The 57,671-nt window shown below is 51.5% G+C and carries 55 protein-coding genes (2 of these 55 running past the window's edge); 28 read left to right on the forward strand and 27 right to left on the reverse strand.

Going from position 1 to position 57,671, the window contains the following annotated elements; translation table 11 throughout:
* Positions 1–649, forward strand: the 3' portion of a protein-coding gene (locus tag QLH52_RS04850) for a putative bifunctional diguanylate cyclase/phosphodiesterase (protein WP_101053331.1). 971 nt of this gene lie to the left of the window's left edge; only the last 649 of its 1,620 coding nucleotides appear in the window; the start codon falls outside the window, past its left edge; it ends in the stop codon at positions 647–649.
* A 32-nt stretch (positions 650–681) separates the two neighbouring features.
* Positions 682–894, forward strand: a complete 213-nt coding sequence (locus tag QLH52_RS04855; protein ID WP_033158783.1) for a TraR/DksA C4-type zinc finger protein — start codon at positions 682–684, stop codon at positions 892–894.
* Positions 895–906: 12 nt separating this feature from the next.
* Here QLH52_RS04855 and QLH52_RS04860 read toward each other — a convergent pair whose 3' ends face one another.
* Positions 907–2,043 (reverse strand): GNAT family N-acetyltransferase, encoded by a 1,137-nt coding sequence (locus QLH52_RS04860; protein WP_319960745.1) that lies wholly within the window; start codon positions 2,041–2,043, stop codon positions 907–909.
* A 50-nt stretch (positions 2,044–2,093) separates the two neighbouring features.
* Here QLH52_RS04860 and QLH52_RS04865 point away from each other — a divergent pair, with 50 nt between their 5' ends.
* From QLH52_RS04865 to QLH52_RS04885, 5 genes are all read left to right on the forward strand, one after another.
* Entirely contained in the window at positions 2,094–2,696 is a 603-nt protein-coding gene (locus tag QLH52_RS04865; protein ID WP_319960746.1) for a DUF938 domain-containing protein, read from the forward strand.
* A gap of 90 nt (positions 2,697–2,786) precedes the next feature.
* On the forward strand, positions 2,787–3,377 hold the full coding sequence (locus QLH52_RS04870) for a LemA family protein (protein ID WP_101053333.1): 591 nt from the start codon (positions 2,787–2,789) through the stop codon (positions 3,375–3,377).
* Position 3,378: 1 nt separating this feature from the next.
* Positions 3,379–4,239, forward strand: a complete 861-nt coding sequence (locus QLH52_RS04875; protein WP_319960747.1) for a TPM domain-containing protein — start codon at positions 3,379–3,381, stop codon at positions 4,237–4,239.
* 3 nt (positions 4,240–4,242) lie between these two features.
* On the forward strand, positions 4,243–4,743 hold the full coding sequence (locus QLH52_RS04880) for a TPM domain-containing protein (protein WP_319960748.1): 501 nt from the start codon (positions 4,243–4,245) through the stop codon (positions 4,741–4,743).
* A 123-nt stretch (positions 4,744–4,866) separates the two neighbouring features.
* Positions 4,867–5,295, forward strand: a complete 429-nt coding sequence (locus tag QLH52_RS04885; protein WP_319960749.1) for an Hsp20/alpha crystallin family protein — start codon at positions 4,867–4,869, stop codon at positions 5,293–5,295.
* 70 nt (positions 5,296–5,365) lie between these two features.
* Here the strand turns inward: QLH52_RS04885 and QLH52_RS04890 are convergent, their stop codons facing one another.
* Positions 5,366–7,105: a sulfite reductase subunit alpha gene (locus QLH52_RS04890; protein ID WP_319960750.1), complete on the reverse strand. Its 1,740-nt coding sequence runs from the start codon at positions 7,103–7,105 to the stop codon at positions 5,366–5,368.
* A gap of 96 nt (positions 7,106–7,201) precedes the next feature.
* Positions 7,202–12,685 (reverse strand): glutamate synthase-related protein, encoded by a 5,484-nt coding sequence (locus tag QLH52_RS04895; RefSeq protein WP_319960751.1) that lies wholly within the window; start codon positions 12,683–12,685, stop codon positions 7,202–7,204.
* A 252-nt stretch (positions 12,686–12,937) separates the two neighbouring features.
* Here QLH52_RS04895 and QLH52_RS04900 point away from each other — a divergent pair, with 252 nt between their 5' ends.
* Positions 12,938–14,158, forward strand: a complete 1,221-nt coding sequence (locus tag QLH52_RS04900) for an FAD-dependent monooxygenase (protein ID WP_319960752.1) — start codon at positions 12,938–12,940, stop codon at positions 14,156–14,158.
* 5 nt (positions 14,159–14,163) lie between these two features.
* Here QLH52_RS04900 and glnD read toward each other — a convergent pair whose 3' ends face one another.
* Both glnD and map read right to left on the reverse strand, forming a co-directional pair.
* Entirely contained in the window at positions 14,164–16,809 is a 2,646-nt protein-coding gene (glnD, locus tag QLH52_RS04905) for a [protein-PII] uridylyltransferase (RefSeq protein ID WP_319960753.1), read from the reverse strand.
* Positions 16,806–17,570: a type I methionyl aminopeptidase gene (gene map, locus QLH52_RS04910; protein WP_033158773.1), complete on the reverse strand. Its 765-nt coding sequence runs from the start codon at positions 17,568–17,570 to the stop codon at positions 16,806–16,808. Before map ends, glnD begins: the two co-directional genes overlap by 4 nt.
* Before the next feature lie 281 nt (positions 17,571–17,851).
* Here map and rpsB point away from each other — a divergent pair, with 281 nt between their 5' ends.
* From rpsB to QLH52_RS04955, 9 genes are all read left to right on the forward strand, one after another.
* Complete coding sequence (gene rpsB, locus QLH52_RS04915) at positions 17,852–18,595, forward strand: 30S ribosomal protein S2 (protein ID WP_020481858.1); 744 nt, start codon at positions 17,852–17,854, stop codon at positions 18,593–18,595.
* A 122-nt stretch (positions 18,596–18,717) separates the two neighbouring features.
* Positions 18,718–19,596: a translation elongation factor Ts gene (gene tsf, locus QLH52_RS04920; RefSeq protein WP_319960754.1), complete on the forward strand. Its 879-nt coding sequence runs from the start codon at positions 18,718–18,720 to the stop codon at positions 19,594–19,596.
* 83 nt (positions 19,597–19,679) lie between these two features.
* Entirely contained in the window at positions 19,680–20,399 is a 720-nt protein-coding gene (gene pyrH, locus QLH52_RS04925; protein WP_020481856.1) for a UMP kinase, read from the forward strand.
* 4 nt (positions 20,400–20,403) lie between these two features.
* Positions 20,404–20,961: a ribosome recycling factor gene (gene frr, locus QLH52_RS04930; RefSeq protein ID WP_020481855.1), complete on the forward strand. Its 558-nt coding sequence runs from the start codon at positions 20,404–20,406 to the stop codon at positions 20,959–20,961.
* A 12-nt stretch (positions 20,962–20,973) separates the two neighbouring features.
* Positions 20,974–21,738, forward strand: a complete 765-nt coding sequence (locus QLH52_RS04935) for an isoprenyl transferase (RefSeq protein ID WP_171695185.1) — start codon at positions 20,974–20,976, stop codon at positions 21,736–21,738.
* 40 nt (positions 21,739–21,778) lie between these two features.
* Complete coding sequence (locus QLH52_RS04940; protein ID WP_033158770.1) at positions 21,779–22,702, forward strand: phosphatidate cytidylyltransferase; 924 nt, start codon at positions 21,779–21,781, stop codon at positions 22,700–22,702.
* Complete coding sequence (gene ispC, locus QLH52_RS04945) at positions 22,699–23,883, forward strand: 1-deoxy-D-xylulose-5-phosphate reductoisomerase (RefSeq protein ID WP_319960755.1); 1,185 nt, start codon at positions 22,699–22,701, stop codon at positions 23,881–23,883. The genes QLH52_RS04940 and ispC overlap by 4 nt, the downstream gene beginning before the upstream one ends.
* A 4-nt stretch (positions 23,884–23,887) precedes the next feature.
* A complete protein-coding gene (gene rseP / locus QLH52_RS04950) occupies positions 23,888–25,252 on the forward strand; it encodes an RIP metalloprotease RseP (RefSeq protein WP_319960756.1) in 1,365 nt (454 codons plus the stop codon).
* Between the two features lie 63 nt (positions 25,253–25,315).
* On the forward strand, positions 25,316–26,026 hold the full coding sequence (locus tag QLH52_RS04955; RefSeq protein ID WP_319960757.1) for a DsbC family protein: 711 nt from the start codon (positions 25,316–25,318) through the stop codon (positions 26,024–26,026).
* A 53-nt stretch (positions 26,027–26,079) separates the two neighbouring features.
* Here QLH52_RS04955 and QLH52_RS04960 read toward each other — a convergent pair whose 3' ends face one another.
* The 12 genes from QLH52_RS04960 to chrA all read right to left on the reverse strand — a co-directional run bounded on the left by QLH52_RS04960 (position 26,080) and on the right by chrA (position 40,638).
* A complete protein-coding gene (locus QLH52_RS04960) occupies positions 26,080–26,670 on the reverse strand; it encodes an OmpA family protein (protein WP_051670395.1) in 591 nt (196 codons plus the stop codon).
* A gap of 14 nt (positions 26,671–26,684) precedes the next feature.
* Positions 26,685–27,131 (reverse strand): FecR family protein, encoded by a 447-nt coding sequence (locus tag QLH52_RS04965; RefSeq protein ID WP_225892855.1) that lies wholly within the window; start codon positions 27,129–27,131, stop codon positions 26,685–26,687.
* Between the two features lie 280 nt (positions 27,132–27,411).
* Complete coding sequence (locus tag QLH52_RS04970; protein WP_319960758.1) at positions 27,412–29,673, reverse strand: CHASE2 domain-containing protein; 2,262 nt, start codon at positions 29,671–29,673, stop codon at positions 27,412–27,414.
* A 150-nt stretch (positions 29,674–29,823) separates the two neighbouring features.
* The gene (gene mutS, locus QLH52_RS04975; RefSeq protein WP_319960759.1) at positions 29,824–32,424 is read right to left on the reverse strand and encodes a DNA mismatch repair protein MutS; all 2,601 of its coding nucleotides are present in this window, start codon (positions 32,422–32,424) and stop codon (positions 29,824–29,826) included.
* A gap of 763 nt (positions 32,425–33,187) precedes the next feature.
* Positions 33,188–34,036, reverse strand: coding sequence for an EAL domain-containing protein (locus tag QLH52_RS04980; protein WP_319960760.1), 849 nt, complete (start codon positions 34,034–34,036; stop codon positions 33,188–33,190).
* Between the two features lie 322 nt (positions 34,037–34,358).
* Positions 34,359–34,820 carry a cytochrome c gene (locus tag QLH52_RS04985; protein ID WP_171695284.1) on the reverse strand — a complete coding sequence of 154 codons (462 nt, stop codon included), beginning with the start codon at positions 34,818–34,820 and terminating at the stop codon, positions 34,359–34,361.
* Positions 34,821–34,855: 35 nt separating this feature from the next.
* Complete coding sequence (locus QLH52_RS04990) at positions 34,856–35,566, reverse strand: cytochrome b/b6 domain-containing protein (RefSeq protein WP_033158679.1); 711 nt, start codon at positions 35,564–35,566, stop codon at positions 34,856–34,858.
* An 18-nt stretch (positions 35,567–35,584) separates the two neighbouring features.
* The gene (locus QLH52_RS04995) at positions 35,585–36,478 is read right to left on the reverse strand and encodes a dienelactone hydrolase family protein (protein WP_319960761.1); all 894 of its coding nucleotides are present in this window, start codon (positions 36,476–36,478) and stop codon (positions 35,585–35,587) included.
* 158 nt (positions 36,479–36,636) lie between these two features.
* Positions 36,637–37,047, reverse strand: a complete 411-nt coding sequence (locus tag QLH52_RS05000) for an ExbD/TolR family protein (protein ID WP_319960762.1) — start codon at positions 37,045–37,047, stop codon at positions 36,637–36,639.
* Entirely contained in the window at positions 37,047–37,823 is a 777-nt protein-coding gene (locus tag QLH52_RS05005; protein WP_205454273.1) for a MotA/TolQ/ExbB proton channel family protein, read from the reverse strand. The genes QLH52_RS05000 and QLH52_RS05005 overlap by 1 nt, the downstream gene beginning before the upstream one ends.
* A gap of 19 nt (positions 37,824–37,842) precedes the next feature.
* Positions 37,843–38,652, reverse strand: a complete 810-nt coding sequence (locus QLH52_RS05010) for an energy transducer TonB (protein ID WP_205454274.1) — start codon at positions 38,650–38,652, stop codon at positions 37,843–37,845.
* A gap of 609 nt (positions 38,653–39,261) precedes the next feature.
* The gene (gene chrA, locus QLH52_RS05015) at positions 39,262–40,638 is read right to left on the reverse strand and encodes a chromate efflux transporter (protein ID WP_205454275.1); all 1,377 of its coding nucleotides are present in this window, start codon (positions 40,636–40,638) and stop codon (positions 39,262–39,264) included.
* A 468-nt stretch (positions 40,639–41,106) separates the two neighbouring features.
* On the opposite strand from chrA, the gene QLH52_RS05020 reads away from it, so the two are divergent.
* Complete coding sequence (locus QLH52_RS05020; RefSeq protein WP_205454276.1) at positions 41,107–41,469, forward strand: hypothetical protein; 363 nt, start codon at positions 41,107–41,109, stop codon at positions 41,467–41,469.
* A 65-nt stretch (positions 41,470–41,534) separates the two neighbouring features.
* Here QLH52_RS05020 and QLH52_RS05025 read toward each other — a convergent pair whose 3' ends face one another.
* The 4 genes from QLH52_RS05025 to QLH52_RS05040 all read right to left on the reverse strand — a co-directional run bounded on the left by QLH52_RS05025 (position 41,535) and on the right by QLH52_RS05040 (position 44,293).
* Complete coding sequence (locus tag QLH52_RS05025; protein ID WP_319960763.1) at positions 41,535–42,134, reverse strand: hypothetical protein; 600 nt, start codon at positions 42,132–42,134, stop codon at positions 41,535–41,537.
* Between the two features lie 278 nt (positions 42,135–42,412).
* Positions 42,413–43,273 carry a carbon-nitrogen hydrolase family protein gene (locus tag QLH52_RS05030; RefSeq protein ID WP_319960764.1) on the reverse strand — a complete coding sequence of 287 codons (861 nt, stop codon included), beginning with the start codon at positions 43,271–43,273 and terminating at the stop codon, positions 42,413–42,415.
* Positions 43,266–43,868 carry a GNAT family N-acetyltransferase gene (locus QLH52_RS05035; protein WP_319960765.1) on the reverse strand — a complete coding sequence of 201 codons (603 nt, stop codon included), beginning with the start codon at positions 43,866–43,868 and terminating at the stop codon, positions 43,266–43,268. The genes QLH52_RS05030 and QLH52_RS05035 overlap by 8 nt, the downstream gene beginning before the upstream one ends.
* 116 nt (positions 43,869–43,984) lie before the next feature.
* The gene (locus tag QLH52_RS05040; protein ID WP_033158667.1) at positions 43,985–44,293 is read right to left on the reverse strand and encodes a DUF6156 family protein; all 309 of its coding nucleotides are present in this window, start codon (positions 44,291–44,293) and stop codon (positions 43,985–43,987) included.
* 324 nt (positions 44,294–44,617) lie between these two features.
* Between QLH52_RS05040 and QLH52_RS05045 the strand changes: the two genes are divergently transcribed.
* The 3 genes from QLH52_RS05045 to QLH52_RS05055 all read left to right on the forward strand — a co-directional run bounded on the left by QLH52_RS05045 (position 44,618) and on the right by QLH52_RS05055 (position 48,054).
* Positions 44,618–45,973 carry a (Fe-S)-binding protein gene (locus QLH52_RS05045; protein WP_205454283.1) on the forward strand — a complete coding sequence of 452 codons (1,356 nt, stop codon included), beginning with the start codon at positions 44,618–44,620 and terminating at the stop codon, positions 45,971–45,973.
* Positions 45,974–45,977: 4 nt separating this feature from the next.
* Positions 45,978–47,684, forward strand: a complete 1,707-nt coding sequence (locus QLH52_RS05050; RefSeq protein ID WP_319960766.1) for an ATP-binding protein — start codon at positions 45,978–45,980, stop codon at positions 47,682–47,684.
* A gap of 178 nt (positions 47,685–47,862) precedes the next feature.
* Complete coding sequence (locus tag QLH52_RS05055) at positions 47,863–48,054, forward strand: hypothetical protein (RefSeq protein WP_033158664.1); 192 nt, start codon at positions 47,863–47,865, stop codon at positions 48,052–48,054.
* A gap of 151 nt (positions 48,055–48,205) precedes the next feature.
* On the opposite strand, the gene QLH52_RS05060 is transcribed toward QLH52_RS05055, so the two are convergent.
* The 6 genes from QLH52_RS05060 to QLH52_RS05085 form a co-directional block, all read right to left on the reverse strand.
* Positions 48,206–48,718, reverse strand: a complete 513-nt coding sequence (locus tag QLH52_RS05060) for a GNAT family N-acetyltransferase (RefSeq protein ID WP_319960767.1) — start codon at positions 48,716–48,718, stop codon at positions 48,206–48,208.
* A 77-nt stretch (positions 48,719–48,795) separates the two neighbouring features.
* Positions 48,796–49,497 carry a hypothetical protein gene (locus QLH52_RS05065; protein WP_319960768.1) on the reverse strand — a complete coding sequence of 234 codons (702 nt, stop codon included), beginning with the start codon at positions 49,495–49,497 and terminating at the stop codon, positions 48,796–48,798.
* A 38-nt stretch (positions 49,498–49,535) separates the two neighbouring features.
* Entirely contained in the window at positions 49,536–50,063 is a 528-nt protein-coding gene (locus QLH52_RS05070; protein WP_319960769.1) for a hypothetical protein, read from the reverse strand.
* Positions 50,064–50,243: 180 nt separating this feature from the next.
* Positions 50,244–50,525 carry an RnfH family protein gene (locus tag QLH52_RS05075; RefSeq protein WP_425257054.1) on the reverse strand — a complete coding sequence of 94 codons (282 nt, stop codon included), beginning with the start codon at positions 50,523–50,525 and terminating at the stop codon, positions 50,244–50,246.
* Positions 50,515–50,952, reverse strand: coding sequence for a type II toxin-antitoxin system RatA family toxin (locus QLH52_RS05080; RefSeq protein WP_201798987.1), 438 nt, complete (start codon positions 50,950–50,952; stop codon positions 50,515–50,517). Before QLH52_RS05080 ends, QLH52_RS05075 begins: the two co-directional genes overlap by 11 nt.
* On the reverse strand, positions 50,953–52,311 hold the full coding sequence (locus QLH52_RS05085; RefSeq protein ID WP_319960770.1) for a sodium-dependent transporter: 1,359 nt from the start codon (positions 52,309–52,311) through the stop codon (positions 50,953–50,955). It abuts the gene before it with no gap.
* A 99-nt stretch (positions 52,312–52,410) separates the two neighbouring features.
* On the opposite strand from QLH52_RS05085, the gene smpB reads away from it, so the two are divergent.
* The 7 genes from smpB to trpA form a co-directional block, all read left to right on the forward strand.
* Complete coding sequence (gene smpB, locus QLH52_RS05090) at positions 52,411–52,896, forward strand: SsrA-binding protein SmpB (protein ID WP_319960771.1); 486 nt, start codon at positions 52,411–52,413, stop codon at positions 52,894–52,896.
* A 5-nt stretch (positions 52,897–52,901) separates the two neighbouring features.
* Positions 52,902–53,468, forward strand: a complete 567-nt coding sequence (locus QLH52_RS05095; RefSeq protein ID WP_319960772.1) for an isochorismatase family protein — start codon at positions 52,902–52,904, stop codon at positions 53,466–53,468.
* A 16-nt stretch (positions 53,469–53,484) separates the two neighbouring features.
* The gene (locus QLH52_RS05100) at positions 53,485–54,510 is read left to right on the forward strand and encodes an FAD:protein FMN transferase (protein ID WP_319960773.1); all 1,026 of its coding nucleotides are present in this window, start codon (positions 53,485–53,487) and stop codon (positions 54,508–54,510) included.
* 52 nt (positions 54,511–54,562) lie between these two features.
* Positions 54,563–55,324 (forward strand): DUF2231 domain-containing protein, encoded by a 762-nt coding sequence (locus QLH52_RS05105; protein ID WP_319960774.1) that lies wholly within the window; start codon positions 54,563–54,565, stop codon positions 55,322–55,324.
* 119 nt (positions 55,325–55,443) lie between these two features.
* Positions 55,444–56,064 carry a phosphoribosylanthranilate isomerase gene (locus QLH52_RS05110; protein ID WP_319960775.1) on the forward strand — a complete coding sequence of 207 codons (621 nt, stop codon included), beginning with the start codon at positions 55,444–55,446 and terminating at the stop codon, positions 56,062–56,064.
* A 5-nt stretch (positions 56,065–56,069) separates the two neighbouring features.
* A complete protein-coding gene (gene trpB / locus QLH52_RS05115) occupies positions 56,070–57,272 on the forward strand; it encodes a tryptophan synthase subunit beta (protein ID WP_101052402.1) in 1,203 nt (400 codons plus the stop codon).
* Positions 57,269–57,671, forward strand: partial view of a tryptophan synthase subunit alpha gene (gene trpA / locus QLH52_RS05120; RefSeq protein WP_319960776.1) — the 5' portion only. 401 nt of this gene lie beyond the right edge of the window; the window shows 403 of its 804 coding nt (coding positions 1–403); its start codon is at positions 57,269–57,271; its stop codon lies beyond the right edge, outside the window. Before trpB ends, trpA begins: the two co-directional genes overlap by 4 nt.

The raw sequence follows: 57,671 nt of genomic DNA on the forward strand, positions 1-57,671 counted from the left end.
ACGTTGGCAACACCCTAAGCATGGTTTTATCGCGCCGGATGAATTTATACCCATGGCCGAAAGAACCCGGGTGATCAAGCATTTGACTGCCTGGATGCTGAAACAATCGTTCAAACACTGTGCGGAATGGCGCAAGCGCGGCTGGGAACTGATTATCTCCGTCAATCTGTCCGCCAAGGATTTACACGATCCTGAGCTGCCGGATGTGATGGCCGGTGTGGCGGCGGCGGCCAATATCAAACCCGGCTGGATGATGTTGGAGATTACCGAGAGTTCCATCATGACCGATCCGGAGCGGGCCATGGAAGTGATTCAGCGCCTGAATGAAATGGGCTACAAATTGTCTATCGACGACTTTGGTACGGGTTATTCGTCACTGGCTTACTTAAAACGCATGCCGTTAACGGAATTAAAAATCGATAAATCCTTTGTCGTCGATTTGTTGCACAGCGAAAACGATGCAGTCATCGTTAAAGCCACCATCAACTTGGCGCACAACTTAGGATTGCAGGTGACTGCCGAAGGTGTGGAAACTCAGGAAATCATCGAAAAACTCAGCACTTACCGGTGCGACTTGGCGCAGGGTTACTTGTTCAGCAAGCCGATGCCGTTTGAGGCTTTTGGTGCGTGGGTGGAAGCCCATCGTTAAAGCAAAATTATGCAGATTCAGGAGCAGCAGTAATGTCCACAGCCTGGGCGGGTGGTACCGATGCCATTCTGGAAAGAATGGACAAGATGACCGAGCTTTTCGTCGCCGAGACACGTAAAGCTATCTATACGGGCGAATCGGCCAGCCATTGCCAGGAATGCGGGGAGCCGATTCCGGAAGCTCGGCGTCAGGCGATTGCCTGCCAGTATTGTTTGCCTTGTCAAACCGAGCTGGAAAAAAGCTGACGCAGCACTGTTTTATTGGGCTCGTTTAAACGGCAGGTAATTCGCCGCGTCTTGCTTGTAATGCGCAATCGCCTGTTTTTCCCGGGCTACAAATTGCGCCACGGCCTTGGCAAAACCGGCATCCTTTAACCAATGCGTGGAGTAGGTAGTGACCGGCTCGAAGCCGCGGGAGATTTTGTGCTCGCCTTGCGCGCCGGAATCAAAACGCGCCAAGCCGTGTTCTATACAGTAGTCCAAGCCCTGGTAATAGCAGGCTTCGAAATGCAGGGCATTGTATTCTGCATCGCATCCCCAATATCGGCCGTACAAGGTATCCGCGCCGATAAAACTCAAGGCCGCACCGACGTATACATCGTCTTTAATTGCTAGTACCAACAATAATTGCTCAGGCATGGTTCGCGCAATTTGCTTGAAAAACGCTAGATTGAGATAAGGTTCGGAACTGCGTTTTAAGTAGGTCAGTGCGTAAAAGCGGAAAAACACCTGCCATTGGGTCTCGGTAACCTCCGTCCCCGGAACACGCAATAGCTCAATACCTTGTTCCGCTACCCGGCGTCGTTCACGCTTAATCATCTTGCGTTTGTCGGCGCTTAGGGTTTGTAAAAAGTCCGTAAAAGTCGCGTAGCCACGATTAAACCACTGAAACTGCACGCCCTCGCGGACGCTTAAACCTAAAGATCTCAGCAGCTCAAGCTGGGAAGGTTCGGGAAATAAACAATGCCACGAGGAAATACCCTGTCGTTCGGCAAGTTGTTGGATAAAACTGAATAACAAAGCGCAGATTGCCGTTTGGTCCGCATCCGGTGCGAATAGCAGTCGCTGTCCCTGGCAAGGGGTAAACGGGATCGCGCTGACTAATTTCGGATAATAGGCCAGACCATGCTGCTGGTAAGCTTGAGCCCATTGCTGATCGAACACATACTCGCCCCAGGAATGGGTTTTCAAATACAGCGGCAATGCCGCCAACAATTTCTGATTGTCGAAAACCAATAAATGTGCGGCTTCCCAGCCGGTCTGCGGGCAAACGGCGGCGCTTTGTTCCAGTGCGGCTAAAAATTCGTGGCGTAAAAAAGGATAGTCGGGTCCGCACAGTCGATTCCATGCCGTGGCTTCGATTTGCGCCATGCTGGCGATTTGTTTTACTTCCATTTTTAATCTTAGTAGAGTTAAAGCCCCAACATACCATCAAATCATTGCCCATGACGACAGAGAAGCCGTTTTCTCAAGCCTGCGAGAACAACAAGGAACCGATTTTACAGATTCTCAAAACGGTCTTTGACCAACCGATGACAGTTTGGGAAATCGGCAGCGGTACCGGCCAACACGCCTGCCATTTTGCCGAGAACCTGCCGCATCTGTCCTGGCAGCCTACCGATAGGCCGGAAAATCTGCCGGGGATCCATTTATGGCGGACCGAGGCGCAACTGGCGAATCTACTGCCGCCGCTAAGCTTGGATGTGGGGGATTTGCAGTGGCCGTGCGCGCAAATCGACGCGCTGTTTACCGCAAATACCTTGCACATCATGAGCAGCGACGAAGTAGAGCTGCTATTCAAACGGTTAACCAACTATTTGAGTACCGACGCGATGATGTGTATCTACGGCCCGTTCAATTACGCCGGTGCATATACCAGCGAGAGCAATGCCCGTTTCGACCTATGGTTGAAAGAACGGGATGCGCGCTGCGGTATCAAGGATTTCGAGGCGATCATGGCCTTGGCCGAACACATCGGTTTGACCTTACAGGCCGACCACGCCATGCCGGCCAATAACCGGCTATTGGTGTTGCGGAAGCGGGCATAAGGACCACAGTCTGACCCTTGGCCTGAGCTAAGTGGCTACGTGTTATGCTGCTGTGAACAATTAAAAATTTTTCTATTCACGGAGTGGACGATGCAAAACATAGTAAAGGTTTTTCTTCTAATCGCGACATTGATGCTGCCCGGTTGCGGTTACAACACCTTTCAAACGCAAGACGAACAAATCAATGCCGGTTGGGCGGAAGTGTTGAATCAATATCAGCGCCGCGCGGATTTGGTACCGAATCTGGTGAATACGGTGAAAGGCTACGCCGGACATGAAAAGGACGTATTGGAAGCGGTGACAGCATCGCGCGCCAAAGTCGGCAGCATGCAAGTGACGCCGGAATTGGTGAACGACGAACAGGCTTTTGCCAAGTTTCAAGCGGCGCAGGGCGAACTGAGTTCGGCTTTGTCGCGGTTGATGGTGGTGTCGGAAAATTACCCGCAACTGAAGGCTGACGCCAATTTCCGCGATCTGCAAGCGCAATTGGAAGGTACCGAAAACCGTATCACCGTGGCACGCAATCGTTATATCGCCGCGATCAAGGAGTACAACATCACCGTGCGCTCGTTTCCCAGCAATCTGACTGCGATGCTGTTTGGCTACAAAACCAAGCCATCGTTTACCGTTGAAAATGAGAAAGCCATTTCGACTGCACCAGTGGTTGATTTTGGTAAATAAGATGCGGAAGACAGCTGGCTTTTCAGGGTTTTGGGTCGCCCGATTCCTGGCGGTTTGTCTGTTTGCGGCGGCCGTAAATGCCGAGCAAGTAGTGCCCAATCTTGAACAGCGTGTTACCGATCTGACCGCTACCTTATCCGCACAGCAAAGAACCGCGCTGGAACAACGCTTACAGGCTTTTGAGCAACAAAAAGGCAGCCAGATTGCGGTATTGATCGTTGCCACTACCCAGCCGGAAGATATTGCGCAATATGCTATTCGCGTGGTCGAACAATGGCGTCTGGGCCGCAAGGGTGTCGATGACGGCATATTGATGTTGCTGGCCAAGGACGACCGCGTCACGCGCATCGAAGTGGGTTACGGCTTGGAAGGCGTGGTGCCGGACGTATTGGCTAAGCGGATTATTGACGAAATCATGATTCCGTATTTTCGGCAGGGCGACTATGCGGAAGGTATTAATGCCGGCGTGGATAGCCTGATCGGAATATTTGATGGTGTGCCTCTGCCTGCCCCTCAAGCATCGTTTGTCGATGGGCGGGTGCAACGTTTACTGCCCCTCTTGGTGTTTCTAGCGGTGGCCGGCGCTTGGATTTTACGGACTCTGTTTGGAAGCGTTCTCGGCGGGATAATCAACGGCAGCGTGGTTGGTATTATCGCTTGGCTATTGAACGCGGGTTGGCTGGTTGTATGCCTTGCGGCATTGTTTGCGTTCATGGTTTCGCTTAGCAATGGCAGACGTGCGTTTCGCGGCCGGCAAAACGACAATTTTTACGACGATGACGATTTTGGCGGCGGGTCGGGAGGCGGATTCTCCGGCGGAGGCGGCGGTTTTGGCGGCGGCGGTGCGTCGGGGAGATGGTAGACCATGCAAGTGATCAGATTTCTAAAGCATATTTTTAGTGGTCCTTGGCGTGTGCGTCTGGCGTTTTCCAAGCGCAGCTTGCAAGCCATCGAAGCGGCGATTGCTGATAGCGAAGCATCGCACTTGGGTGAAATTCGTTTTGTGGTGGAAAGTGCGCTGGAGATAGGCGAGTTATTGCAGGGTGTTACGCCGAGACAACGCGCGCTTGAGGTATTTTCACAATGCCGAATCTGGGATACGGAACACAATACCGGCGTCCTGATTTATTTGCTGTTTGCTGATCGTGATGTAGAGATTGTCGCTGATCGCGGTATACATGCCAGAGTTGGCGAAGCGGTTTGGGCCCGGATTTGCGAACAGATGGAAGCGCAGTTGAGGGCAGGTCGATTCGAATTAGGCGTGATTGAGGGGATCGCCCATATCACTGCGCAATTGCAACAGCATTTTCCGGCGTTAAATAAGGAAAATCCCAACGAAATAGCTGACGCGCCGTTAGTCCTTTAAGCCGTGTTTTGCCACGATTGTCTGTTGTTTTTTAAGTGTCTTTCTCTTGAATTTTTTGTGGTCTAACACCATATTGGCATAGAACCATTCAGGTTTTTACATGCAACAAAGAGGAGAATCGACATGAGTAACTTAAGCCCATTTGTTAGTCGCGGTCTGTTTGACGAACTGTTTCGCGATGTTAATCCCGGTTATTACATTAAACCGCTGCACGGCGACGGTTTGCCGGCGCAAATCAAAGTGGATGTGAAGGAAAATCCGTCGGAGTTTATCGTCCAAGCCGAAATTCCGGGCGCGGGTCAAGAGAATATCCATGTGGATATCGACGGCAACGTGGTTGTCATCCGCGCGCAAATTAGCCAGTTGGATACCGAAAACAAAGACGATAAATTGCTACGTAGCGAGCGCTATTTCGGTGAAGTGTCGCGGAGCTTTCAACTATCCGCGGAGATTGATGAGGAAGCCAGCAAAGCCCGTTACGAGAACGGCATATTGACGCTGAATCTAGCGAAGAAACTGAAAAAAAGCGGACAGCGGATGACTATCGATTAAGTGCCCTGAGGAACTTCTATAGTGGGTGGTTCACGGGTTGACTGAGGTGAGCCCGTGAACCGATCTCCGATCAATAAACGTCTCTGACGTAGCGTTTGTCTTTTTTCAATTGGTTGACATACTCAACCGCCTCGACCAAAGTTTTCTTGCCATGCTCGCGGATCACATCGTGCAGGGCTTGATCGACGTCTTTGGCCATCCGGTAAGCGTCGCCGCAAACGAAGAAGTAACCGCCTTGTTCCAGCCAGGCATAGAGTTCGGCACCATGCTCTTTCATGCGATCCTGCACATAGATTTTTTCCGCCTGGTCGCGCGAGAACGCTAAATCCAGTTTGGTCAGCAAGCCGCTGGATTGCATCGCTTCGATTTCCTCGCGGTAGATAAAATCGGTTGAGGCGTTACGGTCGCCGAAAAACAGCCAGTTTTTACCAGAGGCCTTGCGGAATTCGCGCTCTTGCAGGAAGGCGCGGAACGGCGCGATACCGGTGCCGGGTCCAACCATAATCATGGGTAGGCTATCATCGGCCGGCACGCGGAAGTTGTTGTTGGGGGTGAAGAATATCCGTACATCGGTTTCTTCATTCACCAAATCCGCCAGATAGGTGGAGCAAACGCCTTTGTGTTGGCGGCCATGCGCGTCGTAACGCACGCTGGCGACTGTCAGATGTACGCTGTCCGGATGTTTCTTGCCGCTGGAGGAGATGGAGTAAGCGCGATGTTGCAACGGTTTTAATAAACGCAAAAATTCGGCGGCCGAAAATTCCACGCCGGGGAATTGCAACAGCAGATCGAGTATGTCGCGGCCCCACAGGTAATCGGACAGTTTTTCCTTGTCGCTGGACAGCAATAAGGCATTTAACTCTTGATCGCCGGAACGGCTGGCGATTTCTTCAATCAGTTCTTTGCTGGGTAATTTGATCTCGAAATGTGTGCGCAACGCATCCGACAGCTTCATTAATTCGCCATTGACCGGTTCGTCTTCCGCGCCGGTGCAGCCGATGGCTTTGACGATTTGCGCGACCAAGTCCGGGCAGTTGGTCGGGATCACGCACAATGCGTCGCCGGCTTCGTAACTGAGGCCGGAGCCATCGATAGAAATTTCGTAATGTCGGGTTTCTTTCGACGAATCCAATGCCGTGACAATGCGGTTGACGCGCATTTTGGCTGGGAATGGGTTTTTGCGATTGTAAACCGATTTGGCAGCTTGGGTTTCGGTATCGACTACCGCAACAATGCTGGCGCCTTCCGCCATCAACGGAATCACTTCGCTGAGCCATTTTTCCGCTGGGGCTTCAAAATCCACATCGCAGTCGACGCGGTCAAACACGCGCTTGGCACCCAGAGCTGCCAGTTTATTATCCCAGTCTATTCCAGCCTGACAGAACAAGTCGTAACTGGTATCTCCCAGGGCCAATACCGAATAATTGACGTTGTCCAGGTGCGGCGCGGCATCACTATTGGCCGCTTCCCAAAGCATTTCGGCGTTGTCCGGCATAGCGCCTTCGCCGTATGTGCTGGTAATGATCAGCAAGTATTGCATTTGCGGCAATTGGCCGATTTCAACTTCATCCATGCTTTTGACGACCGGTTGCAAGCCATGTTTTTTGGCTGCATTGGCGGCGTCGTTAGCCAGCGACTCGGAGTTGCCGGTCTGAGTACCGTAAAGAATATGCAAGGTGCGGGCGTTCGCTTGATTGACACTACCGGCGCTTTGCAGCATATGGCTATGCATGCCGGCGAAAAAACCGCCAAGCCAGGCGCGTTGAGTATCACTAAAAGGGGCGTTTTGCGGGATAAAAGGTGCTTTCATTTCATTACCATCTGTGGACAGGTGTCAGGTTGTCCAGTCACTGTATTTGGTTCTTGCCAAGTGGCGCGAAGGGTGCGTGAAGCACCCTCCCTCAGCTCAGGCAGACGCGCTTTCCAGCATGTCTTTCACAATAGACAGGCTTTCCAAGCTCGCCAGATTTTTATCGATAGACGGCAGGCCGGCCAACGCTAAACGGTTGAATCTATCTTGTTCGATGATCCAGGCCGTGGAGCCTATCGAGTAAATGCTTTGCACGTCGCGCAGCATCAGCGTGGTTTTGTAGTCGTTCAGGCGTTTTTCCGCCATCAACGCGGCTAACTGACCATCATCGTATTGGCTGTAAGCTTCGCGGATATTTTTAATCAGCGCATCTTGCAGCTTGCGCGGACGTTCCATCACGAGCTTGTAGGCATGTTGATCAACTAAGGCTTCAGTAGCCGGTTGGCCGGCTTTAGTTAACTGATCGCGGGCAATTTGCTGGGCTTTATCGATCACCGCATAGCTGTTGATCAATTTCAAGGTCAGATCGGTGTCGGTTTCGCCGTAACCCGGAATGGCGCCATCGAACAATGGTGTATTGTGTTTGTAAGCCTGTTTGATTTGCTCGATTTGTTTTTGCGCAAATGCCACCGACAACTCTTCGATCATCGCTTTGCGATCCAGCGCTTTGCTTAGGTATTCCGCGGTTTGCGTGCGATTTAACCAGAGCGGCAAGGCAAATTTGAAGTGCCGACGCTCGTTGGCCCAATTAGCCAGGATAGCCTTGGCTTTTTCCGAGTCGGTATGTTCAACATGTTGTTCCAGCATGTACAAAATAAATTGCTCATGGCTGCTTGCTAGGTCGTTGTCATCGGTCAAACTGTGTATGGATACCGAGGTATCGTCATACAAATCATTTAATCGATTATCTGGATCGTACTGATAAGCGTTGCCGCCCGACATGCCGGTGCAGAAGCCTTTACCAAAGCCGCCCAGATTCAATACCGCGCCGTTAATCATGTATTCGCAGGCAAAATCACCGACGCCTTCGACAACCGCCATCGCGCCGGAGTTACGCACGGCAAACCGGTCGCCGGCTTCGCCATTGATAAAGGTTTTGCCGCCGGAAGCACCGAACAGCGCAAAGTTACCGATCAACACGTTCTCGCCAGGTAACTGGGAGCCGCCACCGGGTGATTTGATGACGATGGTGCCGCCGCAAGCGGTTTTTCCGACACCGTCGTTGCAAGTGCCGGTGTGTTCCATGCGCATGCCGTCGTTGTTGAACGCGGCATAACTTTGGCCCGCCGAGCCATGGGTGCGAACGATAATCGTATCGTCGGCTAAATAGCGGCGACCATGTTGGTTGGTATAGATGATGTTCGATTTAGCGACTTGCTCAGGGCTGAGTTCATAAGCCAACAAGCGTTCCAGATCGACTGCGGTTTGACCGCCGACGGTTTTGTTACGGTTGTTCAGTTTGAATTCGTCGCCTTCGACAAGCACTTGCTTTTGACCTTTTTCGAACAAAGCCGATTTAACGCGGGCAAAGATCAAATCGTCGATCACGAAATCTTTTTCCAGATAAATCGGTTTCTCAATTTTGACAACCGGTACCTCTGCCAGCAGTTTTTGCAGGTGGATTTGGCCGACCATGCTGGGATGGTCGATCAGATGCAGCAACTCGGTTTTACCGCGAATTTCCTGCAAACTGGTGTAGCCTAAGTCAGCCAGGATTTCGCGCACTTCGTGGGCCAGGTTCATAAAGAACTGTGCCAACACGCGCGGGTCGCCTTTGAATTCCTCGTGGGCAGTGGTCAAACCGGCCGGGCAGCGGATGTTACAGTTTTTCGCCATCACGCAGCGCAACATCATCAAGGCGGTGGTGCCGAATTCAAAGGAATCGCCACCTAAAATAGCGGATTTGACGACGTCGGCACCGTTCTGGTGGGCCGCGCTGCACCGGAGAATAACTTTATCTCGCAAACCGTTAGCAGCCAGAGCTTGATGCACTTCGGCGATACCGATTTCCGGAGAACGCCCTGTGTTTTTCAAGCTGGTCACCGCCGCCGCGCCGGTGCCGCCGGTGTTGCCGGCCACGTTAATCACATCGGCACCGGCCTTGGCGACACCGACCGCGATAGTGCCGATACCTTCCGAAGATACCAGCTTGACCACCACGCGAACGCGCGCGGCTTTGGCATCGTGGATCAATTGGCCCAAGTCTTCGATGGAATAAGTGTCGTGATGCGGTGGTGGGCTGACCAGTTCTACTTTGGGTGTGCCACCACGTAATGCAGCGATTTCCACTGATACTTTCGGTGCAGGCAATTGGCCGCCTTCGCCGGGCTTGGCGCCTTGGCCGATTTTGATTTCAATTTCTTCCAGATTCGGATCGGCCAGATAGCCGGCCCAGACGCCGAAGCGGCCGGACGCGAACTGTTTGATTTTACTGGAGCGAATCGTGCCAAAGCGGCTGGAGTGTTCACCACCTTCGCCGGAGTTACTCATGCCGCCGGCAATGTTGGTGCCTTGCGCCACGGCTTCGTGGGCTTCGGCCAACAGCGCGCCGTGACTCATCGCGCCGGACGCGAAAGTCGGCGTGATTTGATGGGCTGGTTGCACCTGATCCAGTGCTATCCGCGAGCGGGCAGGGTGCACGTTGCTCAAATAGTGGTAAATCAGGTTGTCGCTGTCGTTCACCCGCAGACTGATAATGTCGTTTTCCAGGTTTAAACCAAAATCGTTGCCGGCAAAACGCGCTTTCAAATGTTCTGCTAGTTGTTCCAGACGCGCTTTGCTTGAGTTCTCGGTAAACCGAATGCTGAAGACCACGCCGTTACTTTTCTCGACTTGTAAGCCGCGGATAAGGTAGTTATTGTTGCCGTGTAAATCCTGGCTGCCCAGCAGGCGATCAAAATCGGCTTTGCTGTTAGCGGCGCTGACATCGGCTGGGAACTCCATCACATCGCGTAAAGCAGCAGGACGGTTCGCGCGCTCCTGAGCCAGATTGTGGGTAAAGCTGCGATAAGCCGGGGTAATGCCAAAAGCGTCGATTTGCTCGGGTGTGCGTTTTTCGTAGCCGAAATCCAAATAGGCGGTATCACTGGCTTCCGGCGCTTGTTGTGGCGCTATATACATGATCGCTTCATCGGTCATGTTGATATATTCACGCACCGCCGTATTGCCAAACGTGTGGCCGGCGCCTTCATTCCGCTCTTTGAATAATCCAAGGAATGGAATGTCGCTTTCGCTGGTTACGGATAGCGCCTTATGGTGCCATTCCGTTGCGCTGGCGGCTATGTCGCTGTAGCGAACACCGCCCACCGAGGCATTGATGTTGGGGAAATACGGTTTTAATTTTGGTTCGTCGGTATCCAGGTAGTTGGATTCGAAAAACTCGCCGCCGATATAGCTTTCCGCGGTACACAGGCCGAATTTGCCCATGGTTTTCATCAGTGATTTTTCGACGCCTTTTTGAAAGCTATACAACGCTTTTTGCTGTGCTGCAGAATCGGCATATTCGGTGATTACCCGGTTATGCACGCTGAGCGGGCAGATTGCGGAGGCGCCGAAGCCCAGTATGGTGGCGACGTCGTGTGGGCTGGCTGCCTGGCCGGTTTCCATGATCAACGAACTGTTAAAGCGCAGACCATGTTTGACCAGATGCTGGTTGGCCGCGGCAATGGCGAGCAGCGCCGGGAGAGCCGCCTGGGCTTTGCTGATGTTGGCATCGCTTAAAATGATAATGCCGGTATTGTCGCGCGCAGCTTGTTCGACTTGTATGCATACCGCTTGCAAGGCTTGTTCTAAAGCCAGTTCGTTTTGCGCGGCGTTTTCAAAGTTTGGAGTGTATAGCGCCTCAATAGTCGCGGTTTTTACCTGGCTTTGTCTGCGAATCTGCTCCAGTTGGGTGCGTTGCAGAATCGGCGATTCGATCATCAGCTGTTTGCTGCTTTGCGGCGCAAAAGTGGGTTTGGCGCCCAGGGCCACGCGCAAAGTCATGCCGTCGCTTTCCCTTAGGGAGTCCAGCGGCGGATTGGTCACTTGCGCAAAGCGTTGGCTGAAGTAACGCGACATACCGCCTTCAGATGCGCTCAAAGCGTTCGGCGTCAGGCCGTAACCCATCGCGGAGACTTTTTCCAAGCCGGTTTGCAGGATAGGGTCCAGCAAAAACTTAAAGCTTTCCTGGTTCAGCGAATAAGCTGTGTGACGTTGGTCGATATTCAGTTCATGCTCGTTACTGAGTTCCGAAAGCTCTACTTTGGGCAATTCGCTGATATGAACGCAGCTTTGTTTCAGCAGCGCTTTGTAGTCTCTTTCCTTAGCCAAACGTTCCATCACTTGATGGCTGTTGTAAGATTCACCGGTGCTATGGTCGAAATACAGCATGCCGCCTGCTTCGATGCGGCCGCGTTTGAGCACCTTTTCCGGTGGAAAATCGATCTGGCCCGCTTCGGACATCACCGCCAGATACTCTGCGGTTTCGACCGAGCGCAATGGTCTTAAGCCCAGGCGGTCCAGGCGCGCACCGACGCGAATGCCGTCATTGAAGATTAACGCGGCCGGGCCGTCGTTTTTCTCTTCGTACAGACTGAAATATTCCAGCATCGCGCGTACATCTTCCGATAGGGTGCTATCGTTTTCCCAAGCCGGTGGCATCATCGCCAAAATAGCGGTGACAATGTCCAGTTGATCTTCGTTGATGCGGCGGGTCAGGGTTTGATCCAGGCGGCCGGAATCGGATTGGCCGCAAGGAAACACCACATGTTTGTTGTTTTGCCGAGCAATGGCGTTTTCGCTGAGGCGGTTTTTCTTGTCGGTGTTCAACTCGCCGTTGTGTGCCATATACCGAAAAGGCTGCGCCATCATCGTCGCCGGTGCGGTATTAGTGGAAAAACGGGTATGGAAAAACAGCGTACTGATTTCGTGGTCCGCGTCGTACAAATCGACAAAGTAGGGGATGACTTCAAACGAGTTCAGGCGGCCTTTGTAAACTTGGGTGCGGGAACTCATGGATAAAGGGTAAAATCCATTCAGTTCCGGGCGAGTAAAGCCATGGGCTTCAATAGTCAGCAGCGCAGACTGAATATGCCTTTCAAAAGCCTCGTGACTGGCATCTTTGAGGGATTTTGGCCGACCGAAAATGACCTGTTTAATCGGTAATTGCGCGCGCAACGCTGCGGCATTCAACACCGAGCTGTCAACAGGCACTTCCCGCCATTTGATAATCGGTAGATCGAATTCCAGAAATTGTTCTTCGACCAGTTTTTGTGCTTCGGAATCGTAATGCGCGTGATCTTCCGGGAAAAAAAAGTTGGCTACGCCGAATTGCCCCAGTTCCAGGTCCGCATTCCCAGTGGCCTTACGGAAAAACTTCAGAGACAAATCGATATTAACGCCGGCGCCGTCGCCTATGCCTTCCGCGCTCATGCCGCCGCGATGAGGAATAGTACACAAGGCTTCGTGTGACTTGACTAGGAGCTCGTGAGTCTGTTTGCTGTCTTTGCGGGTGATAAATCCAACACCGCAGCTGTCCTGGGAAAGATCAGCGTCGTAAAGCATGTGTATTGCGTTAATTTTCTGGGCGTTTTTAATCATTGCTATCCAGATCCTCTCATACTGAATAAATGCGCTAGCCGGTATTTTCCTTACCGGTAGTGCCGTTTATGGTTTTTCTGCCTGCTGCGTGTTAGAGTCGTCCCATGCGGCGAGAATCCCTGATTAACTTCGGAATTTCAGTTGGCGAAACTTTGTAATTCTACCATGTGGCGCGGCCTCTGTCATTCCGTAAAGCCAATGGCGGCGTCGTTCTCTCGTCCGGTCTTTAGTTTTAAAACTTTGTGAAGAAATATGAAAGAACAATTTGATGTGGTGATCGTCGGCGGAGGGATGGTGGGTGCCGCCGTGGCTTGTTGTCTGGGTGGTAGCGAGTTAAAAGTCGCTGTGATAGAAGCGCAGGTTCCAGAAGCTTTTTCCAGCGAACAGCCACATGATTTAAGGGTTTCGGCACTCAGTATCGCCTCGAAAAATATTCTGGAAGCCGTCGGCGCTTGGGAGGGCGTGACATCACGGCGTTATTGCCCGTTCAAGCGCATGCGGGTTTGGGAAACCGCCGGTGATACGACTTTTAATAGCGATGACATTCGCTATCCCGAGTTGGGCTATATCGTCGAAAATCGCATCACCCAGCTGGCGTTGCTGGATAGGTTGCCCCATTTCGACAATATCGAATTGCTGATGCCGCAAACCATCAGCAAGATCAATTACGATGGCCACGAATCGGAGTTGGTATTAGCGGATGGTCGTGTACTCCAGGCAAAATTGCTGGTGGCGGCGGACGGTGGACAGTCCCGAGTCAGGCAGGCGGTAGGTTTGGGTGTGACTAGTTGGGATTACAATCAGCACGCTTTGGTCATCTACATAGAGACCGCCTATCCGCAGCAAGACATCACTTGGCAGCGCTTTGTGTCCAGCGGCCCGCAAGCCTTTTTGCCGTTGACAGGTAATTATGGCTCCATCGTTTGGTATCAGTCCCCCGATGAAGTTCGGCGTTTACAAGCCTTGTCTTACGAGCAATTGCGGGATGAGCTGGTAGCGGCTTTCCCTGATTGCCTGGGCGAGGTCAAGCAGGTGTTAGGTGTGGCGAGCTTCCCGCTGAAGCGGCAGCATGCGCAACGCTATGTGAAACACGGTGTGGCTTTGGTGGGCGATGCGGCGCACATGATTAACCCATTGGCCGGGCAGGGTGTGAATATCGGCTTACTGGACGCTGCGGCGTTGGCGGAGATTCTGGTGGATGCGCGTAAACGCGGTCAGAATATTGCGGATTTGGCGGTGTTGCAGCGTTATGAAGCGATGCGTCGCAACGAAAATCTGAAAATGATGACCCTGATGGATGTGTTTTATAAATCGTTTAGTAACGATATTTTGCCTATCAAGCTGTTAAGGAATCTTGGACTGGGGTTGGCGCAGCGCATCACCCCAGCGCGCAATAAAGCGATGAAGGCGGCGATGGGGCTGGAAGGCCGTCTGCCGAAATTGGCGCGCGGTGAGTCCTTGTTGGCAAGATAGCTTTCCTAACCTTTGAGGCTCAAATATCTCAACATGGTGGTACGTATCTGGGCTTTTTTGTCTTCGTCGGTGATCGGCATTGATTGCTGGTCGCTGATGTAGAACATGTCTTCCGCGCGACTGCCTATCGTGGTGATTTTTGCGTCGTGCAGTTGAATATCCAACTCCGTAAACGCCTTACCTATGGTCGATAGCAGGCCGGCGCGGTCCGTCGTCACTAATTCGATGACGGTGTGTTTATGTGACGGATCTTCCAGAAATGTGATGCTGGTTTCTATCGGAAAGTGTCGGGCCTGGCGGGACTGCTTGTGGATATTCTTTGACGCTTTCACTTTTTTGGCGATTAAGCCTTGGCGTAGCGAGGTGCAGATATGTACTTCGCGATACAAGTCGTTAATGGCTTCGCCGGATTGTTCCAAAACCTGAAAACTGTTCAGTACGTATTGATCGGCAGTCGTGATGATTCTGGCATCCAGAATTGTCAGGCCCAAATGGTCCAGAGTCGCGGTCGAAATCGAAAAAATCTGCGCTTCGTTGCGGGTGTAAACGAAAATCTCCGCACTGCCGCGCTGGGTTTGCGGGCGCAGTAATACCAACGGCAGTTCGCTTTCCTGACAGGCCGCGATGGCGATGGTGTGCCAGGCGATTTCGTCCGCAGAATAGCGCAGAAAATAGTCGTCGCTGAGATGCTGCCAGGACTGCGTGATATTGGTTTTGGATATACCCAGTTTCAAAAGCTCGTCGCCCGCTTCTTTTTTGTTTTCCTGTACCCGTTCCGAGCGGGCCACCGGATTTTGCAGGCCGCGGTGCAAGGCTTGGTGGGTGGAAATATACAAGTCTTTAAGCAATACGTCTTTCCAGGCATTCCATAAGCTAGGGTTAGTGGCGCGAATGTCCGCCACAGTCAGTAAATATAAATAATTTAGCCGCTCTATACTGCCGACTTCCTGGGCGAAGGTGTGGATCACGTCCGGATCGCTAATATCCTTGCGTTGTGCGGTCATTGACATCAACAGGTGCTGACGAACCAGCCAAGTGATCAACTTGGTATCGTGGCTTGATAATTCGTGTTGCTGGCAAAAGTTGTTGGCAATGGTTTCGCCGAGCGTGGAATGATCGCCGCCTCTGCCTTTGGCTATGTCGTGAAACATGGCGGCAATGTACAAAATGTCAGGCTTTGAAATCAGTAAAAAAATATTATTGCAAAACGGCAACTCCTTATTGTGTTTGGCCAAAGAGAAGCGCCGCAAATTACGGATAACAAACAGAGTGTGCTCGTCTACGGTATAGATGTGGAATAGGTCGTATTGCATGCGCGCCACGATATTGGCGAAATCCGGCAAATAGGCGGCAAGCACGCCGTAGCGGTTCATGCGCTTGAGTTGGCTGGTAATACCGCGCGGCTGTCTGAGAATATCCATGAACAGGCGGTTGGCCTGTTTGTTGGTGCGGAATTCGGCATTGATCAGGTGCAGGTTTTTGCGAATCAAGCGGATGGTGCTGGCGCGAATGCCCTTCAAAGAGGGAGATTGTTGCAAGATTAAAAAAATTTCCAGCAAAGCCAGCGGTTGTTTTTGAAATACGTCTTTGTGGCTGACTTCCAGATAGCCGTCAATCGATGAAAAGTTGGCGGTGATAGGGATGGGGGTTAGGCTTTCCTTGTTGCTGATCAGTCTCTCGTTCAGCAGTTGCAAGAGCATTTCATTCAGGCGTTCAATGTCCACGACAGTTTTGAAGTAAAACTGCATGAATTGCTCGACGTCGGGTTGTTCGTTTTTATCGATGTAACCGAACTGGCTGGCTAGCTCGCGTTGGTAATCGAACACCAATCGGTCTTCGCAGCGGTTGGTCAGATTGTGCAGTGCAAAGCGCAGGCGCCAGAGGATGTCGCGAGCGGTAATAAGATTGTCGTATTCCGATTTCGGTAAAAAACCGTACTTGATCAACTCGCGGAGAGAGGATGCGTTGTAATGGCGCTTGAATACCCAGCTGATGACCTGCAAGTCGCGAAGTCCACCAGGGCCTTCCTTAATGTTGGGCTCCAGGTTGTAAGCCGTGTCGTGGTACTTGCTGTAGCGCTTTTGCTGTTCAACCATTTTGGCTGGAAAAAATTGTTCCGATGGCCAGAGTGTTTCAGAATTTACCTGGTGTTTTAGATCGCTAAATAGTTCGGAGTTGCCGGTAATCAGGCGCATCTCGAGCAGGTTGGTAAAGACGGTTTGGTCGTCCGCGGCAACCGCCAGGCACTCTGCTACAGAGCGTGTACTGAGTCCTGGTTTTAAGCCAATGTCCCAAAGAAAATTACAAAAACTGGATACCGGCTGTTGATAGTCTATCGGGTTGGCGGCGTCTAGCAGCACCAAGATATCGATATCCGAGTAGGGAAACAATTCGCTTCTGCCATAGCCGCCGGTCGCAATCAGGCTATGGCGGCTAGCGGCTGCGTCGAGGAAATGTAGCCAGCAGGCGGTCAATAGATTATCGATGAAGCGAGCTTTCTCGGTCAGCAGGCCGACGGTCGCCTGGTCCGGGTTAAAGCGCATTTTTAACTGCGCATTTTCTTCGTTAATCGCATTCTTGAATTTGGCGACCGGATTTTCGCCTGCAAAGCAGTCGAGAAAATCGTTTTCGGTGAACAGCGCTTGGCTCACAGTTCTTCCTGTCTCAGCGTCAAAATCTCGTAGCCGGTGTCGGTCACCAAAATCGTGTGCTCCCATTGTGCTGACAAGCTGCGGTCCTTGGTCACTGCCGTCCAGCCGTCGGCGAGGATCTTCATATGGCGTTTGCCTTGATTAAGCATGGGCTCTATCGTAAAAATCATGCCGGGCTCGATTATTTCGCCTTCACCACGTTTGCCGAAATGCATCACGTGTGGGTCTTCGTGAAATTTTTTTCCGATGCCGTGACCGCAGAACTCTCTGACGATAGAGTAGCGATTGCTTTCCGCGTGTTTTTGAATGGCGTGACCTATGTCGCCCAGGCGGGCGCCGGGTTTGACTTCTGCTATACCCAAAAACAGGCATTCGCGGGTGATGTCTACCAAGCGTTTGGCGTGTGGGCTGACCTCACCGATACAAAACATTTTGCTGGTGTCGCCGTGATAACCATCCTTTATCACCGTAATATCGATATTTACGATGTCGCCGTTCTTTAGTTTTTTCTCGCTGGGAATACCGTGGCAAATCTGTTGATTAATGGATGTGCAAATCGACTTAGGGAAGCCGCGATAATTTAAGGGCGCGGGAATGGCTTGTTGCACATCGACGATGTAGTCGTGGCAGATTTGGTCAAGCTCTTCGGTGGATATGCCGGCAACGACGTAGGGGGCGATCATTTCAAGTACTTCGGCGGCCAGTTTTCCGGCAACGCGCATTTTGTCGATTTCTTCAGCGGTTTTTATGGTAATGGTCATCGGCAGGTGGCTAATTATTAGGATAAGAGCGGGTGCGGGCCTGGTTTTGCTATTCAATCAAGATGCTCTCGCAGGCAGGCGCCGACAGGAGTCTATCAGACTTGAAGTTGTTGTGAAATTCTAATCATGGTATAAAGGTAAGTTCACTATGTAACCAATACTCACACTTGTCGACACGGTCGGTGGGGTGCTGAAAGTCTATTGCAGATTTTCGGTCACTGATCGGGGCGAGTGGAGGCGTAACCCAACGCCGAATTATTCGGCAATATTAGGAGAAGTAAATGGCAGCAGTGTCAATGCGTCAAATGCTGGAAGCGGGTGTTCACTTTGGACATCAAACCCGTTACTGGAACCCAAAAATGGCTTCATATTTGTTTGGAGCGCGTAATAAAATTCATATCATCGACTTGGAACAAACGCTTCCATTGTTTAACGATGCGATGAACTACCTCGGCCAAATGACCGCCAACAAAGGCACCATCCTGTTTGTCGGTACCAAAAAAGCGGCGCGTAAAGTCGTGGCGGAAGAAGCAAAACGTTGTGGCATGCCTTACGTCAACCATCGTTGGTTGGGCGGCATGTTGACCAACTTCAAAACCATCAAAAAGTCCATCAACCGTTTGAAAGAACTGGAAGCGATGAAAGCCGATGGCACCTTGTACCAACGTTTCAGCAAAAAAGAAGCTTTGGGCATGGAGCGCGAATTGGAAAAGCTGGAGCGCAGCCTAGGTGGTATCAAAGATATGCGCGGCACTCCTGACGCTATCTTCGTGTTGGACGTAGGTTATGAGAAAAATGCCATTATGGAAGCCAAAAAATTGGGCATCCCAGTGGTCGGCGTGGTTGACTCCAATAACTCGCCCGAAAAAATTGATTACGTTATCCCAGGTAATGACGATTCTATCCGCGCAGTGACTTTGTATTGCCAAAGTGCTTCGGCCTCCGTGCTGGAAGCGAAAGCCTTGCGTATGGATGCTTCAGCCAAAGCCGACGATTTTGTCGAAGAAGTCGTAACGGAAGCGTAAGTTTTAAACGCGCTCGGCCAAGGTGGTTGAGCGCCGCTGAATCTGGTATTCAGAACAGACTGTCTTTTAAACGCCTCCTTTGTGAGGCGTTTTTTTAGTTAATAAAATTTGAGGAAAAAACGATGAGTATTAGTGCGGCGATGGTCAAGGAATTGCGTGAGCGTACCGGCTCAGGCATGATGGAGTGTAAGAAAGCCCTGGTTGAAGCCAATGGCGATATGGAACTGGCCATTGAAAACATGCGTAAAGCCGGTTTGGCAAAAGCCGATAAAAAATCCGGCCGTATCGCGGCGGAAGGCATCATAGGTGTTAAAGTTTCCGGCGACGCTAAAACCGTTGTTATGGTAGACGTGAACTGCGAAACCGATTTCGTTGCCAAAGGCGATGATTTTATTGGTTTTGCTAATGATGTCGTCAATAGTTTGTTGACCAGCAATGTCAACAGCGACGAAGAATTGCAAGCAATGGTACTAAGCACCGGCGTCAGCGTCGACGATACCCGTCGTGCGTTGATTGCTAAAATCGGCGAAAACATTACTGTGCGCCGTTTCGTTAAATTCACCACCACCGATGGTGGTCAGGCGGCTTATCTGCACGGCAGTAAAATTGGCGTTATCGTTGAGTTAAGCAAAAACGATCCCGCTTTGGGTAAGGACGTGGCGATGCATGTTGCCGCTGCTAAACCTGAATATGTATCGGATGATCAAGTATCAGCCGATGTCATCGCCAAGGAAAAAGAAATTTTTGCCGCGCAAGCACTGGAAAGTGGCAAGCCTGCCGAGATCGTTGAAAAAATGATTGGTGGTCGTATCAATAAATTTCTGGCGGAAGTGACTTTGTTGGGCCAGCCTTTCATAAAGGACGACAGCGTTACCGTTGGTAAATTGCTGGCATCCAAAGGCAACGCTGTCGTGCGTTTTGCTCGCTTCGAAGTGGGCGAAGGCATTGAGAAAAAAGAAGAAGATTTTGCCGCCGAAGTAATGGCACAAGTTAGAGGTTAAACGCCTCGGAATAAACCCGGTTCGCCGGGTTTATTTATATCAGTTCGTTGCTTTTAACCCATGTTTACGGTGGATATTTGATTATGAGTCAATTGATTTGTCAGAGAATTTTACTTAAATTGAGCGGCGAAGCACTGGCGAGCGAACGCGGCGGCAGTATCGATCCGGATATAGTGCAACGCTTGGCTCAAGAAGTGAAAGACTTGTGCGATGCAGGTATCCAGGTCGGCTTGGTGATTGGCGGCGGCAATATTTTGCGCGGCGGCGAGAAAGCATCGGAAGGGCTGAATCGGGTTACCGGCGACCAAATGGGTATGTTGGCTACGGTGATTAATGCCTTGGCGATGCAGGACGCGCTGGAGTATCTCGGGCAGCCGGTTCGGGTCATGACCGCTCTGAAAATCAATCAGGTGTGCGAAGATTACATCCGTCGCCGGGCTGTCAGACATTTGGAAAAAGGTAGAGTGGCTATTTTCGCTGCCGGTACCGGTAATCCGTTTTTTACTACCGATACCGCCGCCAGTTTGCGTGCTATTGAAATTGACGCCGAGTTGATGATTAAGGCGACCAAAGTCAAAGGCGTTTATTCGGCCGACCCGAACAAGGTGGCTGACGCCGTATTTTATCCCCGCTTGACCTATGACGAAGCCATTGACCAGCGCTTGAACGTAATGGACACCACGGCTTTGGTTTTGTGTCGGGATAACAACCTGCCCATGCGGGTAATGAATGTATTTGAGCCGGGAGCGATTATGCGCTTAATGCGCGGTGAAGATATAGGCTCCCTAATCGAGAGGAACTAACAGAATGATCAGCGATATTCAACAAGATGCCGCCAGCCGTATGGTAAAAAGCATCGAGTCCCTACAAAAAGCATTTACCAAAATTAGAACCGGGCGCGCGCATCCCAGCTTGCTGGACCAAATCAGCGTCACGTATTACGGTAACGAATCGCCCTTGTCGCAGGTAGCCAACGTCTCTGTCGAGGACGCGCGCACCTTGAAAGTCGTGCCTTGGGAAAAGAGCATGATCCAGGCTATCGAGAAAGCCATCATGTCGTCCGGCTTGGGCTTAAATCCCGCCACGCAAGGTACCGTCATCAGACTGCCGTTGCCGGCGCTGACCGAAGAGCGGCGTCGCGATTTGGTTAAAATCGTCAAAAACGAAGCTGAACAGGGCCGCGTAGCGATACGTAATATTCGCCGCGATGCCAATGCCGCGATCAAAGATGCTTTGAAAGAAAAATTAATTTCTGAGGACGATGCCCGTCAAGCCGAAGAAAAGATCCAGAAGCTCACCGATCAATACATCAAGGAAGTAGAGAAGCATCTTGAAGAAAAAGAAGCCGATTTGCTTTCCATGTAATCGAGAGGCGTGATGACAGTTGCTGACAACGATAAACCGGCGATAAATAACGGCAACCCACGGCATATTGCCATCATCATGGATGGCAATGGACGCTGGGCGCAAAAGCGCTTGATGCCCAGAATTATGGGGCATTACGCTGGTGTGAAGGCGGTCAGGAAGATCGTCGAGTATTGTGCCAAAGAGAACATTGAAGTGCTGTCATTGTTCGCTTTCAGCAGCGAAAACTGGCGAAGGCCGCAAGATGAAGTGAGTTTGTTGATGGAGCTGTTCATGAACACGCTGCAATCCGAGGTCGATAAACTCGACAAAAACAACATCAGACTGAAAATCATCGGCGATAAAAGCGCGTTTCCGGAAAAACTGCGGGAAAAAATCGCCGCGGCCGAAGGGCAGACCGCACAAAATGACGGATTAACCTTGCTGATAGCCGCCAATTACGGCGGACGTTGGGACATCACCCAAGCTTTGCGGCAAATCGTCGCCGGGGTGAAATCGGGTGAGATCGACGAGCAAGCCATTTCCGAACAACTCGTCAATCAATATCTGGTGACCGCTGAGTTACCCGAGCCTGATTTGTTTATTCGTTCCGGCGGAGAGGAACGGATCAGTAATTTTCTTCTGTGGCAACTGGCCTATACCGAATTTTATTTTACCGATGCGCTTTGGCCGGATTTCGATCAGCAAGCATTGGAAAAAGCTATCGGCAGCTTCAAAGGCCGGCAAAGACGTTTTGGGCACACTGGCGAACAAGTCATCGATAACAGAGTTCTCTAGGGATTTTTTCTATAACCATAATAATTAAAAAACCACACACATGTTATTAAAACGCATCTTAACCGCGCTAGTACTGGCTACCGTGGTCATCACGGCAGTTATGCTGCTGCCAGCCCTTTATTTCTCCCTATTTATCGCTGTGGTTACACTGATCGCCGCCTTCGAATGGATGGCCTTGACTGACGTAAACACGCTTATCCGCAAAATACTTTTCCTCTTGTTTTTAATTGTGCCGATGTTGGGCGTTACTTATTGGACGGTATTGCTGGAGTTGCTTAGCGAGGCGATGGAATGGCCGGAAATCAAAGACTATTCGGATGCTTTAGAGTGGTTTGTTATCGCTCCGGTGCTGTTCTGGGTGCTAACGATGGTTTTGATCAGAAAAGCCGGTCCGCAGTTGTTGAATATCGAATTCAAGGCACGGCTCAAGACTTTCAGCGGTTGGTTGGTATTGCTCTCTGCCTGGATGTTTCTCAGCAAATTAAGAGCGTATTACGGTCCTGGCATGGTGATCTACTTTTTGCTGTTGATTTGGGCCGCGGATATTTCCGCCTTTTTTGCTGGTAAAACTTGGGGTAAAGATAAACTCGCGCCAGAAATAAGTCCGGGTAAAACCATTCAAGGCATGTATGGTGCTTTAATTTCCGCGGCTGTCTGCGGCATAGGTTTTACTATTTATGGTTGGATTACCGCTACTCAGCCGGAAGATGTTGACTCCGGAACGTTGCGCTTTCTGAACGGACTGGTGTGGACCGATATGTTGATTTTGTCGGTGATGACCGTGTTGATCTCAATTTACGGCGATTTGTTTTTCAGTCTAATAAAACGCAAAAAAGGTGTTAAAGACAGCGGTAACTTGTTACCCGGTCACGGTGGCATTTTGGACAGAGTGGATAGCATCATTGCTGCCGCGCCTTTTTTCTATGCAGGGATTTTATTGATTGGTAGGGTGTTTTACGCATGAAAGGTCTTTGCATACTTGGAGCCACCGGCTCGATTGGCGTCAGCACCTTAGATGTGGTTGCGCGCCACCCCGACCAATATAAAGTAGTGGCGTTAACCGCCAACGGTAATATCGACGCCTTGTACGAACAATGTTTGGCCCATCGTCCGGAGTATGCGGTAGTCGCCAATCCGGATAACGCTCAAGCATTCAAGGACAAAATCGTCGGTTCGCCTCTTGCCGATATTAAGGTGTTAGCCGGCGCGGATGCCTTGACGCAAGTAGCAACCTTGGACAATGTTGACGCAGTGATGGCCGCTATCGTCGGCGCGGCCGGTTTGCTGCCAACCTTGGCCGCAGCGAAAGCCGGCAAAACGGTGTTGCTGGCTAACAAGGAAGCCTTGGTCATGTCCGGGCAAATTTTTATGCAAGCCGTCGCCGAAAGCGGCGCGACGCTACTGCCCATCGATAGCGAGCACAACGCAATATTTCAGTGTATGCCTGCCGGTTACACCGCAGGATATACTGCTAAACAGGCCCGACGTATTTTGTTGACCGCATCCGGCGGTCCGTTTCGGCAAACGCCGATTGCCGATTTGGATACTGTAACGCCCGAACAAGCGGTCGCGCATCCGAAATGGGATATGGGCCGGAAAATTTCGGTGGATTCGGCGACGATGATGAACAAAGGTTTGGAGTTAATCGAAGCCTGCCTGTTGTTCAACATGGACCCCGATGCCATCCAAGTAGTGATTCATCCGCAAAGTATCATTCACTCCATGGTGGATTATGTCGACGGCTCTGTGTTAGCGCAAATGGGCAACCCCGACATGCGCACACCTATCGCGCACGCCATGGCTTGGCCGGAGCGCTTTGACTCCGGTGTGGTGCCGCTGAATATTTTCGAAGTCAAGCATATGGATTTCGAACAACCTGATTTGCAACGTTTCCCGTGTTTGCGGCTGGCCTACGAAGCTATCAAAGCTGGCGGCATCATGCCGACCGTTTTGAACGCCGCGAATGAGATTGCCGTGGAAGCCTTTTTGAACGAGCAGGTACGCTTTACCGATATTGCCCGCATCATAGAGCGAAGCATGGCCCAATTTACTGCCGATTGCGCCGATACGCTCGAACATGTCTTGGCAGCCGACCAGCAGGCTAGAGACGTTGCGAATAAAGAGATTGCCGAACTCAAACACTAGTTAGATGGATACTTTGCACACCTTGTTTTATTTCATCGTCGCCATCGCGGTACTGGTGGCGTTTCATGAGTACGGCCATTTTTGGGCGGCACGCAAGGTTGGCATCAAAGTTATCCGTTTTTCCATCGGTTTCGGCAAGCCGTTAATCAGCTGGCAAAAAAGCTCGGCTGATACTCAATTCGTCCTCGCAGCCATTCCATTGGGCGGCTATGTGAAAATGGTCGACGAACGCGAAGAAGCCGTTAAGGCGGAAGATTTACCTTACGCATTTAACCGGCAGCCGCTATTAGCCCGAACCGCTGTAGTCGCCGCCGGGCCGGTCGCCAATTTGCTGCTGGCCGTTTTTTTATTTTGGTTGGTGTTGGTCATCGGCGAAGCAGGCGTTAGACCGGTCGTCGGTGGAGTGGAGGCCGGATCTCTGGCCGAGCAGGCCGGTTTTGTAGCAGGCGACGAAATAATCAGCGTCGACGATATTGCTACGCCGACCTGGATAGAAGCTCTGGACACCTTGTTGACCTCGGCGATTGACGGTAAAACCGAAATCAGCGTAGTCACTAAAGCGATAGACGATAGTCAACAAGTACGCTTAATTCACTTGACCGAACAAGACGTACAAACCCCGGAAACGCTGCATAAACGATTGGGTCTGAAACCTTGGGTGCCCACTATTAAACCGGTTATCGGTAAGGTGCTTGACGATGGGGTTGCCAAACAAGCCGGTTTACAAAGCGGTGATTTAATTATTAGCGCAGACGGCACCGCCATTACCGACTGGCAACAATGGGTAGATTATGTGCAGGCCCGGCCGGATGTTGAAATTAAGTTATTGCTGGAGCGTAGCGGCGCGCCATTATCCTTAAGCATCACGCCGCGTAGCGAACAGCAGGGTGAGGGCAAGGCTGTCGGCAAAATCGGCGCCGGTGTGGATACGCCGAAAGACTTGCTGGACTCCATGATGGTGACACATGTTTTGTCTCCCTGGGACGCGGTTCCGGTCGCCGGAAAGCGAGTTTGGTTTTACGCAGTGACCACATTAAAAATGATGGGAAAAATGGTGGTAGGTTCGGCTTCCGTCGAGAATTTGAGCGGTCCCATCAGTATCGCCCAATATGCCGGTCAATCGGCTGAAATGGGATTTACGGCGTTTCTGAAGTTTCTAGGCTTGGTTAGCGTCAGTCTCGGTGTGTTGAATTTGCTGCCGGTCCCGGTGTTGGATGGTGGTCATTTGCTGTTTTTCGCCGTTGAGGCTGTTAAAGGCAGCCCGATTCCGGAAAGAATACAACTGTATTTTCAACAGGCCGGCATGTTGCTGTTGATGCTGCTGATGGGTCTGGCGATGTTTCTGGATATAGGCAGATTATTTCAATAACGCTGAACAAAGCAGCTGCGTTGTGGTCAACCACATTCATTTCTAATCTTCCCTGGTAATTACATGAAAAAAATCACACACACGCTGGCTCTGACGCTACTGGCTTTGACTAGTCCAGCATTATTTGCCGACGAAGCTGCGATAAAAAAAGCCTTGAGTAACTTTATGCCGGGCGGGCAGGTTGACTCGGTGAAACCATCGGAAGTCAAAGGTCTGTACGAAGTGTCTATGGGCGGCAATATCTTTTATTCATCCGAAGACGGTAAATATTTACTGCAAGGGCAATTATTTGACGCCGAAGCAAAGAAAAATATCACCGAATCTAAGCTGGCTGAGGTCCGTAAAGCCTCGCTGGATAAAGTCGGCGAACAAAAAATGATTATTTTCAAACCGGAAACCAGCAAACATGTCGTGTCTATCTTTACCGACATCGATTGCGGTTATTGCCGTAAGTTGCACTCTGAAATCGATCAATACATGGCGCAGGGCATTACGATACGCTACATGTTCTTCCCTAGAGCCGGCAAAGGGTCGGATTCCTATAAAAAAGCAGTGTCAGTCTGGTGTGCCGCCGACAAAAACAAAGCATTAACCACCGCGAAGAAGGGTGAACATCTGGACGCGAAAACCTGTGAAAATCCAGTGGATGAACATATGGCCTTGGGTGAAGCGTTCGGTATGAACGGCACACCGATGATAGTCACGCAAAAAGGTAATATCCTGCCCGGCTATGTGCCTGCCGCGCAGTTGGCAAAAGTACTGGCCAGCGAATAAGCAAATACAAAAAACCGCCAGCTTTCGAGTTGGCGGTTTGATGGGTTAGAAAATTATCGGATCGTCACTTCTACTCGACGGTTTCGCGGTTCCGACGTTTCATCGCCGGTCTTGATCAACAAATTCTTTTCGCCGTGCGATGTCACGGCGACCTCTTTGACATCCATTTTGCCGGCATCGAATAACTTGCTGACCTGAACGGCGCGCTCATTAGCCAGCTTTTCGTTTTTGCCGGCATCGCCCACGGTGTCGGTGTGGCCTATCACTGAAATATCGGCAGCCGGATGTTTGCTGGCGGCTTCGATGATCTTCGGAATCAAGGCCGCAGAATCCGCGGTCAGCTTGGTGCCGCCGGTTTCAAAATACAATAAAAATGTTTCCGGTAATACCGGCTCGGACGCCAAGGCTCGGCCAAAGTCCTTATTGATCTTCTCTTGTTCTACTTTGAATACGGTTTTAGAGTTATCCAGAGCCGCACCAAAACCGGCTTGTTCAACCACGGTTTCGCTGCCGGCACCACTGAAAATCACTTTTCCGGTTGAGCCGTCGTGATCTTCCAGTAAGACCAAATAAGATTTGGCGCAACCGCTTAAAGCCAGCGCGACTGCGAATGTTAAGGTTTTGGGTATGGAAATTGTCGTCATGGCAAATACTCAGTTTAATCTTCAACTTTGACTAAAAAACGTGTGCCTCTTACCGCAATCACGCCGGTGGGGGTTTTTACCGTTACCGCTTCCGGTTTGAGTTTGGCGATGACGCCGGAAATATAGTGCAGGGTGCCTTTTAATAAGCTGGCGTTTAATTGCAATTTGTCCTGTTGTGGTTCGAATTGATATGCTTCTATTTTGAATTCGGTATTCGGGCCGATCGACAAAATGGTATTGTCTTTCAGCGTTACCCCGGCTGCGCCGTTTTGGTCGGTTTTGATAACGTTGCCGACATGAATCGGCGAACCAAGGCTGGCTTTGATTGGGCCGCTACTCTCGTCAATAGTCGTTTGATCGTTGATGGTTTTGATGTAGCCGATGACTGTTTCATCGGCCGATGCCGCATTCGGCATGCAAAGGGCTAACCCCAGGCTACAACAGGCGAAAAGACGTTTCATAATGGCCTCTACAAACGGTGTTTTGGGACATCAATAGCCGCGCGGGCGGTATCGAAATTCAGCGTGTAAGTATAGACAGCATTTAATTGTTGTCAGATTCAAGAGCTTATTTGTTTTAGGGCTATTCCTCGCCGCTTTTATAGTTCGTCTCACCGGCGAAGGCGGGAGCCTGGTGGCTATGTGGGATTAGGTTCGTGGTCTGGCTTTCGGGCGCGAGCTCACTATCGGAAACCAGCGCTTATCGAAGGGTTACCTGCATTAGATAAAAGTCTGAGCGGCTTTAACGGATCAGCAATTCCACCCAGAACGTGCTGCCCACACCCGGTGTGCTGCTAACCCCGACGGTACCGTTCATCAATTCCGCCAGTTGTTTGGTAATTGCCAATCCAATACCGGTGCCTTCTATTTCGGTATTATCCGCACCCAGGCGCTGAAACGATTGGAATAACAATTGTTGTTGTTGCTCCGCCAGGCCGTTGCCGGTATCGGTGATAGAAATTCTCACCCGGTTATCGTCCACCCGTCTGCTGCTCAAGTTGATGGAACCGTTGGGGCGATTGTATTTCACGGCGTTGGACAAAAAATTCAATAAAATTTGTTTGGCGCGTTTCGGGTCTGCTTGCAACTCAATGTTCTCGGGTAAGCAATTATCGACAATCAGCGCCAGGCCTTTATTTTGTGCCAAGGGTGTGATCAGGGTTTGGCAGTCCTTGATCAGCTCCGCCAGATTGATGCTGCCGATATTCACGCTGATTTTGCCGGACTCGATTTTAGCCAGATCCAAAAGCTCGTTAATCAGCCCGAGCAAGTGCAGACCGGCCTTGAGTATTTCATTCACTGAATCCAAGTGGGTTTCGGCCAAAGGATGTTCCTGGTCGTCCATTTGCATCAGCTGCGCAAAACCGATAATGGCATTTAGCGGGGTACGTAATTCGTGGCTCATTTGCGACAGAAATTGGCTTTTGGCCAAGCTGACTTGTTCGGTCCGGTTAATCAATTCTCGCATTACCGTTTGTTCTTCGGCTTTTTTCAGCAGCATTTTCGCCATGAGCATCCGCTCGCCAATATCGTTGATGGTCAACACCGTGCCCATCAGTGCGCCCCGACTGCCTATCAAAGGAGCGATGGTCAGATTCGCGTTCATCGCATAATGGTCGGAAATGGATAAGCGGGTATTGCTGATTTTCAACGGTCCTTGATTGATGACGCTTTGTTGTATCAATTCTGCGATTCGATGCGGTTTGCCGTCTATTTCCAAACTAAAAATGTCGTCGATATTTTGACTGCTAGTCTTGGGACGTTTGCTGCCGATGATGTCCAGAGCGGCGGCATTCATGTATTCAATCGAGCCTTTGTTATCGGTGGTGATTACCCCATCGACGATAGCGTTTAAGGTGATATAGGCGCGCTTTCGTTCTGCAAATAAGGATTGGATCAGTTTCTCAAAATGCCGCCAGCTGCGTAGTGGATAGCTGATTATTAACACCAGTAATGCCACTGACGGTGCAAACCAATAGTGGCTGGTATGCAGTAAGACTAGGCAAAACAGTAAAATTGCCATGGACAGCATAGAAACCGCCAGCGCCAGCCAGCGCAGTGAAAAACAGGTGCTGATCTTGATGGCGATCCCGGCTATGACCAGGCTTAACAGAAATTGCCAATGGCCCGGCAGCGGTTGCCAAAGCGTTTGCTTAATCAGGCCATCCAAGCCGGCTGCGACGAAATCCACACCGCTCATGGGCCGACTACCGATAGCCAGAGGTGCCGGCAGGTCACGTTCTATACCGCTGGCGGTGAGCCCGACCAATACGTATTTATCGGTGAATAATTGTCCGGACACATTACCTGATAATACGTCCAAATAAGAAACCCTAATGAAATCACTGTCCGGCGCAAAGAACGGCAACCACACCCGATAATCGCCATGTATGCTTTCTGGCGTTGTTTCGATCCGTAAGCCCGGTAAATCGGCAAGTATCTCCGGATGGCTCAACGCATAAATAGCCAGCGGCATCGCCGACCACTGCGAGTCGCCCAAGGATAATCGCAATAAAATGCTTCTACTGATGCCGTCTTTGTCCAAATCGACATTGGCGTGCCCCAGGACTGCATGTTTGGCATAGTCCGGCAAGGGCAGCGTTTCCACCATCTTGTTATCGTTTTGTTCGATAATTACCGGCAGTACGACCTGTCCATTATTGGCTAGAGCACGGCTTAAGTGCGCGTCCAACTCAGGATGTTGCCGATCCGCTTCGGAAAAAATAAAATCCAGCCCAATCGCCTTGGGTTTTGCCGGCGCCAGCGTCTCCAGTAGGCGAGCGTGAATATCTCTGGGCCAGGGCCAGCGCCCCAGTTTTTGCAGGCTTTTTTGATCGACTTCGATAATGACAATATCTTTTGAAGCCGGCGTGGCCAGCAGCTTCAGTTGGGCATCATAAATCCACCGATCAAAGCGCCACAGTGCATCCGTATAGCTTAAGCCAACCGTTAGAACGATCAGCGCAATGATGATCAATGATTTTTCGAAGTGGCGTGTCGCCATGGAATTTACTGTGCAAAGTGGAAATACTTGGGAAAGTATACTAGTTGCAATCGCAATTAGTTAATGTAAAACAAGGTTTTCCGCTGTTAACAGCCCGGCTGCCCGAGGTACATTGTCTGAACGATGCTGTGTACCGCGAACGTGTCACTATCAACGCTTGTTGGCTTTTAGCAGCGCTTTCAATCGATATAAGGCGTCCAATGCTTGCCGAGGACTTAAATGATCGGGATCGAGTTCTTCCAGCAGCACGACCGCCGGATGGCATTCCTGACTGGTGAATAAATCAAATTGGTTGATTTCGCTATGATTTTGCAGCTCGATATAGGCGGTGTTTTCCAGTTGCGCCAACTTGTGTTTGGCGTTGGCAATCACAATCTGCGGCACGCCGGCCAGCGCCGCCACTTGTAAACCGTAGCTTTGACTGGCCGGACCGTCTTTCACGGCATGTAAAAATACGATCTTGTCGCCGTGTTCCATCGCGTCCAAATGGATGTTATGGATATTGCCTTGTTCTTCGGCCAACGTGGTTAATTCGAAATAATGGGTGGCGAATAGCGTGAATGCCTGAGTGTGGCGAGCCAAATAATCGGCGCAGGCCCAAGCCAACGACAAGCCATCGAAGGTGCTGGTGCCGCGGCCGATTTCATCCATCAATATCAAACTGTTGCTGGTGGCGTTATGCAGAATATTGGCGGTTTCCGACATTTCCACCATAAAAGTCGAGCGGCCGCTGGCCAAATCGTCGGACGCACCAATGCGGGTGAATATCTTGTCTATCGGTCCGCAGCGCAGCGCTTGCGCCGGCACATAACAGCCGATGTGAGCCATCAGTACAATCAATGCCGCTTGGCGCATATAAGTCGATTTACCACCCATGTTCGGGCCTGTAATGACCAGCATCCGCCGCTCTGTCGACAAATTAAGATCGTTGGCGACGAAGGGAATACTGGATAGCGCTTCCACCACCAGATGCCGGCCGGCGATAATGTCGATGCCCGGCTGTTGGTCCAATATCGGTTGGGACAAGTTTAAGGTTTCGGCGCGTTCGGCAAAATTGACCAACACATCCAGTTCGGCCAAGGCATTAGCGCACTGCTGCAGATCGAGTAACGCATCGCCCAGCGTATCCAGCAACTGGTCGTATAAGGCTTTCTCGAAGGACAGGGATTTTTCGCGGGCACTTAGCACCTTGTCTTCAAAAGATTTAAGCTCCGGCGTGATGTAGCGCTCCGCACCTTTCAGCGTTTGTTTGCGGGTGTAATGCACCGGCACCTTGTCTGCCTGGGCATTGGAAATCTCGATGTAATAACCGTGCACTCGGTTGTAATTGACCTTGAGTGTGGCGATACCTGTAGCCGCTCGTTCGCGCAGTTCCATATCGATCAGGAACTGGTCGGCGTTCTGACTGAGATTACGCAACTCGTCCAACTCAGGATGATAACCGGGGGCAATCACGCCGCCGTCGCGAATCAGCACCGGCGGATTGTCGATGATGGCGCGTTGCAACAGGGCCAGTAATTCCGGTTGCTCACGCAATTGCGTGCGCAGGTTTTCCAGATGCGGATTGTCGCTATCCGCCAGCTGGCTTTGCAGTTGCGGCAAAACCGCCAAGGTCTGGCGCAATACCAGCAAATCACGTGGTCGCGCGGATTTCAGCGCGATGCGTGAGCTGATCCGTTCTATATCGCCCACCTGACGCAGGCTGGCTTGTAGATCTTCATATAACCGATTCAGCAACAGACTGGCGATGCAGGCGTAACGGCCATTGACAATCGCATGATCGCGTAGCGGCCGGTGTATCCAACGCCGTAAGCAACGGCTGCCCATCGCGGTGGCGGTTTTGTCCAACACCCCCAACAAGGTGTATTGCAGTTGGCCGCTGGGATGGCTGTCCAGCTCCAGATTACGGCGGCTGGCGGCGTCCAAGCTAATGCTGTCGTCGCTGTTCTCGACACGAATGCCTTGAATATGGGGCAGGGCGCTTTGCTGGGTGTCACGGATGTATTGCAGCAAACAACCTGCCGCGCAAATGGCCGCCGGTAAATGTTCGCAGCCGTAGCCTTTTAAATCGTGGCTGTTGAACTGCTTTAAAATCAATAGCCGACAACTATCCAAGTCAAAATGCCAGGGCGGCCGTTTGCATAAGCCCCGGCGTTCCTTGATGGCCGACGGCAGTTTAATATCCTCGCTATACAACAATTCAGCCGGGTTCAAGCGCTCGATCTCGCTAAGTAGCTGGGTTTCGCTGTCCAATTGCTGTAGTGTAAATTTCCCGCTGCCTAAGTCCAGGCAAGCCAGCCCGAAGAACTTGTCGAATACGGCTAAAGCCACCAGCAGGTTGTCCTTGCGATCCTCCAACAACGCTTCGTCGGTGACAGTGCCTGGCGTGACGATGCGCACCACCTTGCGTTCCACTGGACCTTTGGATTTGGCCGGGTCGCCGATTTGCTCGCATATGGCAATCGATTCGCCTTGTTTCAGCAGGCGGGCGATGTAGTTTTCCGCTGCATGATAAGGAATGCCGGCCATAGGGATGGGTTGGCCGCCGGACTGGCCGCGAGCGGTCAGCGTAATATCCAATAACTGCGCGGCCTTTTTCGCATCATCGAAAAACAGCTCGTAGAAATCTCCCATTCGGTAAAACAACAGCGTGTCAGGCTGGCCGGATTTGATGCGCATATATTGTTGCATCATCGGCGTGTGTTGCATTTTCTCGTCTTGCTTGGTGCCTTGTGTTTTCTGATTGTTCATTTTTAAATATTTGATATATAAGTAATATTTTTTATTAAAATATTATCGACACTTATAAAAATTTATCTGCACTTTAGCGGGTAGTGTAAGTTTCAGTATGGGTTTCTTCAGGTTGTGGACATGCCGTCATTCGTTAAAAAAACTATACCAAATGCAATTCTACGCCTGCACAGCAACAGCTTTGCAACCTGGGCGGGAAATGGTTTTTGATGGTTACCCTGGAATACGTTTGTCTAGGAAGGTGAGAATCTGATTTTGTAGCTATAGAAGCTGTATTGATGGATGTCTTCGGCAGGTATTGATTGGTCATTGGCCGGCTGTGTCGTTTCTATTGGCTATTGTCGCCTGGGAGGCTTTGAAAAACCAGCGTGATTCTCGCAGTGATCCAGTATTAGAAGCCAACTGGACATGTTTACCGCCATAGTGCCCCAAAGGCTTCAGCTGAAATTGCGAGGATGTTTTACACAATGCTAAGCGACATGGCGGATTTACGATCCACTTTAATTAGCCGTGCAATGGCTTTTAATTTGATTCAAAAGTACGCTGCAGTATCGCTCGTGCAGGCTGGAATATTACGATGCGAGTTGGCGCTGCGTTGGATTATGCAATGGATGCTGGCAGACTGCCTGAAGCCGCGGTAGATTGGTGGCGCTTAATTTTGGCGTCTGCGACAAGATTTATGAGCGCAAATAGCTCATTTACCAAGCCGTGTCTAAAAGCTAAGCCCGCTTTACGCGGGCTTTTTTATGCCGATTGCTTTAAATTAGCCGTTGGCCGCAGAGAGCTCGACGCTTCGTTCGAAATAGTCTCCCTGTACCAGATCAAAGCCGGTATTGCGAGCCAATGCGGCTGTGCGTTTGTCATCGATTTGCAGTATGAAGCTTCGGCTGTTGATCGAGCTTGCCAAACTGCTTAATTGTTGGAGTTTTTCCAGGAGTTTATTGTCGCGGATGCGGTCCAATTCCAGCGCCGAGATGCCGACGAAGTCGGGCGCAGCGCGAGTAATTAACTCGAAGGCCGATTTTTCCAGCGAGTGATAATCAAACTTCAATGCCAGTTGGTAACCGCGGCGTTGATAATTTTGCAGGCCGCGCAGCAGCAATTGATAAAAACCGGCATAGGCGTTGTTTGCGGTCAGCGTGATGGCGACGTTGGCGGTTTGCAGGCCGCAGGCCACTATCACCTCTTCAAAATAAGCTCCATGATCTTCTTTGACACCGAGAATATGCCGCGGGTCGACTTCCAGAAACAATAATTCGTCGAGATGCGCTTGCGGCAAATAGTTCAGCATATGCACGGCTCGTGACATCCGGTCGAAGTTGATGATGGACTCGACATTAGCCTGTTCGGCCTGGGGCTGGGCCAGGTATTGTTCCAGCTCGCTGCTTTGTATCGTTTGTTTGTGAATAGTGGACACGTTCAGTTGCGCAATGTGACCTATAGCATTGGTGGTGCGCAAAGTCTGGCGCAGCGGCGACAATCTGCTGCCGATGCAGATGGGGCCGAATACCCCGTGCACCGCGCCGTTATCCAGCACAAACGGCCGTAAGCCGTTATGGTGTTCCTGCTCCAGTCTATCGTTAAAATATTCGACTAATTGTTGTAAAGGCATGAGTATCTGTCCAGTAAATCCCTAATAACGGATGTTTTGCTAATAAACGCAGAGGGTAGCGAAACTAACTCATTAAATAAAACGATAATATTTGAAATTAATATGCCTAAATTAGAAGTACAGCCGCAAAGCCAGGCATGCCGATTTTTAGGAAAGTAGTCAAACGCGATATGACGTGTAGGTCTATCTGAACGAGCGGGTGTTTCTATTCGTAGTTTGGAAATGGGACTCGTCCGAGTAGGGCTCGGACAAGTCCCGACAAGCCGAGTTGCCGGCTGAAAATGCCTTAACGCTGGATGTTTGGTGTTCGGAGTCGATGGAATTATTCGCGAACCCGAATCAAATCGTGGCAGCTTTTGCAGGTAGCGCCGACTTTGCCAAATTGGGCTTTAACTTCCGCCGCATCGCCATTGGCCGCCACTTTTTGCAATTCGTTGGCTTCCTTGATGAAGGTCGCTTCGATTTCTTTTACTTCGTCCTGTTTTTCGAAAAATTCAGGTTTCAGACGGGTCGCTTTCCAGCCGGTGCCTTTATCGGTGCCCGGGCCGTAAAGGCTGAGCAGGCCGGAATTAGCGACCGCAGCCACGGCATTCGCGGCCGCGATCACCTGATCCTTGTTAAAGGTTTCCGGATGGTCGGCTGCCTGCGCTTTGATTTTCGCGGTATTCCAGCCCAAAAACGAGTAGGCGGATTGGCGGAAGCGGATTTGGTCTTCCACTTCGCCGGCCACGGCCGCCGTCGTGGCAGCGCCCAGCGCCAGTGCGACTATCAGTTTCAATTTCATGGGTTAACTCCTTGTGGTTGTAGAAAATGTAACGTTTAAGTTTTTGGATGGGCCGTAGCCGTTTGGAAGCTGGCCAACGGCGCCAGATAATTCACAAAGCCGCCGCTCCAAACGCCCCAGACTACCGTCACCGCGATCAACAAGGTGATGACGAAACGGAACGGCCCGACCGGTTTGACCGGGGAGGGCGCCAGGGATCTGGGCAATTGCTTTTTGCCGGTCAGCATGGCGCCGACCAGATTGGTTTTTTTCAGGCGTTGGTACAGGACAATCGCGCTGACATGCACGGCTACCAAGCCCAGCAGGATATTCACCGCGTAAATGTGCCAGCCGCTCAGTTTGTCGCTGAGTTCTTTATCGATGCTATGAAACAGCGGGCCTTCAAAAGCAATATCGTCGTTGGCGAACAGGCCGGTGACGGCCAGAAAGCTTAAGACTGCCAGCAAAGCAATAATCGCTATCGCACCGGCGGGATTGTGGCCGACGCCTTGCCATTCGCCTTTAACGTATTCCACCAGTCTGGAAAAGGTCGGAAAGAAACTGGCGAAACGGGCATGGGTGGTGCCGATGAAGCCCCAGATCAATCTAAATACCAGCAAGCCCAGAATCAAACTACCGAAGCGGGCATGCCAATCGGTCAGATTGCCGCCCAGTTTGCCGGTGGCGTAAGCGCCGACCACAGCTATGACCAACAACCAATGAAACAGGCGTAATGGCCAATCCCAAATATGCACTTCCACTTTCATTGAAATCCTCCCGATGATTTAACTGTCGCGCAGATAAGCGTTGAAGAAACTGATGGTTCTGTCCCAGGCCAGCTTGGCGGTGGCGGCGTCGTAGCGTGGAGTGGTGTCGTTATTAAAGCCGTGTTGCACACCCGGATAGGTGTGGGCTTCGTAATTGACACCGGCTTTTTGCAATGCGGCTTCATATGCCGGCCAGCCGGCATTGATGCGGTCATCGACGCCGGCGTAATGGATCAGTAAAGGAGCTTTGATTTTTGCGACCTGATCGGCGGCAGGTTGGGCGCCGTAGAACGGTACGCCAGCGCCCAGATCCGGCAGACGAGTGGCCAGGAAGTTAACTATGCCGCCGCCGTAGCAAAAGCCTACCGCGCCCAGTTTTCCGTTACTTTGCGGCAGTTTTTTGATGGCTTGCGCCGCCGCCAAAAAGTCGGCCTGGGTTTTTTCTTTATCCAGTTTTTGGAACAATTCGCGGGCTTTGTCTTCGTCGCCCGGATAACCACCCAAGGTAAACAGTGCGTCCGGTGCGAAGGCAATGAAATTATCCAGCGCCAGGCGCCGGGCGATGTCTTGGATATGCGGATTCAAACCCCGGTTTTCGTGGATAACCAACACCACGGGCAGTTTGCCGGCGGCTTTGGCCGGTTGCACCAAATAGCCGCGAAGCTTGCCGTTACCGTGCGGGGAGGGGTATTCCACGTACGTGGCTTTGATGCGCGGATCATTGTCGGCGACCTGCTTCGCTTCGGCAAAACGCGGATTCAGCGCTTCCAGCAGCGCTTCGGCGGTCAGGCCTAATAAGGCGTATTTAGGTACCGACGATAAAAAATCCCGCCGGGAAATATCGCCATGCACGTATTTATCAAAAGCTTGTAAGGCTTCCGGATGAAAGTCTTGAGCGGTCTTGCGCGCCATCCTACAGTTCTCCTAAAAGTTTGTGCCTAAACGCAAGGAAACCCTTGACGCAGCGGCTGCATCCTTGGTTTTGGCGTGGTTCGGATTGTATTTGTGCCGCAGCGTTTGCCGCCGCGATTAACTAGCCGGGCAAACTTGTTACCCGGCCGGGTCATGATTTATTGCGGAACCGTCAGAACCGATAGCTTGGTGACGCCGGCTCGTTCGATGGATGACATCACCTTGGCAACGATGCCGTATTGCACCGCGTCGTCCGCGTTCAGATTTAACGCAAACTCCGGATTGGCCGCCAAGCGGTTTCTCAGTTCGCCTTCGATGATTTCCAATGGAAACTCCTGTTTATCGATGTAGATTTTGCCTTGGGCATCGACACTCAAGTAAGACGCCTGTTTGTCATCCGGCGGCGCGGTTTCCGCGGTTTTCGGCAGGTTAACGTGTACCGCCTGGGTTAATAAGGGCGCTGTGACGATAAACACCACCAGCAGTACCAACATCACGTCCACCAGGGGCGTGACGTTGATTTCACCCATGACGTCATCGCCGCCGTCGTCTTTCGTATTGAATGCCATTATGCGTGCGCCTCTTTCGCGATTAATTCTTCATGGGTATCTTTGATATTGGATTTTTTGCCGCCGCTGACATCGGTCAAACGTGCGGAAGCTGCCGCCGCTGCCGGTTTGCTGCCGGCGCGTTCGATGATGAACGAGCTTTTCAGCGCCAAATGTACAAAATCGATGGCAAAATCGTCCAGGAAGGCCCAAACCACTTTATTGCGGCGGATGAAAAAGTTGTAACCCACTACCGCCGGCACCGCGACCGCGATACCGACTGCGGTGGCAATTAACGCTTCACCGATAGGTCCGGCAACGACTTCCAAACTGGCCGAGCCGGTTTTGCTGATATTGGTCAACGCCCCCATGATCCCCCAAACGGTACCGAACAGACCGACGAATGGGGAGATGCTGCCGATGGTGGCCAGCACCGCCAGACCGCTTTCTAACGAGCCGCGTTCTTTCTGCATTTGTTGACGCAGGCGTCTGTCCAGCAATTCCTGCCTATCCCAGGTGTGTTCCAAATCGTGAGTAGAGGCGCCCCCGTCGGTTTCGATCAGCGTCGAGAAACCGATGCCGGCGACTCGGGCGGCCGGACCATCCTGATTTTCCAAATGTGCGGCAGCCTGGATATTAGGTGCGCTCCAAAACTCCTTGTTATAGCGCCGGTTGTGATAGGAAATGCGAATGTGTTGTACGCCTTTGATTAGGATTAAGCCCCAGGTGACTACCGAGGCGGCGATTAAGGTGTTCAGGGTGCCATCGACGATGACGTTGGTTGCTATCTCAGACATTTTTGATCCTCAAAAATAATTACAATTTAAAAGTGAATGGAACCGTGGTGTAACGGGCAATCGGCGTGTCGCCGCGTTTGGCCGGCACGAAAGACCACTTGAGAACGGCTTTGACGGCAGCATCGTCCAGCACTTTCTGGCCGCTGGATTTGCTGACGGTCACGCTATCGGCGGTGCCGTCGGGCAGCACGTGTACTTTCATCACCACTTTGCCTTCCCAGCCGCGTTCTTGCGCAACTTCCGGGTATTCCGGCAGTGGGTTGTGCAGGTAAGCCGCGTCGGCTACCGGCTCGGTGATTTTTTCTTCAACCACCGGCGCGGGAGGTGCGGGCGGAGCCGGTGGGGCGTTGTCTACCACCGGCCCTTCAACAGGCGCCGGTGCCGGCGCTTCCTCAACAACTTTGGGCACGGGTTGGATTTTTGGCGGCTTTAACGGTACGACCTTGGGTTTGGGCGGTTGCGGTTTAACTTTTGGCGGCGGTGGCGGCACCGGTTTGGGTTGCGGCCTGGTCAGGGTGATCTGTACTTTGGTCTCGGGCTTGATGGGCTCCACAATTTCTTGTTCAAACGCCGCGCCGCTGAAGTGATCGACTACCGTGTTGTGGATAAAGATTGTTAGTGCGCCGATTAATAGAAAATCGACCCATTTGTGATCGCGGGTTTCGGTGACGTATTTAAAGTCTCCCAAGGCTACTGCAACCCGTGAATGCGTTAAACCTTCCGGCAACTGAGTGACAGGCGATTTTAATGAAACCACCTCTGCCGCGTCCCAATCCGCGGGGGCTCCCGCCGGTACCAGTTTATTAAAAGTTGCTAAAGGACTACTCATGCCAATGTTCCCCATTTCTTAAATATAAAGGCCATATTCCCCGTTGTGCCGCGTAAAGTAAGCGATTGTTTAAATTGGTGAATAGGCTTTGATCGCTGCTATTGATTTCTAATAGAGCACGAGCTGTGCCAGATTGTCGGATGGCGTCGCTATATCTGGCTTGGATGGTGAGTTAGAGAGCTAAGTGGTTTATTTATCGATTGTTTTTCAGGGAAAACGCCGGGCGGTGCGCGAGCGGATAGCTAGGAGTTTCAGCGGGTATTCAATCCCGCATTGCTTGCTGAGCACCAATTTCACGGGTCTTGTGTTTAAAGGGTGTTTACAGGGCAACAGTTGTTGAGTGGAAGAGATGTCTTAGCCGCAAACGACAACATGTGTTGAGTGTGGGACGGGCCTAAGTAAGCCGGCGAGGACGCGCTGCTGTCGGCTTGGGTCGCCAATGCCGACAGCTACAGAAAACCTTTGGGTTTGGTCGGAGCTTTTGTCCGCCAGCATTTCCAATACCTGCCGCAAGCTTTGTTAGGCGGTTTGGGATTGCAATTGTTGCCGTTCCGCAAAAGGCATAAAGGCTAACGGTATGTAAGGGCGGGGTTAATAGTTTGCCGGCAGCTACAAGTTTATGCCGTGTTGACTTAGCCATGGCTTTAGAAAGCTCCATAACAGTCCGGCTGTACCGCTACCGATAATGACCGGAATAACCCCGACTTTGTAGCGAAACAAAGCCAGTATGGCGGCCAGCCCGATTACTAGAGCGACCTTGTCCGCCACGCCTTCAAATCCTTGGGGCCAGAAGACGTGATAGGCAAAGAATACAGCCAGATTCAGAATGACACCTACCACGGCGGCGGTAACGCCGGTCAATGGTGCGGTGAATTTCAAATTGTTGTGAGTTGATTCCACGAGCGGTCCGCCGGCCAAAATGAACAGAAAGCTGGGCAGGAAGGTGAAGTAAGTCACCACGGTAGCGGCTAGCGCGCCCGCTAAAAATAAATGCTCGCCGCCGAATAGTGTTTGGTTCCAGCCGGCGACGAAGCCGACGAAGGTGACGACCATGATCAGCGGACCGGGCGTGGTTTCGCCCAAGGCCAGACCGTCAATCATTTGTGTCGGTGTCAACCAGTGGTAATGTTCCACCGCGCCTTGGTACACATAAGGCAGCACCGCATAGGCCCCGCCGAACGTGAGCAGGGCCGCTTTGGTAAAAAACCAACCCATCTGCGTTAATGCGCCGTCCCAGCCGTAGTGAGTGCAAAGCCAACCGAGCGCACCGCCCCATAATCCCAAAGCGATAAAGGCCAGCCTGACCAGCTTACCGGTATTGAAACGGGCGTGCTCGGGGGGAGGCGTGTTGTCGTCTATCAATGCCGGGCCGAAGTGTGGGTTAGATTTGCCGTGTCCGCCGCCCAAATTAAAATATAGGGGGGCCCATTTACCGCCAAGCGCGCCAAGCAAGCCGGCGACGAACACGATTAGCGGAAACGGTATTCGTAACGCAAAAATAGCCAGAAACGCTAGGGCGGCGATTGCCCACAACCAAGCGTTTTTCAAGGTTCGGGAGCCAATTCGATACGCGGCAAACAGCACAATCGCGGTCACGGCGGGCTTTATGCCATACAGTACCCCGGCCACTGCCGGTAAATGCCCGTAAGCCATATAAACCCAACCCAAACCGATTAGAATCAACAGGGATGGCAATACAAACAAGCCGCCGGCCATGATGCCGCCCCAGCTGCGATGCATCAGCCAGCCGATATAGGTTGCTAATTGTTGGGCTTCCGGGCCGGGCAGCAGCATGCAGTAATTTAAGGCATGCAGGTAACGGCGCTCGGAGATCCAGCGCTTATTTTCTACCAGATCCTGATGCATGATGGCGATCTGTCCGGCGGGACCGCCGAAGCTGATAAAGCCCAGTTTCAGCCAATACCCAAAAGCCTGTTTCAAACTCACGGGGGGCGGTGGATTGCTGGATGCCTGATTGTTGTTCATCGGTTTGTTCCTGAGAGGGCCTTACAAAAAGTGCCGAGAATATTTCCCGGTTTTGATCTGCGAAGCAAACGCGGCTTGCCATGACTTTGCCTGGTTTGGTGCGTGTCTTTGTTGTTTGGCATCAAATATGCTCGAAAATTTATGAGATTTGTTTGTCAACTAATTGACTATCATAAGAAAAATTTTGCAACTAAGCGTTTTAAAATTCGCCACGCAACGGGTATCGGACTATTATTAGTCCTGTCTCCAGGAATGCTTTTGCGGCCTGGTTCGCAGTACGGAATTAAAAATGTGTTAAGCGATCGATGCTTAGATAGGAACGCATTTGCCATAGCGGATTGTTAATCGTCAGGGTAATTTTGGCCGCTACCGGCAGATAGCTTAGACCGAGCGGGTTGGACAAGCGTCTGTAACAGGAGGATTTGTTCGCCCGAGCTCATAATGCCAACTTTGGAACAGGAGGAAATCATGAAAGCCCATGATTTTTCGTTTCTAAAGCAGTCCAAACCAATTTCCGCCATCATCGGCGGCTTGCTAGTTATTAGTGCGCTAAACGCTTTCGCGGATGCACTTCCTCCGGAAAGCTTCGACACGCCCTCCGCGTTAATTCTGACCCCATCGGATCAAGCGCTGACAGCCGACGCCACTGATAGCTCGAATCTTTTGTTGAGTAATACCGGGCGCGGCACGGCAAACCTTAAACCGACTGAACAACGCAAAAGCCGGCCGGTGAACTTGGGTTGCGGTGTCGATGTGAACCAATTTCCCAGTGAAGACAATTCGCTGTCTAGTCGATTCGTTGGGGCGTGCGATTTGAAGCTTCGCTACTAAAATTAGGTATCTGTCGATCTGGTGAGGCTAGGTCTGAAGTTTAAGTTTTACGCATGGAAATGCGCTTAGCCGACCAAATGCTGGATTTGCTGGCTGGTGATCGCGACGGTATTTAATTTGCGGATTTGCGGTTCGATGCCGTCGAAATTGCCGCGGAACTCCATCAGACGCAGCTCGGCTTCAATATCGGCTACTTCCATTAGGTTTTTCAGTAGCCTATCCTGCATTTCCCGCAAGCCGCGCTGTCGGCCGAAATACCCTTCCAGGCATTCGCCCACCAGCATGAATGCCGCCGCGAATACCGTCAATACGGCAAACGCCAGTACCAACTTGGGTATTCCCTGAGTCAAGGCTGCTATCAATGCGCCGGCCGACAAGGTGGCGATGGTGCTGCCGATCAGACGTAAGCGCACCGAGCCTCGCAAACGCGCGCTCAGCAAATTATAAATACTCAAACACTCCTGCTTGACTAGGCCCTTGGTGCTCATGGCTAAATCGACCAGCAACTGCGATTGCGAAGCGCTGTCTTGCCCAAGTAATTTTCCGGGCCTGAGGGTTTCGGTGTAACCGGGGTGTTTCGCGCAAATTTGATCCAGCAATTCCGGTCTTAACCTGCTTAGCAGATTGACCAGAGCCTGGATATCAAGAGCGATTGAGTCAAGCATGCATATCTCCGCCGGAGCGTGTAAATGGACAACACCTCAATAATAACCGGGCTTGGCTATTGCGGGCACTGTTTTTTCGGCATTACGCAAGTTTAGGAGAAATGGCGCAAAAACCAAGGAGATAAGCTTTATTAAAGCAAGTGGCCTTGGTGATGCACGATTAGATCGAGCTGAAATGTCTTAATTGATCGGCGTTTTGTTGGAGCGAAATGCGAGATTATCCAGTACGCCAGGCCTCGTGCTGCCTAGCGTACTGGTTAGAAAAGGGTTGTGAGTGCCTAGCGGCAATCGAATTGCTTAGGCCAATCCCGGTAATTAAACACCTGACCTTCCTGACGGACGATGTCGACGGCGGAGAGGTCCAAATCGGCGTAGACCCATTGAACATGGTTGTATTCGCCAATCGCCAGAATGCCGTTATTCGGAAATCCACGATCTACCGGCGTGTAAATCGCCGCCGCACCGCAGTTCACATCCACCGCTTCCGACCAATCTGCGTTACCGACCAATGAGGCTTGTACTACGTAGCATTGGTTTTCCAAGGCGCGGGCTTGGCAACCGATGCGCACCCGATAATAGCCGGCTTCGGTGTCGGTGCAACTTGGGACCAGAATCAAGCTGGCGCCGCGTTCGGCTTGTTGACGGGCATAGTGTGGAAATTCGCTGTCGTAGCAGATATTGATCGCGACTTTACCGAATACCGTATCGAATAACTTGATATCCCGGCCGCGGGAAATATGCCATTGCTCGTTCTCGAAACGAGTCATGGTCAGCTTTTCTTGATAATCCACGTCGCCTTGCGGGGTGAAGAAATAGGCGTGATTGCGAAATTCGTCGTTGGCGTGTTTGACCGGGTAAGTCCCTGCTTGAATGTAGACTCGGTATTCGGCGGCCAGCGCTTCAAATAGGTCCAGATAGCCGGGCAGCAAGGTTTGCAAAGCATCTAACTGGCCGTTCAACGAGGAATACACTTCCTTGGGAAACAGCGATGCCAGTTCCATGCAGGCATATTCCGGGAACAAAAGAATGTCGGCTTTGTTATCGGCGGCTTCTTTGACCCAACGGCGGGCCTTGATTTCAAAGTTTTCCCAGGTTTCCAGGAAGCTGATGTCGTATTGGGCGCTGGCAATTTTAGGCACGGTCTTCTCTCAACCAAAAAGTCATGGGTTTGGCGGTTTCGGCGACGTCGTCGAGATCCTTCCAGGTGTAGGTGGTTTTCAACTCGGGATGTTTGAAGTAGCCGCGCTTGTTCCAGAAAGCGTCTAGCGGCACGTAATCGGCTGGCCGGCGCGGATGGTCAACAGGGCGCTCGACGCAGCAGAAGGTGATGTGCTTGAAACCGCCCAGGTCTTCGGCATGGGCTTCGCGCTGTTCGAAGAAGCGCACGCCGATACCCAAACCGCGATAAGCCTTGTTCAGCACCGATTCGCCGCAATAAAACACTTCATCGGGGTTGTAGCCGTTTTCGACGAATGGTTTTTTAACTTCGTCGGTTTCGTATTTCAATGGTATCGCCGTCGACGCGCCGATGATGGCGTCGCCATCGAACGCCAGCACGATGACGCTTTCCGGGCAGTTTATGTAGGTTTGCAGGTATTTTTTCTCGTACTCGTAATCGCCGTCATACAAATACGGAAAATCCCGGAACACCTCAATGCGCAGGCGCGCCAGTTCCGGAATGTATTGAATCAAGGCGTCGCCGCTGAGGCGCTGGATGCGGATGTCTTTGCTCATGCTGGTTTGCGGTTGAATGAAAACAAAATGTCGGTCGCCAAGCTTAAGGCGCGAGAGACATATTGTATTGTAGGCGGTAGCGAATTGCCTATGGCAAAGGTTTATGAACCAGCCAGCTAATCAAATTTCAGTGCAGCTCCCGTTTCGTCAAAGCGTAACAGGTCGATCTCGCCGTCCGCATCCGTTATTTCCGCCTCGGCTAGAACCCCGTTAGCATGATAGGTATAGACATGGCGTAATTCCACTTCGCCATAGACCAGTTTTTCCAGCAGCATTAGACGTTCATCGGCAGCGTAGCAGCCGCGGAAGTAGGTGTTGCGGTTTTCCAGATGGCTTTCGTCTGCCAGTTCGTTGACCAGTTTCAACGGTAGTTTTACGCCGCTATAGCTGATGAAATAGCGGGTATCGCAGTTTTCTAATTCCACTTCAATTTTCCCAGGTAAAAAATCTAATTACCGCAATATTTGTGCCGAAATAGGTGACCCGAATTACCTGGGGTCGCCGGTGCTTTGGCTAGGCTACGCTGTGACAAATCGTTCGCGGCTTTCGTGGATTGTCGGTTTTGCTACAGCGTGCCGAGCAGAAAACCGGTGGGGAAATGTAACCATCGCGGCAAAGGCATGACGAATAAGAGCAACACATCCGCCAAACACTGAACGGAAAGCGGGATGCGTTGCGCTTATCCGTCCTATGCCGGTCCGACTGGCTTTGTTTTTGCTTGATCTAGGTTTTTATTCAGCCTGGTGCCTATGAAACTGTTTCTGGATTGGTCATCTTATGAAAACGCCGGGATGGGCGACGCCTATGCCGATATTCCCAAGCATGGCGCCGATTTCGCCAAGGCCGTGGCGGTGTGTATCGGCAGCAAGCAATGCGAACGGGATGCGAAAGGGGTGATGTGCCCCAGTTATAGGGTGACGCAAAATCCCGGCCTGTCGCCCGGCGGCCGAGTGAGAGCCTTGAAAGCAGCTTTGAACGCCGAAAACGACGCGGCTTTTTTCAATCCGGAACTGGCCGAAACCATGGCCTTGTGTATCAGTTGCAAGGGTTGTAAGCGCGAGTGCGAAAACGAAGTGGACATGGCCTTGATCAAGGCCGAGTTTCTGGCGCAGCAAGTGCAGCGCAATGGCTTGACGCTGCGGCGGCGCTTGTGGGCGGAGTTGCCGAAAATACTGCGTTGGCGCGCGCTCCGGCCCTTAATTCAATGGCGCAATCGCATGCCGCTGCTGGCGCGTTTAGGCGAAGCCTGGCTGGGCATCAGCGCCAAAGTCCGCTTGCCGGAACCTGCCGCGCAAGCGTTTCAGGTGCCGGCCCAATCCGAATTAAGTTTGCATCCGGAGTTAGCCGACAAACAAGTCGTGTTACTGGTCGATACCTTTAACTATTACTTCAACCCGGCTGCTGCAGAAGCGGCTAAAAAGTTGCTGAATAGCGCCGGCTACCATGTGCATATCGCGACGCCCTTGGCTGGTGATGACGCGGATCGTCCCTTGTGCTGTGGCCGCACCTACTTTTCCAATGGTCTGATCGATAAGGCCCGCATCGAAGCGCAGCGCATGCTGGCGGCTCTCGCCGAGCATGTCGCTGCGGGGCGCACGATCATTGGCTTGGAACCGTCCTGCATTCTCAGTTTGCGTGACGAATATTTAAAGCTGGGTTTAGGCGAACCGGCGCAAAAACTAGCGGAAAAGGTCTTGTTACTGGAAGAGTTTATCGTCCGCGAACAAGCCGGAAAACGCTGGCCTATAGAGTTTCAAGCCATCCCCGGCGTTAACAGTTTGCTGTTGCACGGCCACTGCCATCAAAAAGCCGTTGGTGCGATCAAGTCGGTGCGCAAACTTCTCAAGCAACTGCCGGATCTGAAATTCGAACTGATCGAATCGTCCTGCTGCGGCATGGCCGGCAACTTTGGCGTCGAAGCCGAGCATTACGATCAAGCCCAAGCCATGGCCGAGTTGGCCTTATTTCCAGCGCTACGTGCCGAACCTGACGCACTGCTGGTCAGCAATGGTTTCTCTTGTCAGCAGCAGATCGGCAATGGCGGCTTTGCCAAGCCCCTGCATTTAGCCGAAGTACTTTGTTTAGCCTTACCGTCACAGGATTGATGCCATGAAATTAACCATCGACAAACGTCATCTCGAACAACTGCTTAACGATCACCCCCGCTTGCAAAGCATCAATGAGCAATTGCGTTTTGGCACCAAGGCGCAAGTGCCTTACGATTTACTCAGTGAGGCAGAATTAGCCAGTCTGGCCGACATCTACTTGCAACACGGTGAAGCCTTACAACAGCAAGCGGCGCTATTGATAGCTTTGCAAGCGGCGCTGGCCGACAACAGCCATCGCTACAACGTCGATCAACTGGAAATGTTGTTGCCGGCTATTGCCAATTATTTATTGGAGGGTGGGCTGCGTGGTTGGCTATTTCATGTGCAGCCTTCCGGCAGAACCTTGGCTTATCTGATCACCCGCCTGGATTACACGCCACCAGGGGAGGAAGAAGCCGGGCGGATCTTGATCGAATTAAAAGCCAACACCAAGGGTAAAATCATGGTTGAGAGCCTCATCATTCGTTGCAAAGATCTGGCGAACAAAACCATCCCGGAGATTTTTGCCACCAAAGGTTATTTAAAAGAAACCCCGGAATTAATCGCCAGTTACGATGAGGCTAGCGCGCGGTATTTTGACTGGCGGGCGCGCTATGGCGAACAGTTTTCCGGGTGGGGTACCGGCGAATATGCCGAGGATCCAACCGCCAGCCATCGCAGCAGCGACTGGACGCGCAAGAATACGGTAGTCATGTCCTCGGGTGGCGGGATCTGCCGCTTGGTCAACGACGAAAATATCCTCAGCGAACGGGCTTTGAGTCTGGACGCATCCGGCGACATTCTGGGCACCTATCTGCGTAAAGCCGGCAAAAGCATGCGCTACGACAGCAAAACCGAAAGCGCCATGGAAGCCGCCAAAGCCGATGTACCCAAGGGTATGTTCACGGAAATGCCAGTGCATGGTTATATCCTGATGTTTCATCTGGAGTTACATCACCATGTCTGGGTACACGTCGACGATACCCAGCCTTATGTGTATCAGCCGGAGTTGAAACAAAAGCTGATCCTGCCGCCCGAACAAACCGATTTGATCGACATTCTGACCGCGGAAATGGACATGCTGATGGACGACATCGTCGCCGGCAAATCCGGCGGTACCACGGTGCTGTGTGCCGGTCCGGCGGGGGTCGGCAAAACGCTGACCGCCGAAGTGTATTCGGAAATCATCAAGCGGCCTTTATACCGGGTGCATTCCGGGCAGTTAGGTTTAAACGTCGCGGAGATGGAAAAAACCTTGAAGGACACTTTGATCCGTGCCCAGCGCTGGGGGGCTGTGATGCTGATTGACGAAGCCGACGTTTACATCAAAAGCCGTGCCGACAACTTAGCCTCTAATGCAGTGGTGGGTGTGTTCTTGCGGGTGCTGGAGTATTTCAACGGCCTGCTGTTCCTGACCACCAATCGGGTCGATGACATCGATGAAGCCATCATTTCCCGTTGTATCGCCATGCTGCGCTACCACGCCCCGGATCATGCGGACAGATGCAAAATCTGGCGGGTCATGACCGAGCAATTTAGCTTGCCGGTCAGGGAAGAATTGATCGACGAACTGGCGGCCATCTTTCCTGGCGCTACCGGTCGCGACATCAAGGGCCTGACCAAATTGGTCGCCAAGTTCTGCCAGCAAAAACAACTGGCGCCGGAGTTAGAGGTGTTCAAGCGTTGTTCGGTGTTTAGAGGCCTGGAGTTGCTTGACGAAGCCGCCTAGTTTGAAAAGCGGGTGTCTGATTTCCTCGAATAGGGGTGAATCACAAATACACTTAGTATTGTTACTGTTTTATTAAGTAAAACAATAAATTACCGCTTGCGTGTATTGTTGAATTTAAATAAGCCGATATAGTGAATGCGAGATTTCGTTTCGACCGATAAACGGTCCGGGAGGCAAAATGAAGATCGCTAAGATAGGAAATACCGGCATAGCTATGCTGATCGTTGTCATTGCCGGTTTGCTCGGCATATTACCGATGGGATTGGTCTTTTCCATATTGCTCTTTGCCGCATTGATGCGTGGTAGCGTGATGTTGATTGATAAAGCCATTGATAGCGGGGCACAAGCGAAGGAAATTGATCGGCATTAATGCCGGTTGGCATATTTGCCAATTGCTTAAAGTTTAGGAAAACTAATGGGTAGCGATGCCCGGCTTTACGGCTTTTATGCTGGGATTCGGGTTGTTCTTTCCTGCCTACGGAGCTGTTGGCGTAGCATCGGCGCTTCGGTTGAACGATCAGTTAGGCGGGATTTGTGCGGACCCTCACGAGCGCCCAGCGTTCATGGTCTCGCCAGCGGCCTCCGATCTTGAGGTATGCCGGCGAGTAGCCCTCTTTGCTGAAGCCGCACGAGCGAACCAGCGCAATTGACGACAAATTGCCTGGTTGAATGTTGGCTTCCAAACGGTGCAGCCGTAGCTTGCGGAAGGCATACTGGACGACCAGTGAGAGTCCGCGCTTCATGTGGCCACGACCCTCATATCCGGTGAACGCGAAGTAGCTCAGATAGCCGCTGCGAAACACCCCGTAGACGACGTTGGTGAGGTTGATGGCGCCTACTAGTTCACCGGTGCCTTTGAGGACGACAACAAACCCAAAGTGGTTGAGATTGTCAAAGCGAGCCAGGTAGCGAGTGAAGGTTGCCTCGTCGCAGGGAGCGGTAGCCCAGGGATGATGAAGTCGACGGCTGCGGTTAGCGGCAGAGACAAAGTCGTCCGCGTCCTGGGCAGAAACGGGCCGGATAGTGATTGGCATGGCGTCTAACGGTAAGTTAACCGGCGGCGCGCTTTTGCGCCGTCCCGATTGAACGTAGGATTATGCATGCCTTTCAACTAACGCCCTTTCCGCCTTACGAATTCGCATACCGGAATGGATGTCTTATCGGCGGCGACACGCTTGACGGTAACCTTAATAACCTTGTTGCAGCCGTAATAGCCGCCATAGGCCCAACTGCCAGAGCACTCTCTGCCAATAGCGTAGTCAGTGCCCTTGGTGTTAAATATCGGCATCCAAATAGGCGACCAGTCATCAGAAAGTTTCTCGCCGACGGCGAGTATTTGAGCAAACTCGGTAGCGAGTGTTTCCCTCTTAATCTGGTGTGCGCCCTTTACCCATTCCTCGTACTGAAGTGGTCGCGGATCTTTATTTATTAGCGCCATAAGTTGTTCTGTGTTGACCTTCCACGTTTCTAGTTGTCGCGGGTGTCTATCTCCTTGAAAGCCGTCTAGGTACACAATCGAATATGGCTTACCGGGTGCATGGGCTATCGATATGGTGGTGTAGCCATACTGGTTAACAGCAAGTTCAGTGAAGGGCGTTTTCGTAAGCTTTGAATTACCTTCCGTTCCCCACTTGAGCACGAAGCAGTCGTTATCGGTGAGAGGACACACATTGAAAGATGAATACATCTGTTGAAATTCTTGGCAAAGCCTAGGGCTAGTTGCATAAGAAGTCACAAGCATGTGCTGGCTTGTCTCCGCAGAGGCAGGGACAATAGCGCTTGCCAGAAGGAGAAATGAAATCTCAAGTTTCATAATACGCCCCAGCATGCAAACGTGGAGCTAATGGGCAGTTACAGACGGCGCATAAAATGCGAAGCATGCGCTGTTTGTAACTGTCCAGTGACGAGCGAAGCAAGGAAAGACCTTGAGCGACTTGTTATACGCATTCGTTTCATTATTGATTCCAGCTTCTTTTGCGCATAAAACTCCAGTAACTTTTGCCCAGTTTCAAAAATAGCCTTAAATGGCGCGTCTTTGAATTCGGATTTAAGCTTGGATAGTACGTCTTTGTTATTGAGCGACAAAGCAAAATCATGGCCAATCTGAGTAAGCCTTATTGGTATAGCTCCATAGTGGTAGCTGCCACTCAATGATTGAATTATTCCGATGTCTTTTAGGCAAAAGGCGCAGCCACTATCGGTTCCAATTAGCTGATTATCGATTGCCAACTCAATGTGAAATATAAATTTCTCAGTAAATTCATCATTTTCTATGGCCGGTAGATCCGATTTTATTAAATTCTCAATAGTGATTCTTGCTGTGTCAGCGCTTATAAAAACTTCTAGTTGTTTTGCCATGTAATCTAGGTCAACTTTCACGATTTCCTCCTTGCGTATAACTACAATTAGACATCCTAAATGACGCAAAACATTGCGTCAAAACGATGTCAAAAAGTTTTAAAAAATAAAAAATATCTTTTCATTTCAACTGTGTGTCTGCATTTAGCACTGCCTAAATCAAATTGGTTAACCATCAACAGATTACCCATACTACCCAGACTACTTTTGCAACCGCCCCCGCCTCGCATCCATCGGATTCTGCTTTAAAGGTCGATAAATCTCGACACGATCTTCGGCGCTGAGATTCTTGTCCAAATTACAAATTTGCCCAAAAATTCCGACCTTCTGCTGACCTAAATCGATTTCCGGAAACTCCCGCAAGATGCCGGAAGCTTCTATGGCTTGTTTGGCGGTGGAATTCGCCGCCAGGCTGATGGGAATAAGCAGTTGTCGATCCGGCGTGGCATAAGCCACTTCCACCGCTATCAAATCATCCGCCATACAAGGCTTTGGCTCGTTGGGTGAACGAGGTGACCATGGTGTTGCAGATTTGGTTGAACACCGGACCAAAGGCCAAATTGGCCAGCATGCCGGAGATTTCAAATTCCAGGTCCAGCGAGATTTTGCTGGCGTCTTCGCGTAACGGCATGAAACTCCAAAAGCCCTCTAACGAGGAAAACGGCCCGTCCAGCAAACTGATCTGGATTCGTCCGCCTTGATCGATCTTGTTACGTGTAGTGAAGGATTTATGAAAGCCGGCCTTGGCGATGTCGATTTGGCCTTCGACGATATTGCCTTCACGCTTCAATATTTTGCTGCCGGAGCACCAGGGTAAGAATTTGGGATACGACTCGATGTCATCCACCAGATCAAACATCTGCTTTGCAGAAAACTTGACCAAGGCGCTTTTTTGCACAACCGTGATCATTTACAGCACCCCGAGTACATGTAAGAAGACGATGAATACGGCAGCCGGCGCCACGTATTTAATCAAAAACTGCCAGGCTTGAAAGCCTTGCGCAGGCAGTTCCAACTCTTGTTCGGCATGGGCTTGTTTCATCATCCAGCCGGCAAACACCGCGATGCACAAACCGCCCAAGGGCAGCATCAAGTTGGCGGTCAGATAGTCCAGCAGTTCGAACAGATTTTTATCGAAGATTTTAAAGTCGGACCAAATATTAAACGAAAACACCACGGCCACGCCCAAGCCCCAGCAGGCAGTGCCGGACCAGGCACAGGCTTTTTGCCTATCGATATTTTTGTTTTCCACCAGCCAGGCTACGGTCGGTTCGATCAAGGAAATGGACGAGGTGAGGGCGGCGAAAAACAGCAGTACAAAAAACAGGACGCCGAATAACCAACCGCCACTCATGTGACCAAAGGCTAACGGCAGCGTTTGAAAGATCAAGCCCGGTCCGGTGGCAACTTCCAGTTGGTTGGCAAACACCAAGGGAAAAATGGCGATGCCGGCCAGCAAGGCTACGGCGGTATCCGCGCCGGCGATGAAAAATGTGGTTTTGGCAATCGACACATGACCGGGCAGGTAAGAACCGTAAACCATAATCGCACCCATGCCCAAGCTCAGCGTGAAGAAGGCGTGGCCCATGGCGGTAAGCACCGCGTCAGCGGTGATTTTGCTGAAATCGGGGCTGAATAGAAAGTGGATGCCTTGCGCGTAATAGCCTGATGCCATTGCATAAGCCACTAAAACGATCAGGATCACGAACAAGGCAGGCATCAAAAAGCGTACGGCTTTTTCCAGGCCGCCTTTTACACCGCGTATTACGACTTGCATGGTGATGAATATGAACACCGTGTGCCAGAAAATCTGCTGGATCGGGCTGGCCATCAAATTGTCGAATATCTCCTTAACTTCGTTGCCGTCGGTACCGAAAAAGCCGCCGAAAAAGGCTTTAAAAATGTAAGCCATAGCCCAGCCGGCAATCACGCTGTAATAGGCCAGAATTAAGAAACCGGCGATCATGCCCATCAATCCTAAATAGCCCCAGCGCGGATCGACTCTGGCTTCGGCAGCTAGGGTTTGCATGGTGTTGATCGGGCTTTGCCGGCCGCGGCGGCCCAGCATGATTTCCGCGATCATGATGGGTATGCCGATGGCTGCCACGCAGATTAAATACACCATCACAAAAGCGCCACCGCCGTTTTGGCCGGTGATGTAAGGAAACTTCCAGATATTACCCAAACCGACCGCCGATCCGGTGGCGGCCAGGATAAAGGCGAAGCGGGAGGACCATTCACCGTGGATGGATGGGGTTTTATCTGTCATGTTGGAGAGCCCTTGTGTTTTTATGTCGTTATTTAACGGGTGTGTGAGTAAAATATCAAAATTCACGTTTTCAGTCAGTTTAAAAATCTTCGCTACACAATGGCCGCCAAAAAATCCAAGAAGGACAACAAAGCCACCGATAACACGATTGCAGTTAATCGGCAGGCCACCCACGAATACACCATAGACGAGACTTTCGAAGCTGGATTGGTATTGGAAGGCTGGGAAGTCAAAAGCCTGCGCGACGGTAGGATTCAGCTCAAGGAAAGCTATGTCGAGATCAGGCGCGGCGAGGCCTGGCTAAGTGGTGCGCATGTGTCGGCGCTGTTATCGGCGTCTACCCATGTCAATCCCGACGCGGTCCGTAAGAAAAAATTGTTGTTACACAGACGTGAATTGAACAAATTAATCGGTTCCGTGGAGCGCAAGGGTTACACCTTGATTCCATTGTCCATGTATTGGATTAAGGGCCGCGCCAAGCTGAAAATCGGTCTGGCGAAAGGTAAAAAATTGCACGACAAACGCGCTGCGTCCAAAGACAAAGATTGGCAACGCGACCGAGCTCGCATCATGAAGCACGGCTAAGCTCGATGGCGACGCATCCTAATTTACTGGAGGCAGACAACAGCGTATTGCTGGTGGTGGACATTCAACAGCGTTTGTCGGCGGCGATGCCGGCTACCGACTTGCAACAAATGCTCTCGCACGGTCAGCGCTTAATGAAAGCCGCCGAGCTGTTGGATGTGTCGGTGTTAGTGACCGAGCAGTATCCGCAAGGGCTAGGGCCTACTCAAGCGGATATTGGCGAGTGTTTGCCTGGCAGTGCCCGGATTTTCAGTAAAACCGGTTTTTCTTGTTGCGCCGCGGACGGTTTCAAGCAAGCCCTGGCTGACACCGGTCGGCAGCAAGTGGTGATCATCGGTCAGGAAGCGCATGTGTGCGTGTTGCAAACCGCGCTTGAGTTGTTAAGTGCAAACTATCAAGTGCATGTGTTGGCGGATGTGGTTTGCTCGCGCCAAGTCCAGCACAAAGATTACGCCTTGCAGCGCATGCAGCAGCAAGGTGTTACGTTGAGTTGTCACGAATCCGTGTTGTTCGAATGGTTGCGGGATGCTCGGCATAGTCATTTCAAAACTATTTCGGCGCTTTTGCGTTAGTGCCACGGGGGGGTTAATGCTAAGGAAGGGATGGAACGCGGTCTTACTGGGACTGTTGCTGATACAAGGTTGTGCGGAGCCGCTGCCGCCGTTGCATACGTTTAGCGGTTTTGCGCAAGGGACCACTTACCATATCAGCTATTGGGCGCCGCAAGCCCTGGACGAGGCGCACATCACCGCTGAAGTTGAAAAGGTTTTCCTGGATTTGGATAAAACCTTATCCAATTACCGACCTGACTCGCTAATCGAGCAGTTCAATGCCAACGTTTCGACCGATGCTCAGCCAGTAGGCGAGGAAATCGTGGCTTTGGTTAAAATCGCGCAGAATGTCAGCGCCCTGAGCCAGGGGTGTTACGATTTGACGATCAAACCTTTGTTCGAGCTGTGGGGCTTCATGGGTGATGATTTGACTATTCCCGACGATGCAACGTTACAGGCCGCTTTGGCGAATGTCGGCATGGACAAATTGCAGCTGGTGGACGATAGCCATATATCAAAAAAACTGCCGAGGTTGCGTGTCGATGTGTCGTCGATAGCTCAGGGTTACAGCGTAGAGAAAATCAGCAATGCGCTGCAGGCGATGGGTATCCAAAACTACTTGGTGGAAATAGGCGGCGAGTTGAAAGCGCTGGGTAGCAAACCGGACGGCAAGGCTTGGCGGATTGCGGTAGAAAAACCGCTGCCGGGCGAACAAAAAATGCATAAGGTCGTGACCTTGCCCAAAGACAGCCCCATGTCGGTGATGACTTCCGGGACGTATCGGCATTATTTCGACGTCAAAGGTAAACGCTACAGCCACATCCTTGATGCTCGTAGCGGCGCACCGGTTAGTCACGATTTAGTGGCGGTCAGTGTATTTAATGAAAGTCCGACTATCGCCGATGCCTGGTCTACCGCTTTGTTATGCCTGGGGCAGGAAGAGGGGATGAAGCTTGCCGATGCCGAGAAATTGCAGGTGATGTTTATTCAGCAGCAAGGCACCGAGTTTCTGGAAAGTAAAACTAGAGCCTTGACCATGTCCACCCAAGTGACGATTAACTAGGCTTAGTTCTATCGTGGTAGTATCCGCGCAAAACTAAATCGGGGGAGATTTTATGTGGGGTCTAAACGATCACTTGACGTTCGCCGTGCATGGTGGCGGCGACAACGGCGGCGGAGTGGCCGGCGGGGTGGAGAACTTATTGTCCTTCCTGGAAATGCTGGTGCGGCAATCTCCGGCGGAAAGCTTTAATAGCGTGTTGCCCGGCATTGCCACGCTTCAGAATATTCATCCCTTGCTGGTGCATTTTCCGATTGCGTTGCTGACCTTGTTCTTTACATTGGATTTGATCGGCAGCTTGGCGAAGCGCACCGAGTGGCGGCAGATAGCCGGGGCGTTTTTGTATCTGGGTACTGTGTTTGCCGCGCTTACCGTGGCGGCGGGTTTAGTGGCGGCAGGGAGTGTTGCGCATGGCGGTGATGTTCACGAGATCATGGAGCATCATGAGCACCTAGGTATCTCGGTATTGAGTCTGGCCGCGCTGCTGTCAGCTTGGCGCTTGCTGAGTAAAGGGCTGATAGCCGGACCGGCAAACACACTGTTTTTATTACTGGCGGCGATTTTATCGGCTTTGCTGGCTTTTACCGCCGATCTGGGTGGGCTTATGGTTTATAAGCATGGTGTGTCCGTGCAAGCGGCAGATCAGGTCAATCGCGCGGCAGCACTGGCCCATGAACACGAGGGCGTTGCGCCGCAGAATTTGCCTGCAACGCCTGACGAAACCGAAATTGAAGATTTGAATCCGGAAGATACCCATCAGGATGAAACGCCGCATGGCCCTGCCGGTCATCATCACGACCATGATCATGCGCATTGACGCATGCCTGATGAGCCACCGGACGAAGGCTGACAAGGGTCAGCCTTTTTTTATTGGCGCGGACATGACATATCGGATACCTGTGTTATCCTACGCCGCCATTTTTTATGAGGCTTTCGATGCGTACCCGCGTTAAAATTTGCGGCTTTACCCAAGTGGAAGATGCGCTTTATGCGGCCAATTTGGGCGTCGACGCGATTGGGGTGGTGTTTTATCCGCCTAGTCCAAGAAACGTCAGTATTGAACAAGCCGCAAGCATCAGTAGAGCGTTGCCAGCTTTTGTTAACGTGGTAGCCTTGTTCGTCGATGCTGAGCCGGCTTTGATCCGCGAAGTATTGAATAAAGTAAGGGTGGATTGCCTGCAATTTCATGGCGACGAGCCTGCTGAGGATTGCCGGATTTACGATAAATCGTATATCAAAGCCATTCGCATGCAATCCGATACCGACGTCGTAGGATTGCAACAGCAGTACCACGATGCGGCAGGGTTACTGTTGGATGCTTATCATCCGGGCGTGCAGGGCGGCAGCGGTAGCAGTTTTGACTGGGATTTGATTCCAAAGGCCCGCAGTTTGCCGATCATTCTCGCGGGTGGATTGATGCCGGAAAATGCCGGGGAAGCGATTAAAGCGGTAAAACCGTATGCGCTGGATGTCAGCAGCGGTGTTGAGGCCGGGAAAGGCATCAAGGATGCGGCGAAAATGGCTGCTTTCATAAGAATAACTAATCAAGCGACTTGAGAACTATGACAGATAGATACGATATGCCGGATACCCGGGGCCATTTCGGGCCTTACGGCGGTATTTTTGTTGCGGAAACGCTGATGCCGGCCATAACCGAACTGAACGAAGCCTACCAGCGCTATATGCTGGATCCGGAGTTTATTGCCGAGCTGGATGCGGATCTGCGCGATTATGTCGGCCGGCCGTCGCCGCTGTATCACGCGGAACGCTGGAGCCAGCATCTGGGCGGTGCGCAGATTTATCTGAAGCGTGAAGATCTCAATCACACCGGCGCGCACAAGGTAAATAACACTGTTGGGCAAGCTCTGCTGGCGAAGCGCATGGGCAAGACTCGTATCATCGCCGAAACCGGCGCTGGCCAGCACGGCGTTGCTACTGCCACTGTCGCTGCGCGCCTGGGTTTGGAATGCGTAGTGTATATGGGCGCTGTCGATGTCGCGCGCCAAGCCTTGAATGTTTACCGGATGAAGTTGTTGGGCGCCACAGTGGTGCCGGTCGAGTCGGGTTCCAAAACTCTCAAAGACGCGCTGAACGAAGCCTTGCGCGATTGGGTCACCAATATCGACAATACTTTTTACATTATCGGCACCGTAGCTGGTCCGCATCCCTATCCAGCCATGGTCCGTGACTTCCAGGCCGTGATAGGCCGGGAAGCGCGCCAACAATGCCTGGATCAAGCCGGCAAATTGCCCGACGCCTTAGTCGCTTGCGTTGGTGGCGGTTCCAATGCCATTGGCTTGTTCTATCCGTTTATCGACGATGCCGGCGTGAAGATGTATGGTGTCGAGGCTGCCGGCGATGGTATCGAAACCGGTCGTCATTCCGCGCCGTTATCGGCCGGTAGACCCGGCGTATTGCACGGCAATCGCACCTATCTGATGGCCGACGACGACGGTGAGATTATTGAAACCCATTCGATTTCCGCCGGTCTGGATTATCCCGGTGTCGGCCCGGAGCACGCCTGGTTGAAAGATACCGGCCGCGCTCAATATCCGAATATTACCGACGATGAGGCGCTGCAAGGCTTCCATGCCTTGACCAAAATGGAAGGCATTATCCCGGCGTTGGAGTCCAGCCACGCGATGGCTTATACCATGAAACTGGCGCCCACCATGCGCAAGGATCAAATTATTATCGTCAACCTGTCCGGACGCGGCGACAAAGACATGCACACCATTATGCAACGCGAGGGCATCAGTCTATGAGCCGTTTAGCCAACAAATTTGCTGATTTAAAAGCCTCCGGGCGCAAAGCCTTGATCCCTTTTATTACCGCCGGCGATCCTTATCCGGAATTTACCGTACCACTGCTGCATGAAATGGTGGCAGCCGGTGCCGACGTGATCGAGCTAGGCGTACCTTTCTCCGATCCGATGGCTGATGGACCGGTGATACAACGCGCCAGCGAGCGGGCTTTATCACATCATGTCGGCTTGCGGAAAGTATTGAGCATGGCCATGGAGTTTCGTAAAACCGATCAGGACACCCCATTGGTGTTGATGGGCTATTTAAATCCGATAGAAATCATGGGTTACGAAGACTTTGCGAATGCCGTGCAGCGCGCTGAGGTTGATGGTGTATTGACGGTGGATTTGCCGCCGGAAG

It is taken from the genome of Methylomonas defluvii (assembly GCF_033949435.1).
Lineage (GTDB): Bacteria > Pseudomonadota > Gammaproteobacteria > Methylococcales > Methylomonadaceae > Methylomonas > Methylomonas defluvii.

Excerpts from the sequence above, each read along its gene's own strand:
- QLH52_RS04865 (WP_319960746.1), top strand. The coding sequence starts at position 2,094 with ATGACGACAGAGAAGCCGTTTTCTCAAGCCTGCGAGAACAACAAGGAA.
- QLH52_RS04965 (WP_225892855.1), bottom strand. The coding sequence starts at position 27,131 with ATGAAACGTCTTTTCGCCTGTTGTAGCCTGGGGTTAGCCCTTTGCATG.
- QLH52_RS04885 (WP_319960749.1), top strand. The coding sequence starts at position 4,867 with ATGAGTAACTTAAGCCCATTTGTTAGTCGCGGTCTGTTTGACGAACTG.
- QLH52_RS05050 (WP_319960766.1), top strand. The coding sequence starts at position 45,978 with ATGAAATTAACCATCGACAAACGTCATCTCGAACAACTGCTTAACGAT.
- QLH52_RS05055 (WP_033158664.1), top strand. The coding sequence starts at position 47,863 with ATGAAGATCGCTAAGATAGGAAATACCGGCATAGCTATGCTGATCGTT.
- QLH52_RS05095 (WP_319960772.1), top strand. The coding sequence starts at position 52,902 with ATGGCGACGCATCCTAATTTACTGGAGGCAGACAACAGCGTATTGCTG.
- QLH52_RS04895 (WP_319960751.1), bottom strand. The coding sequence starts at position 12,685 with ATGATTAAAAACGCCCAGAAAATTAACGCAATACACATGCTTTACGAC.
- QLH52_RS05100 (WP_319960773.1), top strand. The coding sequence starts at position 53,485 with ATGCTAAGGAAGGGATGGAACGCGGTCTTACTGGGACTGTTGCTGATA.
- QLH52_RS04955 (WP_319960757.1), top strand. The coding sequence starts at position 25,316 with ATGAAAAAAATCACACACACGCTGGCTCTGACGCTACTGGCTTTGACT.
- chrA (WP_205454275.1), bottom strand. The coding sequence starts at position 40,638 with ATGAACAACAATCAGGCATCCAGCAATCCACCGCCCCCCGTGAGTTTG.
- QLH52_RS04900 (WP_319960752.1), top strand. The coding sequence starts at position 12,938 with ATGAAAGAACAATTTGATGTGGTGATCGTCGGCGGAGGGATGGTGGGT.
- QLH52_RS04960 (WP_051670395.1), bottom strand. The coding sequence starts at position 26,670 with ATGACGACAATTTCCATACCCAAAACCTTAACATTCGCAGTCGCGCTG.
- map (WP_033158773.1), bottom strand. The coding sequence starts at position 17,570 with ATGACCATTACCATAAAAACCGCTGAAGAAATCGACAAAATGCGCGTT.
- QLH52_RS05025 (WP_319960763.1), bottom strand. The coding sequence starts at position 42,134 with ATGCTTGACTCAATCGCTCTTGATATCCAGGCTCTGGTCAATCTGCTA.
- rpsB (WP_020481858.1), top strand. The coding sequence starts at position 17,852 with ATGGCAGCAGTGTCAATGCGTCAAATGCTGGAAGCGGGTGTTCACTTT.
- QLH52_RS04995 (WP_319960761.1), bottom strand. The coding sequence starts at position 36,478 with ATGGCGCGCAAGACCGCTCAAGACTTTCATCCGGAAGCCTTACAAGCT.
- QLH52_RS04940 (WP_033158770.1), top strand. The coding sequence starts at position 21,779 with ATGTTATTAAAACGCATCTTAACCGCGCTAGTACTGGCTACCGTGGTC.
- tsf (WP_319960754.1), top strand. The coding sequence starts at position 18,718 with ATGAGTATTAGTGCGGCGATGGTCAAGGAATTGCGTGAGCGTACCGGC.
- pyrH (WP_020481856.1), top strand. The coding sequence starts at position 19,680 with ATGAGTCAATTGATTTGTCAGAGAATTTTACTTAAATTGAGCGGCGAA.
- QLH52_RS05105 (WP_319960774.1), top strand. The coding sequence starts at position 54,563 with ATGTGGGGTCTAAACGATCACTTGACGTTCGCCGTGCATGGTGGCGGC.
- QLH52_RS04935 (WP_171695185.1), top strand. The coding sequence starts at position 20,974 with ATGACAGTTGCTGACAACGATAAACCGGCGATAAATAACGGCAACCCA.
- QLH52_RS05085 (WP_319960770.1), bottom strand. The coding sequence starts at position 52,311 with ATGACAGATAAAACCCCATCCATCCACGGTGAATGGTCCTCCCGCTTC.
- mutS (WP_319960759.1), bottom strand. The coding sequence starts at position 32,424 with ATGAACAATCAGAAAACACAAGGCACCAAGCAAGACGAGAAAATGCAA.
- QLH52_RS05110 (WP_319960775.1), top strand. The coding sequence starts at position 55,444 with ATGCGTACCCGCGTTAAAATTTGCGGCTTTACCCAAGTGGAAGATGCG.
- rseP (WP_319960756.1), top strand. The coding sequence starts at position 23,888 with ATGGATACTTTGCACACCTTGTTTTATTTCATCGTCGCCATCGCGGTA.
- QLH52_RS05075 (WP_425257054.1), bottom strand. The coding sequence starts at position 50,525 with ATGGCGGATGATTTGATAGCGGTGGAAGTGGCTTATGCCACGCCGGAT.
- QLH52_RS04855 (WP_033158783.1), top strand. The coding sequence starts at position 682 with ATGTCCACAGCCTGGGCGGGTGGTACCGATGCCATTCTGGAAAGAATG.
- QLH52_RS05010 (WP_205454274.1), bottom strand. The coding sequence starts at position 38,652 with ATGAGTAGTCCTTTAGCAACTTTTAATAAACTGGTACCGGCGGGAGCC.
- QLH52_RS05060 (WP_319960767.1), bottom strand. The coding sequence starts at position 48,718 with ATGCCAATCACTATCCGGCCCGTTTCTGCCCAGGACGCGGACGACTTT.
- QLH52_RS05045 (WP_205454283.1), top strand. The coding sequence starts at position 44,618 with ATGAAACTGTTTCTGGATTGGTCATCTTATGAAAACGCCGGGATGGGC.
- QLH52_RS05080 (WP_201798987.1), bottom strand. The coding sequence starts at position 50,952 with ATGATCACGGTTGTGCAAAAAAGCGCCTTGGTCAAGTTTTCTGCAAAG.
- QLH52_RS04875 (WP_319960747.1), top strand. The coding sequence starts at position 3,379 with ATGCGGAAGACAGCTGGCTTTTCAGGGTTTTGGGTCGCCCGATTCCTG.
- QLH52_RS04860 (WP_319960745.1), bottom strand. The coding sequence starts at position 2,043 with ATGGAAGTAAAACAAATCGCCAGCATGGCGCAAATCGAAGCCACGGCA.
- ispC (WP_319960755.1), top strand. The coding sequence starts at position 22,699 with ATGAAAGGTCTTTGCATACTTGGAGCCACCGGCTCGATTGGCGTCAGC.
- QLH52_RS05020 (WP_205454276.1), top strand. The coding sequence starts at position 41,107 with ATGAAAGCCCATGATTTTTCGTTTCTAAAGCAGTCCAAACCAATTTCC.
- QLH52_RS04985 (WP_171695284.1), bottom strand. The coding sequence starts at position 34,820 with ATGAAATTGAAACTGATAGTCGCACTGGCGCTGGGCGCTGCCACGACG.
- QLH52_RS05035 (WP_319960765.1), bottom strand. The coding sequence starts at position 43,868 with ATGAGCAAAGACATCCGCATCCAGCGCCTCAGCGGCGACGCCTTGATT.
- QLH52_RS04870 (WP_101053333.1), top strand. The coding sequence starts at position 2,787 with ATGCAAAACATAGTAAAGGTTTTTCTTCTAATCGCGACATTGATGCTG.
- frr (WP_020481855.1), top strand. The coding sequence starts at position 20,404 with ATGATCAGCGATATTCAACAAGATGCCGCCAGCCGTATGGTAAAAAGC.
- trpB (WP_101052402.1), top strand. The coding sequence starts at position 56,070 with ATGACAGATAGATACGATATGCCGGATACCCGGGGCCATTTCGGGCCT.
- QLH52_RS04890 (WP_319960750.1), bottom strand. The coding sequence starts at position 7,105 with ATGAAAGCACCTTTTATCCCGCAAAACGCCCCTTTTAGTGATACTCAA.
- QLH52_RS04980 (WP_319960760.1), bottom strand. The coding sequence starts at position 34,036 with ATGCCTTTACAACAATTAGTCGAATATTTTAACGATAGACTGGAGCAG.
- QLH52_RS05000 (WP_319960762.1), bottom strand. The coding sequence starts at position 37,047 with ATGGCATTCAATACGAAAGACGACGGCGGCGATGACGTCATGGGTGAA.
- QLH52_RS04990 (WP_033158679.1), bottom strand. The coding sequence starts at position 35,566 with ATGAAAGTGGAAGTGCATATTTGGGATTGGCCATTACGCCTGTTTCAT.
- QLH52_RS04880 (WP_319960748.1), top strand. The coding sequence starts at position 4,243 with ATGCAAGTGATCAGATTTCTAAAGCATATTTTTAGTGGTCCTTGGCGT.
- QLH52_RS05065 (WP_319960768.1), bottom strand. The coding sequence starts at position 49,497 with ATGAAACTTGAGATTTCATTTCTCCTTCTGGCAAGCGCTATTGTCCCT.
- smpB (WP_319960771.1), top strand. The coding sequence starts at position 52,411 with ATGGCCGCCAAAAAATCCAAGAAGGACAACAAAGCCACCGATAACACG.
- QLH52_RS04970 (WP_319960758.1), bottom strand. The coding sequence starts at position 29,673 with ATGGCGACACGCCACTTCGAAAAATCATTGATCATCATTGCGCTGATC.
- QLH52_RS05005 (WP_205454273.1), bottom strand. The coding sequence starts at position 37,823 with ATGTCTGAGATAGCAACCAACGTCATCGTCGATGGCACCCTGAACACC.